General features: G+C 71.6%; 47 protein-coding genes, 5 tRNA genes and 6 pseudogenes (2 of these 58 only partly in view). 36 read left to right on the plus strand and 22 right to left on the minus strand.

Annotated elements, in window-relative coordinates:
• From DNK56_RS27005 to DNK56_RS27035, 8 genes and pseudogenes are all read left to right on the plus strand, one after another.
• Positions 1-1,198 (plus strand): annotated as a pseudogene (locus tag DNK56_RS27005) (ABC transporter substrate-binding protein); it begins 479 nt to the left of the window's first position.
• A gap of 24 nt (positions 1,199-1,222) precedes the next feature.
• Positions 1,223-2,278, plus strand: a complete 1,056-nt coding sequence (locus DNK56_RS27010; protein ID WP_111338407.1) for an ABC transporter ATP-binding protein — start codon at positions 1,223-1,225, stop codon at positions 2,276-2,278.
• Positions 2,275-3,252, plus strand: a pseudogene (locus tag DNK56_RS27015) (ABC transporter permease); the annotation flags it as partial. The gene DNK56_RS27010 and the pseudogene DNK56_RS27015, both read left to right, overlap by 4 nt.
• A 6-nt stretch (positions 3,253-3,258) precedes the next feature.
• Positions 3,259-4,086, plus strand: a pseudogene (locus tag DNK56_RS27020) (ABC transporter permease); the annotation flags it as partial.
• Positions 4,047-5,312, plus strand: a complete 1,266-nt coding sequence (locus DNK56_RS27025; RefSeq protein WP_446750394.1) for an ABC transporter ATP-binding protein — start codon at positions 4,047-4,049, stop codon at positions 5,310-5,312. The pseudogene DNK56_RS27020 and the gene DNK56_RS27025, both read left to right, overlap by 40 nt.
• A gap of 61 nt (positions 5,313-5,373) precedes the next feature.
• Positions 5,374-6,819 carry a GH1 family beta-glucosidase gene (locus DNK56_RS27030; RefSeq protein ID WP_111338409.1) on the plus strand — a complete coding sequence of 482 codons (1,446 nt, stop codon included), beginning with the start codon at positions 5,374-5,376 and terminating at the stop codon, positions 6,817-6,819.
• Between the two features lie 60 nt (positions 6,820-6,879).
• Complete coding sequence (locus tag DNK56_RS35575; RefSeq protein ID WP_199563609.1) at positions 6,880-8,274, plus strand: hypothetical protein; 1,395 nt, start codon at positions 6,880-6,882, stop codon at positions 8,272-8,274.
• Positions 8,275-8,515: 241 nt separating this feature from the next.
• Positions 8,516-9,739, plus strand: coding sequence for an IS4 family transposase (locus DNK56_RS27035; protein ID WP_111334322.1), 1,224 nt, complete (start codon positions 8,516-8,518; stop codon positions 9,737-9,739).
• Positions 9,740-9,913: 174 nt separating this feature from the next.
• On the opposite strand, the gene DNK56_RS27040 is transcribed toward DNK56_RS27035, so the two are convergent.
• The 7 genes and pseudogenes from DNK56_RS27040 to DNK56_RS27070 form a co-directional block, all read right to left on the minus strand.
• On the minus strand, positions 9,914-10,345 hold the full coding sequence (locus DNK56_RS27040) for a S26 family signal peptidase (RefSeq protein ID WP_111338410.1): 432 nt from the start codon (positions 10,343-10,345) through the stop codon (positions 9,914-9,916).
• 10 nt (positions 10,346-10,355) lie between these two features.
• Complete coding sequence (locus DNK56_RS27045) at positions 10,356-12,206, minus strand: ABC transporter ATP-binding protein (RefSeq protein ID WP_241990098.1); 1,851 nt, start codon at positions 12,204-12,206, stop codon at positions 10,356-10,358.
• A gap of 11 nt (positions 12,207-12,217) precedes the next feature.
• On the minus strand, positions 12,218-12,751 hold the full coding sequence (locus tag DNK56_RS27050) for a TlpA family protein disulfide reductase (protein ID WP_199563608.1): 534 nt from the start codon (positions 12,749-12,751) through the stop codon (positions 12,218-12,220).
• A 63-nt stretch (positions 12,752-12,814) separates the two neighbouring features.
• Positions 12,815-13,378 carry a MauE/DoxX family redox-associated membrane protein gene (locus tag DNK56_RS27055; protein WP_111338411.1) on the minus strand — a complete coding sequence of 188 codons (564 nt, stop codon included), beginning with the start codon at positions 13,376-13,378 and terminating at the stop codon, positions 12,815-12,817.
• Positions 13,379-13,461: 83 nt separating this feature from the next.
• Positions 13,462-13,662, minus strand: a complete 201-nt coding sequence (locus DNK56_RS27060; protein ID WP_241990099.1) for a hypothetical protein — start codon at positions 13,660-13,662, stop codon at positions 13,462-13,464.
• A 255-nt stretch (positions 13,663-13,917) separates the two neighbouring features.
• On the minus strand, positions 13,918-15,543 hold the full coding sequence (locus tag DNK56_RS27065; RefSeq protein WP_111338413.1) for an adenosine deaminase family protein: 1,626 nt from the start codon (positions 15,541-15,543) through the stop codon (positions 13,918-13,920).
• 208 nt (positions 15,544-15,751) lie between these two features.
• Positions 15,752-16,792 (minus strand): annotated as a pseudogene (locus DNK56_RS27070) (RNA-guided endonuclease InsQ/TnpB family protein); the annotation flags it as partial.
• Here DNK56_RS27070 and tnpA point away from each other — a divergent pair.
• A pseudogene (gene tnpA, locus DNK56_RS27075) lies at positions 16,789-17,064 on the plus strand (IS200/IS605 family transposase); the annotation flags it as partial. The pseudogenes DNK56_RS27070 and tnpA overlap by 4 nt on opposite strands.
• 98 nt (positions 17,065-17,162) lie before the next feature.
• A complete protein-coding gene (locus DNK56_RS27080; RefSeq protein ID WP_111338414.1) occupies positions 17,163-17,822 on the plus strand; it encodes a class I SAM-dependent methyltransferase in 660 nt (219 codons plus the stop codon).
• On the opposite strand, the gene DNK56_RS27085 is transcribed toward DNK56_RS27080, so the two are convergent.
• Positions 17,819-18,070 carry a DUF397 domain-containing protein gene (locus DNK56_RS27085; protein ID WP_111338415.1) on the minus strand — a complete coding sequence of 84 codons (252 nt, stop codon included), beginning with the start codon at positions 18,068-18,070 and terminating at the stop codon, positions 17,819-17,821. The two genes, DNK56_RS27080 and DNK56_RS27085, sit on opposite strands and share 4 nt — an antisense overlap.
• The gene (locus tag DNK56_RS27090) at positions 18,067-18,891 is read right to left on the minus strand and encodes a helix-turn-helix domain-containing protein (RefSeq protein WP_111338416.1); all 825 of its coding nucleotides are present in this window, start codon (positions 18,889-18,891) and stop codon (positions 18,067-18,069) included. Before DNK56_RS27090 ends, DNK56_RS27085 begins: the two co-directional genes overlap by 4 nt.
• 111 nt (positions 18,892-19,002) lie before the next feature.
• Here DNK56_RS27090 and DNK56_RS27095 point away from each other — a divergent pair, with 111 nt between their 5' ends.
• From DNK56_RS27095 to DNK56_RS27105, 3 genes are all read left to right on the plus strand, one after another.
• Positions 19,003-19,509: an ATP-binding protein gene (locus DNK56_RS27095; protein ID WP_111339635.1), complete on the plus strand. Its 507-nt coding sequence runs from the start codon at positions 19,003-19,005 to the stop codon at positions 19,507-19,509.
• Positions 19,506-21,077: an FAD-dependent oxidoreductase gene (locus tag DNK56_RS27100; protein WP_111338417.1), complete on the plus strand. Its 1,572-nt coding sequence runs from the start codon at positions 19,506-19,508 to the stop codon at positions 21,075-21,077. The genes DNK56_RS27095 and DNK56_RS27100 overlap by 4 nt, the downstream gene beginning before the upstream one ends.
• Positions 21,078-21,161: 84 nt before the next feature.
• Positions 21,162-21,704 carry a DinB family protein gene (locus DNK56_RS27105; protein ID WP_111338418.1) on the plus strand — a complete coding sequence of 181 codons (543 nt, stop codon included), beginning with the start codon at positions 21,162-21,164 and terminating at the stop codon, positions 21,702-21,704.
• 73 nt (positions 21,705-21,777) lie between these two features.
• Here DNK56_RS27105 and DNK56_RS27110 read toward each other — a convergent pair whose 3' ends face one another.
• Positions 21,778-22,398, minus strand: coding sequence for a YceI family protein (locus tag DNK56_RS27110; RefSeq protein ID WP_111338419.1), 621 nt, complete (start codon positions 22,396-22,398; stop codon positions 21,778-21,780).
• Positions 22,399-22,518: 120 nt separating this feature from the next.
• Positions 22,519-23,745, minus strand: a pseudogene (locus DNK56_RS27115) (glycoside hydrolase family 64 protein).
• Positions 23,746-24,042: 297 nt separating this feature from the next.
• Here DNK56_RS27115 and DNK56_RS27120 point away from each other — a divergent pair.
• The 7 genes from DNK56_RS27120 (at position 24,043) to DNK56_RS27150 (ending at position 33,467) form a co-directional block, all read left to right on the plus strand.
• Positions 24,043-25,440 (plus strand): S1 family peptidase, encoded by a 1,398-nt coding sequence (locus DNK56_RS27120; protein WP_111338420.1) that lies wholly within the window; start codon positions 24,043-24,045, stop codon positions 25,438-25,440.
• Positions 25,437-27,713: a serine/threonine protein kinase gene (locus DNK56_RS27125; protein WP_111338421.1), complete on the plus strand. Its 2,277-nt coding sequence runs from the start codon at positions 25,437-25,439 to the stop codon at positions 27,711-27,713. The genes DNK56_RS27120 and DNK56_RS27125 overlap by 4 nt, the downstream gene beginning before the upstream one ends.
• A gap of 92 nt (positions 27,714-27,805) precedes the next feature.
• Positions 27,806-29,248: a hypothetical protein gene (locus DNK56_RS27130; protein ID WP_111338422.1), complete on the plus strand. Its 1,443-nt coding sequence runs from the start codon at positions 27,806-27,808 to the stop codon at positions 29,246-29,248.
• The gene (locus DNK56_RS27135) at positions 29,245-30,267 is read left to right on the plus strand and encodes a hypothetical protein (RefSeq protein ID WP_241990101.1); all 1,023 of its coding nucleotides are present in this window, start codon (positions 29,245-29,247) and stop codon (positions 30,265-30,267) included. Before DNK56_RS27130 ends, DNK56_RS27135 begins: the two co-directional genes overlap by 4 nt.
• On the plus strand, positions 30,264-31,508 hold the full coding sequence (locus DNK56_RS27140) for an ABC transporter substrate-binding protein (protein ID WP_111338424.1): 1,245 nt from the start codon (positions 30,264-30,266) through the stop codon (positions 31,506-31,508). Before DNK56_RS27135 ends, DNK56_RS27140 begins: the two co-directional genes overlap by 4 nt.
• Positions 31,509-31,662: 154 nt before the next feature.
• Positions 31,663-33,246, plus strand: coding sequence for an acyl-CoA carboxylase subunit beta (locus DNK56_RS27145; RefSeq protein WP_111338425.1), 1,584 nt, complete (start codon positions 31,663-31,665; stop codon positions 33,244-33,246).
• Between the two features lie 17 nt (positions 33,247-33,263).
• A complete protein-coding gene (locus tag DNK56_RS27150) occupies positions 33,264-33,467 on the plus strand; it encodes an acyl-CoA carboxylase subunit epsilon (protein ID WP_111338426.1) in 204 nt (67 codons plus the stop codon).
• Positions 33,468-33,549: 82 nt separating this feature from the next.
• On the opposite strand, the gene DNK56_RS27155 is transcribed toward DNK56_RS27150, so the two are convergent.
• From DNK56_RS27155 to DNK56_RS27190, 8 genes are all read right to left on the minus strand, one after another.
• On the minus strand, positions 33,550-34,131 hold the full coding sequence (locus DNK56_RS27155) for a GTP-binding protein (protein ID WP_014048542.1): 582 nt from the start codon (positions 34,129-34,131) through the stop codon (positions 33,550-33,552).
• Entirely contained in the window at positions 34,112-34,699 is a 588-nt protein-coding gene (locus DNK56_RS27160; protein WP_111338427.1) for a DUF742 domain-containing protein, read from the minus strand. The genes DNK56_RS27155 and DNK56_RS27160 overlap by 20 nt, the downstream gene beginning before the upstream one ends.
• Before the next feature lie 99 nt (positions 34,700-34,798).
• Positions 34,799-35,212, minus strand: coding sequence for a roadblock/LC7 domain-containing protein (locus tag DNK56_RS27165; protein WP_199563693.1), 414 nt, complete (start codon positions 35,210-35,212; stop codon positions 34,799-34,801).
• Positions 35,213-35,222: 10 nt separating this feature from the next.
• Positions 35,223-38,471, minus strand: a complete 3,249-nt coding sequence (locus tag DNK56_RS27170; RefSeq protein ID WP_111338429.1) for a sensor histidine kinase — start codon at positions 38,469-38,471, stop codon at positions 35,223-35,225.
• 347 nt (positions 38,472-38,818) lie between these two features.
• The gene (locus tag DNK56_RS27175; protein ID WP_028444348.1) at positions 38,819-39,403 is read right to left on the minus strand and encodes a GTP-binding protein; all 585 of its coding nucleotides are present in this window, start codon (positions 39,401-39,403) and stop codon (positions 38,819-38,821) included.
• Positions 39,384-39,791, minus strand: a complete 408-nt coding sequence (locus DNK56_RS27180) for a DUF742 domain-containing protein (RefSeq protein WP_111338430.1) — start codon at positions 39,789-39,791, stop codon at positions 39,384-39,386. The genes DNK56_RS27175 and DNK56_RS27180 overlap by 20 nt, the downstream gene beginning before the upstream one ends.
• A gap of 130 nt (positions 39,792-39,921) precedes the next feature.
• Positions 39,922-40,335: a roadblock/LC7 domain-containing protein gene (locus DNK56_RS27185; RefSeq protein ID WP_006127850.1), complete on the minus strand. Its 414-nt coding sequence runs from the start codon at positions 40,333-40,335 to the stop codon at positions 39,922-39,924.
• Positions 40,336-40,344: 9 nt separating this feature from the next.
• A complete protein-coding gene (locus tag DNK56_RS27190; RefSeq protein WP_111338431.1) occupies positions 40,345-44,001 on the minus strand; it encodes a sensor histidine kinase in 3,657 nt (1,218 codons plus the stop codon).
• Positions 44,002-44,587: 586 nt separating this feature from the next.
• Here DNK56_RS27190 and DNK56_RS27195 point away from each other — a divergent pair.
• From DNK56_RS27195 to DNK56_RS27235, 9 genes are all read left to right on the plus strand, one after another.
• Positions 44,588-44,767, plus strand: coding sequence for a hypothetical protein (locus DNK56_RS27195; RefSeq protein WP_111338432.1), 180 nt, complete (start codon positions 44,588-44,590; stop codon positions 44,765-44,767).
• Positions 44,768-44,886: 119 nt separating this feature from the next.
• The gene (locus DNK56_RS27200; RefSeq protein WP_111338433.1) at positions 44,887-45,663 is read left to right on the plus strand and encodes a fumarylacetoacetate hydrolase family protein; all 777 of its coding nucleotides are present in this window, start codon (positions 44,887-44,889) and stop codon (positions 45,661-45,663) included.
• On the plus strand, positions 45,656-47,128 hold the full coding sequence (gltX, locus tag DNK56_RS27205) for a glutamate--tRNA ligase (protein WP_111338434.1): 1,473 nt from the start codon (positions 45,656-45,658) through the stop codon (positions 47,126-47,128). The genes DNK56_RS27200 and gltX overlap by 8 nt, the downstream gene beginning before the upstream one ends.
• A gap of 67 nt (positions 47,129-47,195) precedes the next feature.
• The gene (locus DNK56_RS27210; protein ID WP_111338435.1) at positions 47,196-47,915 is read left to right on the plus strand and encodes an HAD family hydrolase; all 720 of its coding nucleotides are present in this window, start codon (positions 47,196-47,198) and stop codon (positions 47,913-47,915) included.
• Positions 47,916-48,000: 85 nt separating this feature from the next.
• Positions 48,001-48,072: transfer RNA gene (locus DNK56_RS27215), tRNA-Gln, on the plus strand.
• Between the two features lie 27 nt (positions 48,073-48,099).
• Positions 48,100-48,172: transfer RNA gene (locus tag DNK56_RS27220), tRNA-Glu, on the plus strand.
• Between the two features lie 60 nt (positions 48,173-48,232).
• Positions 48,233-48,305: transfer RNA gene (locus DNK56_RS27225), tRNA-Glu, on the plus strand.
• 12 nt (positions 48,306-48,317) lie between these two features.
• Positions 48,318-48,389: transfer RNA gene (locus DNK56_RS27230), tRNA-Gln, on the plus strand.
• A gap of 27 nt (positions 48,390-48,416) precedes the next feature.
• A tRNA-Glu gene (locus tag DNK56_RS27235) sits at positions 48,417-48,489 on the plus strand.
• Between the two features lie 180 nt (positions 48,490-48,669).
• Here the strand turns inward: DNK56_RS27235 and ndgR are convergent.
• A complete protein-coding gene (ndgR, locus tag DNK56_RS27240) occupies positions 48,670-49,386 on the minus strand; it encodes an IclR family transcriptional regulator NdgR (RefSeq protein WP_073963755.1) in 717 nt (238 codons plus the stop codon).
• Positions 49,387-49,571: 185 nt separating this feature from the next.
• Between ndgR and leuC the strand changes: the two genes are divergently transcribed.
• From leuC to DNK56_RS27260, 4 genes are all read left to right on the plus strand, one after another.
• A complete protein-coding gene (leuC, locus tag DNK56_RS27245) occupies positions 49,572-50,996 on the plus strand; it encodes a 3-isopropylmalate dehydratase large subunit (protein ID WP_111338436.1) in 1,425 nt (474 codons plus the stop codon).
• Positions 50,997-51,002: 6 nt separating this feature from the next.
• Complete coding sequence (gene leuD / locus DNK56_RS27250; protein WP_111338437.1) at positions 51,003-51,596, plus strand: 3-isopropylmalate dehydratase small subunit; 594 nt, start codon at positions 51,003-51,005, stop codon at positions 51,594-51,596.
• 103 nt (positions 51,597-51,699) lie between these two features.
• Positions 51,700-51,927, plus strand: a complete 228-nt coding sequence (locus DNK56_RS27255; RefSeq protein WP_111338438.1) for a hypothetical protein — start codon at positions 51,700-51,702, stop codon at positions 51,925-51,927.
• Between the two features lie 143 nt (positions 51,928-52,070).
• Entirely contained in the window at positions 52,071-52,724 is a 654-nt protein-coding gene (locus DNK56_RS27260; RefSeq protein ID WP_111338439.1) for an HU family DNA-binding protein, read from the plus strand.
• Positions 52,725-52,847: 123 nt separating this feature from the next.
• Here the strand turns inward: DNK56_RS27260 and DNK56_RS27265 are convergent, their stop codons facing one another.
• Positions 52,848-53,051 (minus strand): hypothetical protein, encoded by a 204-nt coding sequence (locus DNK56_RS27265; RefSeq protein ID WP_111338440.1) that lies wholly within the window; start codon positions 53,049-53,051, stop codon positions 52,848-52,850.
• Positions 53,052-53,060: 9 nt separating this feature from the next.
• A complete protein-coding gene (gene cofC, locus DNK56_RS27270; protein ID WP_111338441.1) occupies positions 53,061-53,744 on the minus strand; it encodes a 2-phospho-L-lactate guanylyltransferase in 684 nt (227 codons plus the stop codon).
• A 161-nt stretch (positions 53,745-53,905) separates the two neighbouring features.
• Between cofC and DNK56_RS27275 the strand changes: the two genes are divergently transcribed.
• The 3 genes from DNK56_RS27275 to DNK56_RS27285 all read left to right on the plus strand — a co-directional run.
• A complete protein-coding gene (locus tag DNK56_RS27275; RefSeq protein ID WP_111338442.1) occupies positions 53,906-54,658 on the plus strand; it encodes a lysophospholipid acyltransferase family protein in 753 nt (250 codons plus the stop codon).
• Positions 54,655-55,665 (plus strand): NAD(P)H-dependent glycerol-3-phosphate dehydrogenase, encoded by a 1,011-nt coding sequence (locus DNK56_RS27280; protein ID WP_111338443.1) that lies wholly within the window; start codon positions 54,655-54,657, stop codon positions 55,663-55,665. Before DNK56_RS27275 ends, DNK56_RS27280 begins: the two co-directional genes overlap by 4 nt.
• A gap of 83 nt (positions 55,666-55,748) precedes the next feature.
• Positions 55,749-56,856: the 5' portion of a D-alanine--D-alanine ligase family protein gene (locus tag DNK56_RS27285; protein WP_111338444.1), read on the plus strand. Its footprint extends 50 nt past the window's final position; 1,108 of the gene's 1,158 nt are visible here — the first part of the coding sequence; its start codon is at positions 55,749-55,751; its stop codon lies beyond the right edge, outside the window.

Raw genomic sequence — 56,856 nt, forward strand, 5'->3', positions numbered from 1 at the left:
GCGCTTCGACGACTCGCAGTACGTCAACCAGAACAAGATCATCCAGCAGTTCATCGTGCCCAAGCACATCTGGCAGAAGGTCGAGAACCCCGAGACCTGGCCCAACCGCACCCCCGTCGGCTCCGGCCCGTACAAGCTGAAGACCTTCACCCCGCAGACCACCACCCTGACCGCGACGCCCGACTACTGGAAGGGCTCGACCAAGGTCAAGGAGCTGCGCTACACCACGTACAACGACAACAGCGCCGCCACCACCGCGCTGGCGAGCGGCAAGCTGGAGTGGTCCTTCGTCTTCATGCCGGACTACAAGAAGCTGTTCATCGCCAAGGACCCCGAGAACCACAAGCTGTGGTTCCCCTCCGGCCTCGGCATCCACGGCCTGTGGTTCAACACCACCCGCAAGCCGTTCGACAACCCGGCGCTGCGCCGGGCCATGGCGATGGTCGTGGACCGCAACGCCATCTACACCCAGGCCGAGGCCACCCTCTACCCGGAGATCACCAACCCCACCGGCATCCCGCTGCCCGCCGGTGAGTCCTTCATCGCCCCCGCGTACCGCGACGCCACCACCGAGCCGGACGTCGAGGGCGCCAAGAAGGTCCTGGAAAAAGCCGGCTTCACGCTCGCCGGCGGCGTCCTCAAGGACCCGGCCGGCAAGCCGGTGAAGCTCACCTTCACCGACCCGGCCGGCTGGAACGACTACATCACCGGCCTGGCGATCATCAAGGACAACATCAAGAAGATCGGCATCGAGGCCGAGGTCAAGACCCAGACCGCCGAGGCGTGGGGCACCGACGTCGCCAACGGCAACTTCGACGCCACCCTGCACTGGACCAACAGCGGCGCCACCCCGTACGACATGTACCAGAACATCATGGACGGGGCCCTGCTCCAGCCCATCGGCAAGGCGTCCCAGTCCGGCAACTTCGGCCGCTTCAAGAGCACCGAGGCCACCGAAGCGCTCAAGGACTTCGCCCGGGCCACCACGGACACCGCCCGCACCACGGCCATGAACACCCTGCAGAAGATCATGGTCGAACAGGCGCCGATGATCCCGACCGCCGCCGCGCCCATCGGGGCGGAGTACTCCACGAAGAACTGGGTGGGCCGGCCCACCGAGGACGACCCGTACGCCGACCCCCAGCACACCCAGCCCTCCTCGCTGGAAGTCGTCCTCAACCTCAAGCCCGCCAAGTAGGACCAGGGATTCCGGGGACCGGCCATGTCCGAGCAGCCGGAGAACAACCACATCGTGCTCGAAGCACGCGGAGTCACCAAGCACTTCGCCGTACGGCGCACCGGCCGCGACCTCCTCGCGGGCAGGCGCCGCAGCGTCCACGCCGTCGACGACGTCTCGCTGGAACTGCGGCGCGGCACCGTCACGGCCCTGGTGGGGGAGTCGGGCTCCGGGAAGTCCACCGTCGCCCGGCTGCTCGCGCAGCTGTATCCGCTCACCTCGGGCGAGATCCTGCTCGGCGGCCGGCCGGTGAAGGCCGGACGCGGCCGGTCCTTCCGCGGCTACGTACGCCGCGTCCAGCTCATCTTCCAGGACCCGTTCGCCTCGCTGAACCCCGTGCACACCGTGCGCTACCACCTGACCCGGTCACTGAAGATCCACGGCCGGGCCGGCAGCGGCGACGCGGAGCTGGAGGAGAACCTGACCGCTCTGCTGGACCGCGTCCAGCTGACCCCTCCTCATCAGTACCTGGACAAGTTCCCGCACGAGCTGTCGGGAGGTCAGCGCCAGCGCGTGGCCATCGCCCGCGCGCTCGGCGCCGACCCGCAGGTCCTCCTCGCCGACGAGCCCGTCTCCATGCTGGACGTGTCCATCCGGCTCGGGGTGCTCAACCTGCTGGGGGACCTCAAGGACCGGCTCCGCCTCGCCATCCTCTACATCACCCACGACATCGCGTCCGCCCGCTACTTCGCGGACACCACGCTGGTGATGTACGCCGGCCGGGTCGTCGAGGGCGGCGACAGCGAGACCGTCACCCAGCGCCCCGCCCACCCCTACACCCAGCTTCTCATCGCCTCCGCGCCCCCACCCCGACCGGGCGGACACCGGCGAGGAACCGGAGGACGGGGCCGGCGGCGAGCCCCCTCGCTCATCGACCCGCCGGCCGGCTGCCGCTTCCACCCCCGCTGCCCCCGGGCGATGGAGCGCTGCCGCTCCGAACTCCCGCCGCGCTTCGACCTCGCCGACGGCCAGTGGGCCGCCTGCTGGCTGTACGAGAACGGCACCGGCGCCGCCGGCCACGAGAAGGAGGCCGCGAAGTGAAGTACCTCCTCCAACGGCTCGCCTTCTACCTGGTCACCGCCTGGGCCGCCATCACCGTCAACTTCCTCATCCCGCGGCTGATGCCCGGCGACCCCGTCCAGGCACTCCTCGCCCGCTATCAGGGCCAACTCGACACCAGCGCCATCGCGTCCCTGGAGGCGCTCTTCGGCCTCGACAAGAAGCAGTCGCTCTGGGAGCAGTACACCGACTACTGGTCGCACCTGCTCCACGGCGACCTCGGAATGTCGTTCACCTTCTTCCCGACCCCGGTCGGCGAGGTCATCGGCCAGGCCCTGCCCTGGACCGTCGCGCTCGTCGGCATCACCACGCTCATCAGCTTCGTGCTCGGCACCGGCATCGGCGTCCTCGCCGGCTGGCGGCGCGGCTCCTGGATGGACGGCCTGCTGCCCGTCACCACGTTCATCTCGTCCATCCCGTACTTCTGGCTCGGGCTCATCGCGATCTCGCTGTTCGCGGTCAAGTGGCCGCTCTTCCCCTTCGAGGGCGGGTACGACGACTCCCTCATCCCGGCCTTCGACTGGCCGTTCGTCTCCAGCGCGCTCTACCACGGGGTGCTGCCGGGCGTCACGATCGTCCTCAGCGCCGTGGCCGGCTGGATTCTCGGCACGCGCAACATGATGGTGACGGTGTCCAGCGAGGACTACGTCATGGTCGCCCAGGCCAAGGGCCTCTCCGAGCGCCGGGTGATGTTCGGCTACGCGGCACGCAACGCGATCCTGCCCAACATCTCCGGCTTCGCCCTCTCGCTCGGCCTCATCGTCGGCGGCACGCTGCTGGTCGAGATGGTGTTCAGCTACCCCGGCATCGGCTTCCAGCTCCTCAAGGCCGTCGGCGCCAAGGACTACCCCCTCATGCAGGGCGTCTTCCTCATCATCACGCTCTCCGTCCTGGTGGCGAACCTCCTCGCCGACATCCTCTACATGCTCCTCGACCCCCGCACCCGAAGGGAGGCCTGGCGGATGGCCGCCACCGCCGCCACCGATGCCGCCGTGCTCGACGCCGCCGAGGTCCCGGCCGCGAGCCGGCGCAGGTTCCGCTTCCTGCGCGGGCGCAAGACCGTCGTCGGACTGTGCATCCTGCTGTTCTTCGTGCTGATCGCGATCATCGGCCCGTGGATCGCCCCGTACGACCCCGACGCGATGAGCCGGGAGCTGCTTCAGCCGCCCTCCGCCTCGCACTGGCTGGGCACCACGCACATCGGCCAGGACGTGTTGTCCCAGATCCTCGTCGGCGCCCGGGGCGTCCTCCTCGTGGGCTTCGTCGCCGGCATCCTCGCCACGATCCTGTCCGTGCTCGTCGGCGTCACCGCGGGCTTTCTCGGCGGCGCCGCCGACGAGGCGCTGTCGCTGCTGTCCAACGTCTTCCTGGTCATCCCCGGACTGCCGCTGATCATCATCATCGCCAGTTTCGTCAGCGACACCGGCGACCTGCTGATCGCCGCCGTCATCGCCCTCACCTCCTGGGCCTGGGGCGCCCGCGTGCTGCGCGCCCAGACGCTGTCGCTGCGCCGCCGCGACTACGTGGAGGCGGCCCGCGCCACCGGCGAACCCACCTGGCGGATCATCCTCTTCGAGGTGATGCCCAACCTCACCGCCGTCATCGCCTCCGGCTTCGTCGGCACGGTCATCTTCGCGATCCTCTCCGAGATCACCCTCGCGTTCATCGGCGTCGCCGACATCTCCAACTGGAACTGGGGGACCGTCCTGTTCTGGGCGCAGTCCAACCAGGCCTTCGCCCTGGGCGCCTGGTGGTGGTACGTCCCGGCCGGACTCTGCATCGCCCTGCTCGGCATGTCCCTCGCGCTCATCAACTTCGGGATCGACGAGTTCGTCAACCCGCGCCTGCGCACCGAGACCGGAGGCTCCCGCACGGTCAGGATGCGCGTCGGCTTCACCCCGGTCGCCCGCACCGGCACCGGCACCGGCACGGATACCGGCACCGGCACGGATATCGGCACCCGCACCGATACCGGTACGCGCACCGCACCGCACAAGGAGACCCGCCCATGAGCGAGCCCGTCCTCACCATCAGCGGCCTCGACGTGGACTACGGGACCGGCGCCGACGCCGTGCACGCCCTGCGCGGCATCGACCTCACCCTGCACCGCGGCGAGGTACTGGGCCTGGCCGGCGAATCCGGCTCCGGCAAGTCCACCCTGGCCTACGCGGTCACCCGGCTCCTCTCCCCGCCCGGCGTCATCACCGGCGGCGACGTCCACTACCACCGGCGCGACGGCGACCGCCTCGACCTGCTCGCCATGACCGCGGCCGAACTGCGCGCCTTCCGCTGGCAGGAGCTGTCCATCGTCTTCCAGGGCGCGATGAACTCGCTGAACCCCGTGCACACGGTGCACAGCCAGCTCACCGACGTACTCCGCGCCCACCGCCCCGAGATGCGCAAGACCGACCGCACCGCCCGCGCCCGCGAACTCCTCGGCCTCGTCGGCATCTCCCCGGCCCGGCTCGGCGCCTACCCGCACCAGCTCTCCGGCGGCATGCGCCAGCGCGTCATGATCGCGATGGCGCTCGCCCTGGAACCCGAGATCGTCATCATGGACGAGCCCACCACCGCGCTCGACGTCGTCATGCAGCGCCAGATCCTGCGCCAACTCATCCGGCTCCGCGAGGAACTGGGCTTCTCCGTCGTCTTCATCACCCACGACATCTCGCTGCTGATCGAGTTCTCCGACCGGATCGCGATCATGTACGGGGGCAGGATCGTCGAGGAGGCCGGCGCCGCCGACCTCTACCGCGACCCCCGCCACCCGTACAGCGCCGGACTGCTGCACTCCTTCCCCGCGCTGCACGGCCCCCGCCGCGAACTCAGCGGCATCCCCGGCTCGCCCCCGCACCTGACGGCGATGCCCGCCGGCTGCGCCTTCCACCCCCGCTGCGCCAAGCGGACCGCGGGCTGCGACAGCCACGTCCCGGTACTCGCCGCGCCGGACGCCGACGACTCCCGCACGGTGGCCTGCTGGCTCCACCACGAGGTCCCGGTCGGCACCGGCGCGTAGGCGGAGCCCGGTACCCCCGCCTCCACCCGGTCCGACGAGCAACGCACACGACAGGAGAACCATGAACCCCGTCACCCGCCGGGCGTACGCCCGCGAGATCGCCGCCCGGCCCGTGCCCGGACTGCCCGCCGGCTTCCGCTGGGGCGTCGCCACCGCCGCGTACCAGATCGAGGGCGGGGCGGCCGAGGACGGCAGGACGCCGTCCATCTGGGACACCTACTGCCGGGTGCCCGGCATGGTGGTGCGCGGCGAGAACGGGGACGTGGCGTGCGACCACTACCACCGCATGCCCGAAGACGTGCGGCTGATCGCGGACCTCGGCGTCGACACCTACCGCTTCTCGCTCGCCTGGCCGCGCGTCCAGCCGGGCGGCCGGGGCCCGGCCAACCCCAGGGGCCTGGACTTCTACAAGCGGCTGCTCGACGAGCTGGAGGCCGCGGGCGTCACCCCGTGGGTCACCCTCTACCACTGGGACCTGCCGCAGGAGCTGGAGGACGCCGGCGGCTGGCCGGTCCGCGACACCGCGTACCGCTTCGCCGACTACGCCGCGCTCGCCCACGACGCCCTCGGCGACCGGATCGCCCACTGGACCACGCTCAACGAGCCCTGGTGCTCGGCGATGCTCGGCTACGCCTACGGCAACCAGGCCCCCGGCCGGCAGGACTTCGGCGAGGCGATCCACGCCGTCCACCACCTGCTCCTGGGCCACGGCCTCGCCGCGCGCCGGATGCGCGAGCGGGCCGCCGCCCGGGGCGACGCGCTGGAGCTGGGCCTCACCCTCAACCTGGGCACCGCGACCCCCGAGACGGACAGCCCCGAGGACGCCGAGGCCTGCCGCCGCGCGGACGGGCTCGGCGCCCGGCTCTATCTGGACCCGGTCGTCAGGGGCGCCTACCCCGCGGACGTCGTCGCCGACCTCGCCGCCCGGGGCGTCGAACTGCCCGTCCGGGACGGCGACCTGGCGGTCGTCGCCACCCCGCTGGACGTGCTCGGCGTCAACTTCTACCGGGGCTCGCTGTTCTCCGGCGTCACCGAGGACGGCGCCGCCACCGACGCGGACGGGCTGCCCGTCACCCGCCAGGTGGAGCGCGATCTGCCGCGCACCGACATGGACTGGGAGATCACCCCCACCGAACTCACCGACCTGCTCGTCCGCCTGGAGCACGACTACGGACTGCCCACCGTCGTCACGGAGAACGGCGCCGCCTTCGACGACACCGTCGCCGAGGACGGCGCGGTCCACGACGCCGACCGCACCACGTACCTCGCCGACCACATCGACGCCGTCGCCGCCGCCCGCGCGCGGGGCGCCGACGTCCGGGGCTACTTCGCCTGGTCGCTGCTCGACAACTTCGAGTGGTCCTACGGCTACGACAAGCGGTTCGGCATCGTCCGCGTCGACTACGAGACGCAGGAGCGCACGCTCAAGGACAGCGCCAAGTGGTACCGCGACACCATCCGCCTCACCCGCGAGGCCCCACCCGCGAAGCCCCGGCCGCGAGCCTGAGCCGCGAACCCTGAGTCGTACGCGTGTGCGCCGGGGTGGGTGTGCCGTTAGCGTGGACGTATGCGGAACCGGCCGTTCCACACCCGTGCGGCCCCGGCGTTCCTGGCGGGGCTGCTGATGGCCCTGTCCGCCCTCGCCCTCTTCCTGGCCCCGGCCGCCGCCCCCGCCACGCCCGGCGCCTCCACCGTCGAGGACGTGGCCCGCGCCCTGCGCCAGGGGCCCGTGTACGTGGACCCGGCCGCGTCCGACCAGCTCTCACCGGGCCAGGCGGCCGCGCTCGGCAGGAAGATCCAGAACGCGGACAAGCCGGTCCTCGTGGCCGTGCTGCCGGACACCGCCGCCTTCCCGAAGGACAGCGTCCTGCGCACCCTGCGCACCGAGACCGGGATCACCGGCGTCTACGCCGTCCGCCTCGGGGACGCCTTCAGCGCGGGCGCCGACCCGCAGGTCATGTCCCGGAACGCGGTCATCAACCTCACCGCCGCCGTGCAGACGCCCGGCGCGGACACCGACGCGGCGACCCAGCTCGACGCCTTCGTCGACCGGGCCGTCGAACAGGCCCGCGGCCACGCGCCCGCCTCCTGGAACGGCGGCTCCTCGTCCGGTACGGGCTCGGCCGCGGTCGGCCTCGCCGTGACCGGGGCCGTCGTCGTCCTCGGCGGGGCCGCCGCGTACACCGTCGTCCGCCGCAACCGCGGCCGCAGGAGGGCGGAGGAGCGGGCCGCGCTGGAGAAGCTGCGGGTCGTCGTGGACGAGGACATCACCGCGTACGGGGAGACCCTGGAACGGCTCGACTTCCATCCGGCGGAGCCCGGCGCCGACGACACGATGCGCGCCGACTACGAACGCGCCCTCGACTCCTACGAGAGCGCCAAGACCCGGATGGCGCGGGCCGAACACCCCTCGGACGTGCGCGGGGTGACCGCCGCCCTGGAGGAGGGGCGCTACTCGCTCGCGGTGCTCGACGCCCGCCGCACCGGCCGCGAGCTCCCGGCCCGGCGCCCGCCCTGCTTCTTCGACCCGCGCCACGGGCCCTCGGTCGCGGACGTCCGCTGGAGCCCGGCGGGCGGCAGCGCCCGAGAGGTCCCGGTGTGCGCGGCGGACGAGGTGCGGCTGCGCGAGGGCGAGCCGCCGATGAGCCGGACCGTGGACGCGGGCGACGGCACCCGCCGCCCGTACTGGGAGGCGGGCCCGGCCTACGGCCCCTGGGCGGGCGGCTACTTCGCGGGCGGCCTGCTGCCCATGCTCCTGGCCGGCACGATGCTCGGCTCGGTGCTGGCCACCCCGGCGTACGCGGCGGAGTACGGCGGCGGCGACTTCGGCGGTGACTTCGCGGGCGGCGACTTCTCCGGCGCCGACTACGACCCGTCGGGCTTCGACGGCGGCTTCGGGGGCGGTTTCGGGGACGGCGGAGGGGGGTTCGGCGGCGGAGGCGACTTCGGGGGCGGCTTCTAGGGGGTGTCTGACAAATCCCCGTGGAGGAAGGAGCGGCGTCTGGTGCGTGCGATCGCAAGGCGCCGGGAAATCCTCGGATGGGGTCTCCCCTGCTCGTCAAGAGCTTGGGGAAGGAGCTACTAGGACTTTTCGGCAACGCGGCGAGCGTGCGTGCCAGGCGCCGCGACGCCGCGGGGATTTGTCAGACACCCCCTAGGCCCAATGCCGGTGACTTTGGCGTCCATGGGTCGTTGGTTGTGGTGTGGCGAGGGTGGGGCAGGTCAAGTTGCCTGCGGGTGAGCGTTTGTCGGATCGGATCGCGATCGGGGTGTTGACGCGTGCGTTTCCGCCGCAGTTGGTCGACGAGGTGATCGCCGGGACCGGGCGGGCCGAGCAGCGCAGTCGGCTGCTGCCCGCCCGGGTGGTTGTGTACTTCGTGTTGGCGATGTGTCTGTTCTTCGGCCAGCCCTATGAAGAGGTTGCGCGACTGCTGGGCGAGGGGCTGGAGGGCGGGCGGCGGTCGTGGCGTGTGCCGACGACCGCCGCGATCGGGCGGGCGCGCCGGCGTTTGGGTGTCGAGCCGCTGAAGGAGCTGTTCGCGCGGGTGTGCCGTCCGGTGGCCGTGCCGGAGACGGCCGGCGCCTGGTATCGGCGGTGGCGTCTGATGGCCGTGGACGGCACCACCTTGGACCTGGCGGACACCGCGGCGAACGACGACTTCTTCGGCCGTCCGGGTTCGGGTCGCGGGGTGGGTGCGTTCCCGCAGGCCAGGGTGGTGGCGCTGGCCGAGTGCGGCACCCACGCGGTGTTCGGCACAGCCGTGGGGCCGTTGTCGGCGAGCGAGCAGGCGCTGTCGCGGCAGCTGTTCACCCAGCTCGGAGAAGAGATGCTGCTGCTGGCCGACCGGGGCTTTTACGGATTCGAGCTGTGGCAGGCCGCCCGGGCCAGTGGCGCCGACCTGCTGTGGCGGATGCGCAAGAGCGCGGCCCTGCCCGTCGTGCAGGTCCTCGCCGACGGCTCCTACCTCAGCACCGTTCATGCCGAACGGGACCGCAGGAGCCGCCGCAACCCCGTGACGGTCCGCGTGATCGAGTACACCCTCGCACGCAGCGGCGACACCACCGTCTACCGCCTGCTGACCACCCTGCTCGACCCCGAGCAGGCACCCGCCCGGGACCTCGCCGCGCTCTACGCCCAGCGCTGGGAGATCGAGACCACGCTGGACGAGATCAAAACCCACCAGAGAGGCCCGAAGCTCGTCCTGCGCTCGAAGTACCCGTGGGGCGTGGAACAGGAGATCTACGGCTTCCTCCTCGTCCATCACGCCATCCGGCAGCTGATGCACCAGGCCGCCCTCGACCACGGTCTCGACCCGGACCGCGTGTCGTTCACCCGGTCCCTGCGAATCGTGCGCCGCCAGGTCCCGGCCCAGGCGGCGTTTTCCCCCCGGCAGACTCGCACGGGCACTGACCCGCACCCTGGCTGAGATCACCGAACGACTCCTGCCCGCCCGCCGCCACCGGACCTGCCCCCGCGTGATCAAACGCAAGATGTCCAACTGGCCCCTCAAGCGGGCCGAACACCGCAACTGGCCACCACCAGCCCCAGCGACCATCACCACCGTCCCACCAGCAACAACCTAAAGTCACCGGCATTGCCCCTAGGCCCGGCCCCGCAGCCGCGTCCCCTCCAGGACCACGCCCACCACGTCCGACACCGGCAGCGCGCCCCACAGCCGGGAGTCCGTGCTGAACGGCGGATTGTCGCCCAGCACCATCAGCCGGCCGGGCGGCACCACCGCGTCCGGCGCCGCGCCCGTCGCCTCGCGGACCTCCGGCGGGACCGGATCGCCGCCCAGCGCCACCACCCGCTTCACCAGCAGCGGGCGGCCCGCCGGTCCCGGCGGCGGACGCAGCACCACGATCCGCCCCGCGCGCGGCCGGACCAGCCCGCGCCGGACGAACAGCACCCGCTGCCCGTGGCGCAGGGCCGGCGTCATGCTCGGCCCCGACACCAGCAGCACCGACACGGTCAGCCGCAGCAGGACCAGCAGGACGACGAACCCCGCCCCCGCACCCAGCACCGCCACCATCACGTCCTCCTCAGCCCCGGCCCGCCGGTACGTCCATCTGGTAGCCGTCCGCCTGGAGCGTGAACAGGTCCGCGTACGCGCCGCCCAGCACCATCAGCTCGTCGTGGGTGCCCTGTTCGGCGATCCGGCCGGACGTGAGCACGACGATCCGGTCCGCCCCGCGCACCGAGCTGAGCCGGTGCGAGATCATCACGCTCGTCGCGTCCCGGCGCAGCTCCCGCAGGGAGTCGTGGAGCTGCTTCTCGGCCGCCGCGTCCAGACCGGCGCTCGGCTCGTCCAGGATCATCAGCTCGGCGTCCCCGCGCATGAACGCACGGGCGACCGCGACCCGCTGCCACTCGCCGCCGGACAGCGACTGGCCGGCGAGGCCCTGCTCCGTCTCGGGGACGAAGATACGGCTCAGCAGCGTGCGGTAGCCGGCGCCCAGGCGGCCGATCCGGGCATGGATGCCGGCGGCCTTCGCGGCGCCGGTGATCCGCTCCTCGTCGGCCATCCGGTCCACCTGGCCCAGACCGATGTTCTCGGACGCCGTCAGGTCGTAGCGGCAGTAGTCCTGGAAGACCACGCCGACCCGCCGGCGCAGTGTCTCCGGGGCGATCTCCCGGATGTCCTGCCCGTCCCACAGGATCGTGCCCCGCGTCGGGTCGTACAGCCGGCACAGCAGCTTCACCAGGGTGCTCTTGCCGGCCCCGTTCAGCCCGACGAGCGCGGTCGCGGCGCCGGCCGGGATGGTCAGATCGACGCCCTGGAGCACCCAGGGCGAGGCGTCGTTGTACCGGAACCAGACGTCGCGCAGCTCGATGCCGCGGGACAGCGGCGGCAGCGCGCGCTCCACGGCCGGGCGCGGCAGGTCCGGCTCGACGCGCTTGAGGCGCAGGAAGAACCCGAAGGTGATCGACGCCTGGTACGCGGCGCTGCCGGTGGTGGCCAGCTGCGCGACGCCGGACTGCATCCCGGCCGTGGCGGCCAGGAACATCGACACGTCACCGATGGTCAGCGTGCCCGACCGGACCGCGCGCACCGCCCACAGCAGCCCCGCCCCATACACCGCGACGCCGAGCAGCAGCGGCGGCAGCCGGCGCATCAGGTTCAGCAGGTCCGTGCGGCTCTCGGCGGCGGACGCGGTCCGCAGCTCCCGGCCGGCCCGGTCGCGGAAGAAGTCCTGGAGGCCGAAGAGGCGGATCTCCTTCACCGCGTCGGTGTCCGAGAGGAGGCTGCCGTAGAACATCTGGCGCCGGTTGCGCGGCATGTTGTCCTGGAGGACCCGCGCCCGCCGCTTCCCGGCCTGGAGCTGGGTGTGGAACAGCGGGAGGGCCATCACGACCGTGACCACGCCGAGCACCGGGTTCAGCACGAACACCGTGGCGAGGAACCCGGTCAGGGTCACCAGGGCCTGGAGGCTGTTGACGGCGGACCCGATCAGCAGGTCGGGCGCGGTCCCGCCGGCCTGCTGGGCGAGGCGCAGCTCGTCCTGGAAGGCCGGGTCCTCGAAGTGGCGCAGGCCCGGCAGCCGGTTGACGCCGTCGAACAGCTCGTCCTGGACGCGGATGCGGATGGCCCGGCTGTTCTGGCCGCGCAGATACTCGCCGAACGCGGGCACGACGGCGAGCCCGAGGCTCGCGGCGATCAGGTAGAGCGTGATCCGGGTCAGTTCGTTCGCGGACGCCTGCTGGGCGATCCCGTCGAACAGCTCCCGCACCATCAGGGCCACCACCATCGGCAGCAGCCCGGCGACGACGCTGGTCGCCGCGAATCCGACGATGGTCCGGGGGTCGGCCCGCCAGGCGAGGGCGATGGCGGCACCCGCCGACCGCAGCGCCTGGAGGCCCTCGCCGCGCGGACCGGTCCCCTTACCGTCCACCGGGGGCACGCTCACCGGGACGACGGGGTCGTCGGCACCGCGAGGGAGTACACCGTCTCGCGGCCGGTGACGCGGCCGTCCGCGTCCACGTTCAGATAGCTGGGCCAGCGGACGATGCCGAACGCCTCCTGCGACGCCCCGGACTCACCGGCCGGCTCGGTCACCACACGGGCGACCGGCGCGAGCAGCTCGACCAGCTCCTTCTCGACCGGACCACCGCCCTTGACGAAGGCGAGCACCTGCTCCCGGCCACCCGGAATGCCCTGCACCGCTTTTACGAAATCGGGTGCCTGGTCGCGGCAGGGACGGCAGCTCGTGGAGAAGAAGCCGACGACGGCCTCGCCCCGGATATCGGCCCGGCCGATCGTCCCGTGTTCCACGGTTTCCACCGTGAATTCGGGCAGCGGGGCGCCGTCGGGGAGCCGGTTCGCCGGAGGTTCGATGTCGCTCGTCGTGGATTGCGAGGAGCGGCGTGCGACGGCCAGAGTGAGCAGAAGATTGAAGAGGGAAAGGCAGCCGATGATGACGACAGCGGCGACAAGCATGATGAGGGGACCTCGATTCGGCGCGCACTGGACGAGAAGTGTTCGGTAATAAATAGGTGGCGATTAATGAGTGGGTCGTGTATTCGCCGCGCGAGGTCCGGAGAACACCTCGGAGAGCACATCGGTCGCGATGATGAGCGCGCTGGTGCAGCCGGCCACGAACAGTCCGAGGAGCGCCTCGGGAAACGCGGGGAAGAGCGCCGTCCCGGAATCGTGCAGCAGGGTGGCGGCGAAGCCGGCGCCGACGGCGGTGAGGAGGGCCGCGTTCCGCACGAGGTGGGCCGGGCCGACCGGGGCGGCGGAGACCCCGAAGCAGGAGCAGGAGGTGTCGATGCCGCGCGCGATCACCGATGCCAGGGCCGCCGTGAAGGCGATGGTCAGCCCGGTCGCGGCGGCGAAGGCCCAGGTGGCGAGCGGTGGAATCCATACGGCCACGGCGAGCAGGGCCTCCAGGAGCGGCATGCCGACCGCGACCGCCCCGACCGTCCGGGCCGGGACCACCCGCATGCGCAGCACGGCGTCCGCGAACTCCCGGGGGGCGCGCGCCTTGCCCAGGGCGGAGGCGCCGAGGACCAGTGAGGTCACCAGGCAGCAGATGAGTCGGAGGTGCTCGGTCAGGGCGTTCATGGGCTCTCCCGGAATCGGCGGCCCGCGTTCCCGCCGCCGCCCGTCGACGGCGGCGGGAACACGGTCACACGAGGTGGTGCGGCTCAGCAGCCGCCGTACACGTAGGTGTACGTGCAGGTGGGCTTCGCGGCGCAGTTCCAGGAGCAGCAGAACTTCGTCACGAGGGTGTCGCCCGAACAGTAGACGGAGCTTCCGGCGGGGCACTGGCAGTACGCCTCGGCGGTCTCCTCGCGGAGCAGCCGGGAGAGCGTGCGGTCCGCCATGTCGAGAATTGCCTGAACCATTGATTCCTCCAGAAAAGTGGAGCGGATGCGTTGGTCGATTCAGCGGTTGAGATCTCGTGACGGGAACCTACCCAATGGCTCAAGCGATTGTCTAGACCAGAGATGATCTCCGATTTAAGGAAATGGAACTCCGAATTCCGATGGCTGGATATGGTCGGTAGTGTGGCTGATTCTTATTCTTGCGGAAGCGAAAAAAGGGAAAGGGGTGCGGGACCGAAGTCCCGCACCCCTACGGTGCGCAGCGGGTGGGGCCGCTCAGCCGCGACCGCCGTGGGTGCGCTCGAAGGCCGCGAAGGCCGCCTCCTGGCGCCACTCGGTCGCCGCCTTCGGGCTGCTCGCGAGGTAGTTGGCGCAGCGCGCGCTCGGCGAGCCGTCACCGGGGCGGTCGGCCCGGCAGGCCGCCACCACGCGGTAGCCGGAGGGCGCGGTACCGGTCGCCCAGAGGCTGCGGCCGTCGCGGAAGGCGTACTCCAGCGAGGCGCGGGCCAGGTCCTTCAGCTCGGTGTACGACAGGTCGTAGGTCTGGGCCGCGTACTGGTACTCGTGGCTGATGTCGATCCGCGAGACGCCCGGGTCGTCGGTGGACAGCACGATCGGCACCCCGTAGCGCCGGTACGCGTTGAACGGGTGGTCGTCGCCCGCGATGCCGAGGATCTGCTTGTTGCTGGAGAAGGGCACCTCGACCGCGACGTGCCGCCGGGCCATCGTCCGGGCCAGGGCGCGCCAGTCGTCCTCGTGGACCAGGTCGACGCCGTGGCCGATGCGCTCGGCCCCGGCGACCCGTACCGCCTCGTTGATGTGGAAGGTCAGGTCCTCCGGCTTGACCAGGCCGGGCGCCAGCTCACCGGCGTGCAGGGTGAGGTGGGCGCCGGGGTACTGGCCGCGCAGGTACTTCAGCATCCGCATCTGGAGGCTGTAGTTCTCCAGCGAGCTGTCCCAGTCCTCCGGCTGCACGAGGTTGACCGCGACGAACCGGGAGTCGCGCTCGGCCAGCCGCATGCCCACGGCCATCTGCGTGAACACCCGGACCGGCGAACTGCCGCGCGACACCTGGGAGATCCAGCGGACGGGCAGCTTGCAGGCGGGGGCCGGGCGCGCGGTGTCGCAGTGCGCGGCCTTCCGGAACTGGACGTCGGTGTCGTCGGCCTCCTGGACCGCCTCGTCCACCACCTTGTCCAGCTTGCCGCCGGCCAGCAGCTTGCGGTGCAGCGAGGCCAGGTCGGCGTCGTAACCCACCGAGTCGGCCAGCGCCTTGGCGCTGTCCGACGCCGGGCTGACCATGGTCTCCAGATAGAACTGGTTCTGCTTGGCCACGGTGTTCGCGACGTTGGCCAGCATCTTGCCCCGGGTGTACCAGGTGGCCATGCCGAACTTGCCGAACGTGTCGAAGAAGTGGTCGTGCCCGGACTCGTCGGCCGGGAAGTCCTGCATCGACCAGGCCCGGATGATCTGCTGCCGGAACGCGCCGTCCGTCTTCGAGTCGGCGGCGGGCCGGCTGCCGGGGCCGCACGGCGCGGCCACGGCCGTCATCGTCGCGTCGATGCACAGTCCCTGCTCGATCGCCAGCTTCAGCAGGTATTCGGTGGTCACCGCGCCGGACAGGTGGTTGTGCAGATCACCGCCCTTCGGCAGCGCCTTGAAGAAGGCCCGCAGCTGGGCCGGCCGGTTGCGCAGCGAGTCGAGGTGGGCGGCGGTACGGCGCTCGGCCGGCGTCACCGCGCGGGGCGAGGCGTGGCCGGCGGCCCGTACCGCGTCGTCCTGCGCGGGGGCGGCGGCGGTCGCCGGGATCGCGGGGAGCAGGGTCAGCAGCGCGAGCGCACCGCCGAACCCTGCCAGGAGTGGGGACTTGGGACGGCGTGCCGTCCGGTTGGTAGAGATCACCGAGGCATGATCGCGCCCGTCCGGGCCGTTTTTCCCCCGAATGGGACTCAGAGCAGGGGACGTTCACCCGATCGAGTGATGGGGTGGGCATGGGTGGACACCGGGGCCTGTCATGGAAGCTCGAGTCAACTTGACCCGGTCCTGGAGGACCGGGTTTGGAGGTAGCGCCCGACTGGCTGCCGGGTGGGCTCCTCCGTCCAGTCATCCCTTATGGGGTGGCAGGGACGCGTGACTCACGCCCCGCGGTCCACACGGCCTCGCCCTTGCGGGCGAGGTTGTGGGACGCGTTGTCGTCCGCGTCGGCCAGGAACCCGCAGGCCCGGCACGCGAACGTCGCTTGACCGACACGGTTCTTCCGGTCGATGTGACCGCACTCGGAGCACTGCCGGCTGGTGTGGGCCGGATCGACGTACACCAGCGGCACCCCGGCCCGGCGTGCCTTGTACTCCACGAAGGAGGCAAGCTGGTGGAAGCTCCACGAGTGCAGAGATGACCGCTGGTCCTTGCGGAGCCGTACCCGGCTGCGGATGCCCGTCAATTCTTCGAGGGCGATACCGGAGCCGGTGCGTTCAGCGGTGGTGACGATCTTCTTCGAGATGATGTGGTTGACGTTGGCGGTATGCCGGGCTTCCTTCCGCGAACGCTTCTTCAGGAGACACTTCGCGGACTTGGTGCCCTTGGCCTGCAACGTGCGCCGCAGGTCGAGCTGTCGCTTGCGGTGCCGCTTCAGGCCCCGGCCGGCGGCCCGGTACCCGGTCGACGTGGTGGCGATGTTGACGATGCCGAGGTCGACGCCGACGAACCCGTCCGGCTCGTACACCTCGGGCTCGGGGATGTCGCAGACGGCGACGAGGTAGAACACGCCGTCGCGTTCGATCAGGTCCGACTCGCCCCTGCGGTGCTCGCGCAGCATCTTCAACGCGTCCGGCGAGCAGGCGAACCGCACGCCCCTGAGACGTCCGGCCACCGTCCAGACCGACACCGTTGCGGCGTCGTACTGCCAGGACAGGCAACGATCGTCATACGGCTGCGCGGCCCCGGGCCGGAACGTGACCGGCTTCGACTCCGCCCTGATCCGCCGCTTCGAACCCGGCTTTCCCAGGTTCCCCGCCTTGATGTTCGCCTTCAACGTGGTGTAGGCATCACACGTCTTCTTGATGACGTGCTGGGCGGCCTGTGCCCCCAGCCCGCGGGCCTTCAACTCGGTGTAGGTGTGCTTGCGCAGCTCGTACTCACGCGGCACAGTGCGCGGGCTTCGAGACCGAGCTGGTGGAGTTCAACGGCGAACGCGATCACGTCCACCTGCTCGTCCACTACCCGCCCAAGGTCGCCCTGTCCCGACTCGTCGGCAGCCTCAAGGGCGTCTCAGCCCGCAGGCTCCGGCAAGAGTTCCCCGAACACATCCGCAAGTACCTGTGGGGTGACCACTTCTGGTCCCCCTCCTACTTCGCCGCCTCCGCAGGCGGCGCACCGCCGGCAATCATCAAGGAGTACATCGAGAACCAGAAGCGCCCTGGCTGAGACAGACAGTGCAGACCCGCGCTCCGGTGCAGGTCACCCCTATCTTGAGAAGCGATTCCTCCCGGCCGCGTCCGGCGGGCGGCCGATAGATTGCGGGGATGACCGACGCGCCCGTGTTCCCGCCCGAGCCCGGCAGCACCGCCGACGTCGTCCGCACCTGGGACGCCCGCGCGGAGCACTATCTCCGGCTGTTCCGCGACGAGTTGGACGGCAAGCCGTACGACCTGGAGGTGCTGCGCGCGTTCGCGGAGCGGGTCGGTGCCGGTGGCCGGGTGTACGACGCGGGCTGCGGGCCCTGCGGCCATGTCACGGCCCTGCTCGCCTCGTACGGCCTCGACGTGCTCGGCATCGACCTGTCACCCCGCTGTGTCGAACTCGCCCGGCGTGAGCGGCCCGGCCACCGGTTCGCCGTCATGGACCAGGGCGCGCTCACCGGCGGCCCGCTCGACGGGCTGGTCGCGTACTACTCGCTGCACGACCGGCCCAAGCGCGTGCTGCCCGCGACCCTGGCCGGCTGGGCGTCCGCGATCCGCCCCGGCGGTCAGTTGCTGATCGTGGCGAAGGAGGGCACCGCCGACCACGTCATCGACGATCCGCTGGGCAGTGAACTACGCGTCTACTGGGCGGAGTTCACTGCGAACGAGCTGGGCGCGGCGGTCCGGGACGCGGGATTCCGGCTCGACGGCTGCACGGTCCGCGAGGCGTACGAGGGCGAGATCCCGGCCCGTCGCGTCTACCTCGCGGCCGTGCGGTGCTAGCTGTTCGCCCGGAGGAACGCGGTCCAGGCGGTGGGCGGGACGGTGAGGACGGGGCCGTCCGTCACCTTGGAGTCCCGGATGTGTACGGCGGCGGGGTGCGCGGCGACCTCGACGCAGTTGCCGCCCTCGCTGCCGCTGTAGCTGGACTTGCGCCAGTCGTAGGCGACCTCAAGGCAGTCGCCGCCTTCGCTGCCGCTGTAGCTGGACTTGAACCAAATGAGTCCGGTGCCGTGTGCTGCGCGGGTCATCTCTCTCCAAGCAGGTGTTCCATGAGGCGAATGCTCTCTTCGGGTGAGAGCGCCTGCGATCGGAGCATCCCATATTTCTGCTGGAGAACGCTGACTTCGTCCGGGTCATCGACCAGGAAGCTCACGCGTTGACCCTCGATGTAGCCGAGCTGGTCGTGGTCCGGGGTTTCCAGGAGAACCATGGGGCCATCGAGGGCGGCGTGGGTCTCGCGCGATGTCGGCACGATCTGGAGACTCAGGATGGGGAGATCGGCATACCTGCGCAGGCACTCGATCTGCTCGCGCAGGACGCTCGCCCCTCCGATGGGCCGGTGGAGGATGGACTCCTCCAGGAGGAAGCTGAGCAAGGGGCGGGGCTTGCGCGCCAGGAGAGCCTGCCGCCCCATCCGGTCGGCCACCCGTGCGTCGATCTCCTCCGGCTCTATGGGCGGGCAGAGCGAAGCGAAGACGGCGCGCGCGTACTCCTCGGTCTGGAGGAGCCCCGGCACGACCTGATTCTGGTACGACATCAGCGTCACCGCCTCCTGCTCGTACTCCACGAAGTCCTGGACGAAGGCCGGGAACCGCTCCTTCTGTGGGACCTTCGCCACCGCGACCTGCAAGGCCCCCTTGGTTTCCAGGATCTGGTCCAGCAGGATGGCCAGGTCCATCTGGAGCGGGCGCCGTCCCTGCTCGACCGACGCGATCGTGTCCTCGCTGACACGGCTGCGCTCGGCGAGTGCCGACTGCGTTAATCCCGCCGCCCTGCGGAAGGTCGCCAACTGCGCACCGATCAGGTGCCACGACGTCACGCGTTTCCTGCTGTTCTTCCCGCTCTTCATGCAGTGCCTCTCCCCGTCGAGTGCCCTTGATGATCCGTCAGAGGTCGTACATCGGCGTTGTACGACCTGACGCACTGCACGACGGTAGTGACAGCGTGTGACCTTTGCCTCATGAACGAAGTAACTCAACTCCTCGAATCCCGCGAAGCCTTCTACCGCCGTGAGCGCAGGTCCGTGCCGCTCGTACGGAAGTTCGTGGGGCAGGCCCTGGTCGATTGGGCGTGCGAGGAGCGCAAGGTGGACCCGGACGATGTGCTGCTCTGCGTGAGCGAGCTCGCGACCAACGCGCTCGTGCACGGGGTGCCGCCGGGGCGCGGCTTCAAGCTGTTCCTGTACTGGGAGCGCACCGGGGGCCGACTGCGTGTCGAGATGCACGACAGCGGGGACGGCGAGGTGCCGGGGTCGGCCCGGTGGCCGGAGCCCCTGGCGGAGGGTGGGCGCGGGCTGACGCTGGTCGCCGCGCTCGCGGACAAGTGGGGCGTCGGGGAGCGGAACCCGGGGAAGATCGTCTGGTGCGAGTTCGCGGCCCCCGCTCGCGTGCTTGCCGAACCGGCAAGGATGTTTGCCGGGCGGGTCGGGCGGGGCGCACCATCGCCGCAGATGGAGGTGCGCGCATGAGCGACATGACGCAGATGTACGACGTAGTGGTGGTCGGCGGCGGGGCCGCCGGGCTGAGCGGGGCCCTGGCGCTGGGCCGGGCACGGCGCTCGGTGCTGGTGATCGACTCGGGCAGCCCGCGCAACGCGCCCGCGTCCCACATGCACAACTACCTGGGCCGCGAGGGCACCCCGCCCTCGGAACTCCTGGCGATCGGCCGGGCGGAGGTGGCCGCGTACGGCGTGGAGATCAGGAGCGGTGAGGCCGTGGTGGCCGAACGGCTGCCGGACGGCGCGTACCGGGTGGTGTGCGCGGACGGGACGGCCGTCACGGCGCGCCGGCTCCTGGTGACGACCGGGCTGACCGACGAACTCCCGCCGGTCGAGGGCCTGGCCGAACGGTGGGGCCGCGACGTGCTGCACTGCCCGTACTGCCACGGCTGGGAGGTGCGGGACACGGCGATCGGCGTCATCGCGACGAGCCCCATGGCCGTGCATCAGGCGCTGCTGTGGCGGCAGTGGAGCGACGACATCACTCTCTTCCTGCACCGGGGCCCGGAGCCGACCGAGGAGGAGTACGGGCAGCTGGCGGCGCGCGGGATCGCCGTCGTGGACGGCGAGGTCGCCGGGCTGGAGGTGAGCGGCGACCGGCTGACCGGGGTGCGGCTCGCGGACGGCCGGGTGGTCGAGCGGTCGGCCGTGGTCGTGCAGCCCCGGTTCACCGCGCGGTCCGGGCTGCTGGAGAGCCTGGGGCTGCGGCCGGTGGCGACGGAGGTGGCCGGGCAGACGATCGGCTCCTCCGTCGAGGCGGACCCGACCGGCCTTACGGCGGCGGCCGGTGTCTGGGTGGCGGGGAACGTGACCGGGCTGATGGACCAGGTGATCGTCGCGGCGGCGGCCGGGCTGAAGGCGGGCGCGGCCATCAACGGGGACCTCGTCACGGAGGACACCCGGCGCGCGGTGGAGGCCGGCGACGAGCCGTCCGACGCGCGGCTGTGGGACGACCGGTACCGCGAGAGCGACCGGATCTGGAGCGGGAATCCCAACACCGTGCTGGTCCGCGAGGCCGGCGAGCTGAAGCCGGGCCGGGCGCTCGACCTGGGCTGCGGGGAGGGCGCCGACGCGGTGTGGCTGGCCCGCCGGGGCTGGCAGGTCACCGCGACGGACATCTCCCGGGTGGCGCTGGCGCGGGCCGCCGGGCACGCGGCGGAGGCGGGCGTCGCCGACCGGGTGGGCTGGCGCTTCTGCGACCTGGGCGTCTCGTTCCCCGAGGGGGAGTACGACCTCGTCTCGGCGCACTACCTGCACTCCATGGGCGACCTGCCGCGCGAGCGCATCCTGCACCGGGCGGCGCGCGCGGTGGCTCCCGGCGGGGTGCTGCTGATCGTGGGCCACGCGGGCTTCCCGGCCTGGGACCACCATCACGCGGCCATGCACTTCCCGACCCCGGACGAGGTGCTGGCCTCGCTGGAGCTGCCCGAGGGGGAGTGGGAGGTGCTGCTCAGCGAGGAGTTCGAGCGCGCCCAGAACGACCCGGACGGCAACCCCACCACCCGTACGGACAACGCGCTCAAGATCCGGCGGCGGTGAGCCACGTATAGGACCGGAACTGACCTATACGGCTTCTAAAGTCGTTTCTGACGGCGGAACGGGAACGACGGAAGGCAGCACATCATGAACGCCAGCAGCGAGAAGACCGCGTCGACCGGCTCGGACGAGCACGCGGAGTTCCTCCAGGCGCTCGGCGCGCACCGGGACTTCCTGCGGTTCACCGCCCGCGACCTGACCGACGAGCAGGCCGGGCAGCGGACCACGGCGAGCGAGCTGTGCGTCGGCGGCCTCATCAAGCACGTCACCGCGGTCGAGCGGGGCTGGGTGGGCTTCATCGAGAAGGGCCCCTCGGCGATGCCGGACTTCAGCGAGCTGACGGAGGCCGACTACCAGAAGCGGGCGGACGAGTTCCGGATGCTGCCGGGGGAGACCCTGGCCGGTGTGCTGAACGCCTACGCCGAGACGGCCGCCCGCACCGACGCGCTGGTCGCGTCCCTGCCCGACCTGGGGCTCTCGCACCCCCTGCCGAAGGCCCCGTGGTTCGAGGCGGACGCGCACTGGTCGGTCCGCCGCGTACTGATGCACATCATCGCCGAGACCGCCCAGCACGCCGGCCACGCCGACATCATCCGCGAGGCCCTGGACGGTCAGAAGACGATGGGCTGACGGGGGACACCACCGCGCCCGCCGCCCGCTCCCGACAGGGGAGGGGCGGCGGGCGCGGTGTGTGGTGCGCGGGTCAGGCGGACTCGGCGGCCGTCTTGATGGCGGAGATGTCGAAGTTCAGCTTCACCTTGTCGCTGACCATCACACCGCCGGTCTCCAGCGCCGCGTTCCAGGTCAGGCCCCAGTCGGAGCGCAGGATCTCGGCGCTGCCCTCGAAGCCGACGCGCTCGTTGCCGTAGACGTCGGTGGCGGAGCCGTTGAACTCCAGGTCGATGGCGAGCGGACGGGTCACGTCCTTGATGGTGAGGTCGCCCGTGACGCGGTACTTCTCGCCGCCGAGCTGCTCGGCGGAGGTCGAGCGGAACGTCATCAGGGGGAACTTCCCGGCGTCGAAGAAGTCGCCGCTCACCAGGTGGCCGTCGCGGTCCTTGATGCCGGTGTCCACGCTGGCGATCTTCACGTCGATCGAGGCCGTCGAGTTGGCCGGGTCGCTGCCGTCCAGCTTGAGGGAACCCTCGTGCTCGGCGAAGGAGCCGCGTACGTTGGTCACCATGGCGTGACGCACGGTGAAGCCGATGCTGCTGTGCGCCGGGTCGATCGTGTAGTCGCCGGTGAGGGCGGCCAGGGCGGGGTCGACCTCGGCCGTGGTCACGGCGGTGGCGGCGGTGTCGTTCTTGCGGTTGAACAGAGCCATGGCTCCTCCTCGGGGACGAGGTCGAGAGCGGGCCCGACCTGTTGTTTAACCTTCAATGAGATTCACTGTAGACCCATCTTGTTCAAAGTTCAACATCTGCTGGCCGGGCATCGCCTGACGTCAGGAACCGACACTCACCGTGAACCGCCTCGGGTTGCCGTCGTTCGCCGCCTCCGATACGTCCGGCTGCCCCTCCGGCCGTACGTCGTCGTACGGGAACGCGTAACCGATCGGACTGTTGGCGTGGACGATCCGGGACCAGTGGTTGGTCACCGCGCCCCGGTAGTAGTCGGCCGCCGAGGTGCCGTTCGGCTGGTCCGGGTGGCTGAGCATGATCGAGCGGTTGAAGCCCGCCGCGAGCCGCGCCAGCAGCGCCTTCTTGTCGTCGCTGTCCGCCGGGTTGTTGGTGAACGGCCCGTGGTTGCAGGTGAAGACGTCCTTCGAGGACGGCCGGGCGAAGGTGTGCCCGCCCTCGAACACCAGCGTGTCGCCGCTCACCCGGCCGGTACGCACGCCCCGCCCGCCCTGGAGGTCGATCCGCAGGTCCGTCGAGCGGTACTTCTCCCAGACCTGGTCGACGTACCCCGTGAACAGATCGCGGAACGGCATCAGGTCCGGCCGGTCGAAGTAGGGCGCCATCAGGTTCTGCGGAGAGATGACCCGCAGCACGCTGCCGTTCGCGCCGCGGGTCACCAGCTTGTCCCAGGGCCGGCCGTCGGCGGCCGCCTGGGCGACGAGGCCGTCGGCGATCCGCCGTACGGCGCCGGCGGGGAGCGGGGCGACCGTGCGCGTGGAGTCGCCCTCCAGGGTCAGGCCGATCGGCAGCGCGGTCACCAGATCGACGTAGCTGATGTTCGCGTACAACTGCTGCGGGTTGAACGTGAACTCGCAGAACGACCAGGTGCGTCCGTAGTTCGGGTCCGCCGGGGTCGCGAAGGCCGGCTCGACCAGGGCGGGCCCCGGATTGAGGAAGAAGTCCAGGGTGTCGTCCCGCACGAAGTACACCCGCGCCCCGAACATCTGAGGCAGCGTCAGCACCACGGGCGCGCCGCCCGCCCCGTTCAGCGGGATCGCGCAGTCCACCGCCGGCGGGGTCTGCGGGGCGGCCGGGGAGTCCGGCCGGTAGACCCCGCCGCCGGGCCGCAGCAGGACCCAGCGGCCGGTGGACTGCTCGTGGCCGGTGACTTAGGCGTTGACGCGCCCCGGCGACGAGCGGTTGACCAGGGCCGGTTCACAGGTGGCGGCGGACGCCGACGCCACCGGGCCGAGGGCGCTGCCCCACAGGGGGTGGGCCAGCGTGGTGGCGGCGGCGGCCGAGCCGGTCAGAAACTTCCGGCGCGAGAACATACGGCGACTCCCGAGTGGGTGGGGGGTGGGGGTGCGACCACGGTGGGGGGTGGAGGTGTGACCACTTTCGCGAGGCCCGGCAAAGCCGTCAAGACTTATCGCTGAGAGCGCTCTCAAAAAGAGGAAGTCTTCACAACTCGACGCTGCCCGACGGCACTTGGGCCATCCGGACTCCACCGAGCCCCCGGTTGTGATCAGAAGCCGAACACGGTGTCCGGTCACCGGAACCACAGGTCCGCACCCCGTTGTGCGCGGACCCTGGGAAGGAACGGCCACCCGCGCGTACGCTCGGGAACCATGGGGGAGCTGAGAGCGGACTGGCGGCTGCGGCTGCGCCCGGACGGCCCGGAGAACGCGGTGTGCGGGGCCGGCGTCCTGATCACCCAGGACCGCGTCCTGACCTGCGCCCACGTGGTCGGCGACCCGCACGCCCGGATGTGGGTGGAGTTCGCCGAGAACCCCGCCATCCCCCCGGTCGCCGCCCGCGTCGCCCCGGACGGCTGGCTGCCCGGCCGCGCGGGGCCCGACCGCGAGGACATCGCCGTGCTCGCCCTGGACAGCCCCCGCCCCCAGGCCCGCCCCGCCCCGCTCGCCCGGCACCTCGAACGCGGCGCCGAGGTCTGGCTCGGCGGCTACGCCGCGCCCTTCGACGCCGACGGCATGTGGCTCTCCGGCCGGATCAGCGGACTCCACGGCGACTGGGTCCAGCTCGACGCCCGCACCAACGCCGAGGTGGTGCGCCCCGGCTTCAGCGGCGCCGCCGTCCACACCGGCCGCCGGAACGCCCGCCCCGAACACGTCGTCGGCCTCGTCGTCAGCTGGCGCGGCGACCTGGAGCGCGAGCTGCCCACCGACAACGACCTCGCCTTCTCGTACATGATCCCCGTCGACCGCATCGCCCGGCTCGTCCCGCTGGTCGCCGAGCTGAGCGGCCCGGACGGCTGGGACCACGCCCTGGCCGACCGGCTGCGCCGCTGGTTCGCGGGCACCGACCAGCCCGCCGTCCGCTTCACCGTCGTCCCGGCCGGCGGCGGCCGGGACCGCACCCTGCTCCACCAGCTGCACCGCGCCCACCTCATCCACCGGGGCGGACAGGGCCGCCCCGACGCACTGGTGGACGCCCTCGTCGCCCGGCTCCGGCCGCCCCAGCACCAGCGCAACCGCTACCGCGACTGGCTCCTGGAAGGCGGCGACGAACCCGAACGCTCCCTGGCCGGCCCACCCGCCGCCACCGGCCCGGTCCTCGCGGTGATCGGCCTGGACGAGGACCCCGACCCGGCCGGCCTCGTCCGGGTCCTGGCCCGCGTGCGCACCCTCGGCTTCCGGCTGCTGATCGTCGTGCGCGGCACCGAGGGGCCCGGACTCGACGCGGTGCAGAGCGAACTGCTCGTCCCCGCCCTGGACGAGCGCGCCGAGGAACTGCTGCGCCGGGCGGAGCACCTGGAACGCGTCTGGCTCCGCCTCGGCGCCCTCACCGACTCCGCCTCCGCCCCGCCCCGGCCCGGCGCCGACCCCGCCATCCGCCGGCGCCGCCTGCACGACCTGCGCGCGCTCCCCGACCCCCACGACCGGCTGGCCGCGCTCAAACAGCTCTTACGCGACTTACGCGCCGACCTCACGGCTACCGCCGGCCACCCCGGACCGGCCGGCCCCGGCCTCCCGGACCAGCGCACCGGCCCCGCGGGGCGCCCATGAGGATTCCCTGCCCGCACCGCCGCTTCACCGGCGCCCCCTGCGACGGCGCCGTCCTGCCCACCGGGCACTGCGACACCTGCGGCCGCGACGAGACCGCCCCCGGCCTCCCGCCCCTGCCCGCCGCCCCCGAGGACCACGGCCCCGCCGGACTCCTCGAACTCCCGCTCCTCGATCCGGGCAGCCCCGCCGAACGCCTGGCCGCCGCCGAGCAGCCGGTCCGCGTCGTGATGACCTGCTCCGCCAAGGCGTGCGGCACCGCCTTCGTCCCGCCCCACACCGCCGCCCCGCCCCCGGACGAGGGCTACTGCCCGGTCTGCGGGGCGCCCTACTCCTACCGCCCCGAACTCACCAGGGACGGGCCGCCGCTCCAGGACCAGTACCGCATCCGGGGCCCCATCGCACACGGCGGCCAGGGCTGGGTCTACCTCGCCGAGGACACCCACCTGGAGGACTTCGTCGCCGTCAAGGGCCTCCTCAACCGCTACGCCGAGCGCGGCGCCGCCCAGGCCGGCGAGGAACGCCGCAGCCTGGTCGCCATCCGGCACGAACGCATCGTCCAGATCCGCGACTTCGTCTCCACCACCAACGAGGACGGCACCGTATCCGGCGGCTACATCGTGATGGAGGACGTCGGCGACCGCACCCTGTCCGCCGTCGTCGAATCCGTCCGCCGGGGCACCTTCGTCCTCGACATCGAGCACGTCCTCACCTACGGCTGCCAGATGCTGGAGGCCCTCTCCCATCTGCACGGCATGGGCTTCCTCTACGGGGACATGAAGCCGTCCAACGTCATCCACCACCTCGACGGCATCAAGGTCATCGACCTCGGCGGCGTCCGCAAGGCCGGCAGCGCCGACCCGCCGCCCGTCATCACCCCCTACTTCGCCGCCCCCGAGACGGACGGCACCCAGCCCCTCACCGTCGCCCACGACGTGCACACCGTCGGCGTCACCCTCGCCGAACTCGCCCGCTGGGCGGTCGGCGACGACGTACCCGGACTCGGCATCAGCTCCTTCCGGCTCGCCGTCGCCCGCGCCACCGCCGAGGACCCCGAGCAGCGGTTCGGCACCGCCGACGACATGGCCGGGCAACTGCGCGGGGTACTGCGCGAGATCCGCGCCCTGCGCGGCAAACGCGACCAGCCCGAGCCCTCCGCCCACTTCACGCCCTCCGCCGAACTCCTCGGCGCCCGCCTGGGCTCCGTCCCCGACTACGCCCAGTGGCTGCGCCGCCCGCCGCACCGCCGCCGCGATGCCCCGCCCGCCCCCGCCCTCGACCCCGGCACGCCCACCCCCACCGAGATCGCCCGCCGCCTCCCGGTGCCCCGGCCCTACCCCGGCGACCCGCAGGCAGCCCGCTTCGGCGTCAGCAGCTACGACCCCGCCCAGCCGCTCGCCCAGCCCGCCACCGGCGAGCGGTCCGTCGAGATCTGCCTGCACAACGCCCGGCTGCTGCTCGGCCAGGAGGGCGGCGAAGCACTGGCCGCCGCCCACGAACAGGTCGAGGCGGCGGCGGCCATCCCCGGCCCCGGACCGGTCCGGCAGTGGCGGCTCGGCTGGCACCGCGGCCTGGTCGCGCTGCGCGGCGCCGACGTACGGCCCGAGGAACGCGCGGAACTGCTGGCCGCCGCCCACCACCACTTCGCCGCCGTGCACCGGGCCCTGCCCGGCGAGTACGCCGCCAAACTGGCCCTCGCCTACAGCGCCGAACAACTCGGCCCCGCCGGCGGCCCGTCGCCCGGCCCGTCCGCGTACGAACTCTTCCGCGCGGTGCACGCCCGCAACCCCTCGCACGTCGGCGCCGCCCTGGGCCTGGCCCGGCTCGCCCTCGCACGCGGCGACCGGGCCGCCGCCGTCGCCGTCCTGGACCTCGTCCCCGACGAGTCCCGCGACCACACCGTCGCCCGCGTCGCCGCCCTGCGCATCCGGGCGGCCCGGCTCGCTGCGGGGGAGCACCCGCTGCCCGGCGAGGCGGAGATCGACGCCGCCCTGGCCGGCCTCGGACCCGTCGCCGCCGGGGACGAGGCCGCCTGGCTGCTGCGCACCGAGCTGTACGAGTGGAAGCTCGACGCCGTACGCGCCGCCGGCGTCCCCGCGCCCCGCCGCACCTGGCCGCGCCGGGGCCTGCCGCCCCCGCCCGTGCCCGGCGAACGGGCGGTCCGCGCCGAACTGGAGCAGTGCTACCGCTGGCTCGCCCGCCAGCGGCTGCGGCCCGAGGAGCACGAACACCTCATCGACCTCTCCCACGCGGTCCGGCCGCAGACCAGGTTCTGAGCCGCCCGCCCCACAACCGCCCGCCCCGCACCGCGGGCGCCCGCAGCCGGACGGCTGCCGCGCCCGGTGCCGCACCCCTGGAGAACCCGCCCATGGCCGCTCCCGCCCCGCCGCCGGCCGGACTCGCCTTCGCCGTGTCCGTCGACGTCCGGCGCGACCAGCAGCCGCACCACGACAGCCGCGTCGACGTCCACGTCCGGATCAAGGCCACCGGCACCGGCCCCCGCGACCGGCGCCCCGCCGTCGAACTCGCCGTCGTCATCGCCCTGGACGTCGCCCCCGCCCGCAGGGGCGCCGCCGCCACCGCCCTCGCCGCCGCCCTGCGCACCCTGCCCGACGGACTGTCCTTCGCTGTGCTCGGCGGCTCCGGGGACGACGGGCCCGCCCGCTGCTACCCGCTGCGCGGCCACTGGGCGCTCGCCGACCCCGACGAACGGCGCCGCGCCGCCTTCAGCGCCGGCCGTCTCCCCGCGACCCCCGACGACCGCCCGCCGCCCGGCTACGGCCGCTGGCTCGCCGCCGCCCGCGACCTGTTCGCCCACCGCCCCCTGCCCGTACGCCACCTGATCCTCGTCACCGACGGCGGCGGCCACGACCCGGCCGACGAACCGGACCGGGACGACAGCCCACTGCGCGCCGAACTCGCCGCCTGCGCCGGGGCGTTCAGCGCCGACGTGCTGGCCATCGGCACCGACTGGGACCCCGCCCCGCTGCTCGCCCTCACCGAAGCCCTGCACGGCACCGCCGACACCGCGCCCGACCGGTTCGCCCCCGCCGTCACCGCGGCCCTGCGGCGGCTGCGCCGGGTCCGCAGCCCCGAACTGCCCGTCGTCGTCACCGCCCGCCCCGCCGTGACCGGGGTGACGCTGACCGAGACCGCGCCCCGGCCCCTCCTGCTCACCGCCGCCACCCCACCCGGGAACCCCCACCGGTACGCGTTCGCCACCCACCAGTGGGAGCCCGGCACCCGCGACTACCTCCTCACCCTGGCCGCCGACGCGAGCGCCGAACCGCTCGGCGTGCTGCTCCAGCTGGTCGCCGTCTCCGTCGGTGACACCGCCGCCCCGCTCCTGGTCCGCTGGCTGCCGCCCGGCGTCGCGGTCGGCGCGGGCGGCACCGGACCCGGAGCCGGGGGCGGCGGGGACGTCGGGGGAGGCACCGTCGACGCGGTCAACGCGGCGACCCGGATGCGCGCCGCCCTCAACCGCGGCTACGCCGCCCTGGACCCGATGAGCCGCGAGGAGGCCGAGCAGCAGTTCGGCCTCGCCGTCCGGCTCGCCCACGAGATCGGCGCCGCCTGGGTCCTGGCCGATGTCCGCAGGGTCGCCGACATCCTCGACGGCGCCCGCGGCCTCGTCCGGGTCGGCCCGACCGTCGACCGGGGGACCGTCCGCGAGGGACGGCTGCACGTCGCGTCCGGCCATCTGCTCGACCTGCCCGCCCACCCCGCCGGCACCCCCCGCGCCTGCCCGGGCTGCCGCCACCTCGCCGGGCCGCACGCCCGGTACTGCATCGCCTGCGGGAGGCCCCTGTGACCCGCATCCTCCGGGCCCGCCGGCGCACCGGCTCACGCACCCGGCGCCTGCTCGAACTCCACCTCCTCGTCGCCGTGCTCTCCGCCCTCCTGTCCGTCACCGCCCTGCTCGTCTCGTACCGCGAGGTGCAGAACGCCGCCGGCGAGATGCGCACCCACGCCGCGCCCGCCGTCCAGGGCGTGGCCTCCACCCAGCTCGCCCTGCTCCGCGCCCACCAGGAGGCCGTCACCTCCGTGTCCACCGGCATCGACCGGGTCGTCGGCGCCGGAGCCCGCTACGAGGCCCAGCTCGCCGCCGCCAACCAGGGCCTGTCCCGGCTCTCCGACGTACAGATCGACGGCGCGCGCGGCCGGGGCGTCCTGGAGACCGTCAACGGCGTGCTGACCTCCTACAGCGGCTCCATCACCCCGGGGACCGCCAAATACGTGGACGACGAGCTGATGCAGGCGCAGAAGCTCGCCGAGGCCGAACGGCAGCTCGACCGCCCCGGCACCGGCGTGGTGCCCCGGCTGGACGTCCTCCAGCACCACCAGATGCAGCGCATGACCCGGATCAGCACCCTGGGCCCCCTCCAGCGCACCGGCTGGGCCCTCGCCGAACTGGGACTGCTGGTCCTCGCCCTGACCCTGCTCAGCGCCCTGCGGCTGCTGCGCACCCGCTGCGGCCGCAGCCTGGACGCGTGGCTGCTCCCGGCGCTGCTGCTGACCGCCGCCCTCGCCGTCGTACCGCTGCGGGCCACCGTCGCCACCCAGCAGCGGCTGGACACCGCACGCCACGGACTGACCGCCATCCAGGAACGGGCCGCCATCCAGGAACGGGCCGCCGACCACGACCGCCTCCCCGAGGCCCAGTCCTACGTCACCCGCACCTCGCTCGACCTGCGCGACCGGCTGGCCGCCGAGAGCTGGCAGGGCTGGACCTACTACGGGGCGCTCGGCGCGGGCACCCTCGTCCTGCTGCTGCCGGTCGCCGGCCTCGGCCGCAGGCTCACCGCCGACTACTACTGGAGGGCCGGATGAGACGCCCGCCACGGGCGCTCCTGCTCGTCCTCGCCCTGCTGCTCACCGCCACCGGCTGCGGCCTCGCGGCCCCCGGCGGCGCCGACGCCGAACCGAAGGTCACCATCCTCGGCCCCTGGACCGACACCCAGGAGGAACAGTTCAAGGACGTCCTGGACGGCCTCGGCATCCCGTACACGTACCAGGGCACCGCGGCCACCCGCGAGGTGCTGCTCGCCGAGGTCCAGGCCGGCAACCCGCCGGACATCGCGATCCTGCCCGGCGTCGGCGAACTCGTCGAGTACGCCGAGGAGGACCGGCTCCAGCCGCTGACCGGCCTGTACGACGAGAAGGAGTACGGCAGGCCGTGGCTGCCCGACGCCGGGGGCCTGGACGAGCACCTGTGGGTGCCGCTCAAGGTGGACCTCAAATCCATCGTCTGGTTCCGCAAGGGCGAGATCCCGCCGGACCGGCCCGCCCCGCTGCGCGACTGGTGCCTGGCCATGGGCGACGACGGCTCATCCGGCTGGCCCGGCAGCGACTGGATCGAGGACCTCCTCCTCCAGCAGGCCGGCCCCGTGCTGTACGCCCGCTGGGCGACCGGCGAGCTGGAGTGGACCGCCCCGCAGGTGCAGCGGGCCTGGCGCACCTGGGCCGGGCTGCTGGCCCAGGGCCCGGACGCGCTGCGCGAGGCCGTCCTCACCGGCGACCACCGGGGCGAGGAGGGCGGGCACGGGCTGCTTTTCGGCCCCGGCGGCTGCTCCCTGGAACACCAGGGCTCCTTCGCCCGCGCCCTCTACGGCGACCGGGGGGACCGGGCCGACTTCGTGGACTCGGCGCGGCTGCTGCCCGGCGGACCGTACAAGGTGAGGGCGCACGAGGTCTCCGCCGACTTCGCGGCGCTGTTCGGCAAGGGCGACCGGGCCCGCGCGCTGCTCAAGCGGCTCACCTCCGAGCAGGCGCAGCAGGAGTGGGCCCGCGAGGGCGGGGTATTCTCGGCGAACTCCGCGGTCCCGTCGCACGCGGGCGCGGTGGCGGCGAAGGTGGGCCGGCGCCTGACGGGCCAGCGGGTGCCGCTGTGCCTGGACGCCTCGGACGTGATGCCGGCGGCGGTGCGGGACGCCTTCTACGAGGCCGTCCTGCTGACGGTGGCGCATCCCGGGGAGCCGGTGCTTCCGCGCCTGAAGGACATCCAGAAGGTGCAGGGGGAACAGCCCGCCACCATTCCCCGGCTCACCGGCGTGTGCGGCAGGCCACAGTGAACACTTTGTGAGACCTCCACAAACGACGCCGGGTACCGGCTGGTACTTCGCCTGCATCGTCGTGGGCTTCTGTCAGGCTCCACCAGTAAACCGGGCACGAGACTGTACGGAGTCAACGGCACGAATCCCTTGGCCGGGTTCGTAGGGTCGGTACATGACCGTTGTGGACGAAACCCAGGGCGAGCCGAGCGACACCCGCGGCCGCGTGGCCGAACTGCTGGCACTGCGCGAGCAGGCCCGCCGCGGACCCAGCGACCGGGCGACCGAGGCGCAGCACGCCAAGGGCAAGCTGACCGCGCGCGAGCGCATCGAGCTGCTCCTGGACCCGGACTCGTTCCACGAGGTCGAACAGCTCCGCCGCCACCGGGCGACGGGTTTCGGTCTGGAGGCGAAGAAGCCGTACACGGACGGTGTGATCACCGGCTGGGGCACGGTGGAGGGCCGCACGGTCTTCGTCTACGCCCACGACTTCCGGATCTTCGGCGGTGCGCTGGGCGAGGCCCACGCCACCAAGATCCACAAGATCATGGACATGGCCATCGCGGCCGGTGCGCCGCTGGTGTCGCTGAACGACGGCGCGGGTGCCCGTATCCAGGAGGGTGTTTCGGCGCTCGCCGGGTACGGCGGGATCTTCCAGCGCAACACGCGTGCCTCGGGCGTCATCCCGCAGATCAGCGTGATGCTGGGCCCGTGCGCGGGCGGCGCCGCCTACAGCCCGGCCCTCACGGACTTCGTGTTCATGGTCCGCGAGACCTCGCAGATGTTCATCACCGGCCCGGACGTGGTGAAGGCGGTGACCGGCGAGGAGATCACGCAGAACGGCCTCGGCGGCGCCGACGTGCACGCCGAGACCTCGGGCGTCGCGCACTTCGCGTACGACGACGAGGAGACCTGCATCGCCGAGGTCCGCTACCTCATCGGGATGCTGCCCTCCAACAACCGGGAGAACCCGCCCACCGCGGCGAGCGACGACCCGGCCGACCGGCGCGGCGACGCCCTGCTCGACCTCGTACCGGCCGACGGCAACCGCCCGTACGACATGCACAAGGTCATCGAGGAGATCGTCGACGACGGCGACTACCTGGAGATCCACGAGCGCTGGGCCCGCAACATCATCTGCGCGCTGGCCCGCATGGACGGCCAGGTCGTCGGCATCGTCGCCAACCAGCCCCAGGCCCTGGCCGGGGTCCTGGACATCGAGGCGTCCGAGAAGGCCGCACGGTTCGTCCAGATGTGTGATGCCTTCAACATTCCCATCATCACTCTTCTGGACGTACCCGGCTTCCTGCCCGGCGTGGATCAGGAGCACGGTGGGATCATCCGGCACGGCGCGAAGCTGCTCTACGCGTACTGCAACGCGACGGTGCCGCGTATCTCGCTGATCCTGCGCAAGGCGTACGGCGGGGCCTATATCGTCATGGACAGCCAGTCCATCGGCGCCGACCTCACCTACGCCTGGCCCACCAACGAGATCGCCGTGATGGGCGCCGAAGGTGCCGCCAACGTCATCTTCCGCCGGCAGATCGCGGAGGCCGAGGACCCCGAGGCCATGCGGACCCGCATGGTCAAGGAGTACAAGACCGAGCTGATGCACCCGTACTACGCCGCCGAGCGCGGGCTCGTCGACGACGTCATCGACCCCGCAGAGACGCGCGAGGTTCTGATCGCCTCGCTCGCCATGCTCCGCTCCAAGCACGCCGACCTGCCGGCCCGCAAGCACGGCAACCCCCCGCAGTAGAAGACGGAGAGACACCCATGACCACTGCAACCGCCGAATCCGTGCTGCGCGTCGAGAAGGGCCTTGCCGACCCCGAGGAGCTGGCCGCCATCACCGCGGTCCTCCTCGCCCGCGCCGCCGCCCAGCCCGCCGACGCCCCCCGCCCCCACCGGAACACGGCGGGCTGGCGCCGCCTGGAGCGCACCTCCGGCTTCCGGGCGCCCCACAGCTGGCAGGGCTGACGCCCGGCCCGCACACGCGCACCGCGGTACGTCAAAGGCCCCGCACTCGTCGGAGTGCGGGGCCTTCGGCGTACGGGATGCGCTAGCGCAGGCGGGCCATGAGCGCGTGCTCGACGAGCGTGATGAGCGCGCTCTTGGCGTCCGCGCGGTGCCGCGCGTCCGTCGTCAGGATCGGGGTGTCCGGCCCGATCTGGAGGGCCTCGCGGACCTCGTCGGGGGTGTAGGGCTGGTGTCCGTCGAAGCCGTTGAGGGCGATGACGAACGGCAGCCCGCTGTTCTCGAAGTAGTCGACCGCCGGGAAGCAGTCCGCGAGACGGCGGGTGTCGACCAGCACCACCGCGCCGATCGCCCCCCGCACCAGGTCGTCCCACATGAACCAGAAACGGTCCTGGCCCGGCGTACCGAAGAGGTACAGGATCAGATCCTGGTCGAGCGTGATGCGGCCGAAGTCCATCGCCACCGTCGTGGTGGTCTTGTCCCCCGTGTGCGTCAGGTCGTCGATGCCCGCCGAGGCGGACGTCATCACGGCTTCGGTGCGCAGCGGATTGATCTCCGAAACGGCACCGACAAACGTGGTCTTACCCACGCCGAAGCCCCCTGCCACCACGATCTTCGCCGAGGTAGTGGAGCGGGCCGCTCCGCCGCTAGAGCTTGCGAAGTCCACTGAGCACCCTTTCGAGCAGTGTCACATCTGGCTGGCCGCCGGCGGACTCGTCGCCGCCGGGCTGATGGATAGCGACGAGTCCGGCCTCGGCCAGGTCGGCAACGAGAATCCGGGCAACGCCGAGAGGGATCGAGAGGAGGGCCGAAATCTCGGCCACCGACTTGATCTCGAAGCACAGCCGGCAGATCCGCTGATGCTCGGGCAACTGCCCTTGCAGCCGGGACGGATCAGCCGTGGTACTGACCAACGCCTCAATGGCGAGTTGGTAGCGCGGTCGGGTCCGGCCGCCTGTCATGGCGTACGGACGGACCAGTGGGTTGTGCGCGGCCGGAGCCGCCGGTTCGGGAGCCTGTCGCGGCTGCTGCACCGGCTGGATACGGGGCTCCTGCCGGGGCCAGTCGGAGCCGGGCGGCCCGTAATGCGGCTGCCCGTAGGGCCGGTAGGGCTGCTGAGGCTGCTGAGCGCCCTGTCTGCCGGGTGCGGAAGGGTAGTTGAAACGATCGTCCCCGTGCTCACCCGTTGCGTGCCGGTCACCGTCGTACCGGTGCCCGCCTGGGGGTGTACCCACGATTCCTCCTCCGCCTGCCGGACCCGATCCCAGTGGGTCCGCGCCACCGCACCCTATGGTGCGGTGACGCGAAGCGCACTGTCTGGTTACTGGATAAGACTAGTTAAGAAGACTTCCCTGGAGTTCGGCACGGAGGTCCGGCGTCAACACGCTGCCCGCACGGTCGACCAGAAGGGCCATTTCGTACCCGATGAGGCCGATATCGGCGTCCGGGTGTGCGAGAACGGCCAAGGAAGACCCGTCGGATACGGACATGATGAAGAGGAATCCACGCTCCATCTCCACAACCGTCTGATTCACCGCGCCGCCCTCGAAGATCCGCGAGGCGCCCGCGGTCAGCGAGGTCAGACCGGAGGCGACCGCCGCCAGCTGGTCGGCGCGGTCGCGCGGGAAACCTTCGGACATCGCCAGCAGGAGTCCGTCGGCGGAGACCACCACCGTGTGCGACACCCCGGGGGTGTTCTCCACGAAGTTGGTGATCAACCAGTTCAGATTCTGCGCCGCCTGGCTCATCGGGCTCACACTAACGCTCCTGGTTGTAGGTAGTACTTGTGTCGGCACCCGCGTTGCGTCCCCGCAGGACACCGCGTCGCAGGTTGCTCAGCCTGCCACGCACGTCCTCCGGGGCGCGGGAGACCTGGGGGCCGTCCTGCTGGGTCTGCTCCGCCGTGCCCTCGACCAGATTGGCCTTGGGTACGCGCCGGGGCAGACCGGACGGGGTTATCCCGCCCGCCTTGGGCTCCCGGAGCTTCTCGGCCCGCTCCCAGCGCTCGTCGTTGGCCGAGCGCCAGTCGTCGGAACCGTCGGTTCCGTTGTTTCCCCCGGCGGCCTGCCGTGCCGGGTCGGGCCGCTGCGGCGGTTCCTGCCGCGCGTCCTCCCGCACGGGGCCGGGCCGGCTGTTGCCGCGGCCCGTGGGCTGCCAGTGCTGCTGGCTGCCCCGGCGCGGCAGACCGGCGTCGGTCAGCTCGTGGCCGGCGCTCGGAGCGGGGCCCGAACGCTCGAAGCCTACGCGTTCCCGCTCCTCGGCGGGAGCGCTCGCCGCAGATTCCGTTTCCGCCTGCGTGACCGGTTCGAAGCCACCCTGATACGCGCTCTGAGCAGGCCACTCCTCCTGCTGGGGCTGGACGCCGTACTGCTCGTCATAGCCCTGCTCGGGGGTCGCGGGGGCCGCGTATGCCGCCTCCGCATAGCCGTTCTGGGGGGCGTCGTAGCCGGGCTGCGCGGCATAGCCGGCGCCGGCGGCGTACGGGTCGTAACCGCCCTCGTACGAGGCGCCCGGGTAGACCTCCTGACCGTTTCCGGCGTAGGGGTCCTGGCTGTAGCCGGTCTCGGCGTACGCGTCCTGGCCGTAGCCGGGCTCGGGGTACGCCTGCTGCTCCGGCTGCTGCTGCGGCGGCTCCTGGCCCTGCTCCGGCTGCTGCGGGAACGGCCGGCGCTCACCGGCGCCCGTCTGGGCCTCCAGCGCCGCCCGGCGCTCCTCGCGGGCCAGCGAGCGGCCCACCGGGTCGAGCCGGCCGGTCTCCCCGGACGCCTCCTCGTAGCGCGAGTCGTCGAAGCCGAGCTCGGCCGCCGTGCGCAGCCGCTCGTGCGGCTGGGCGTCGAGGTCCTGCTGCGGGATGATCGAGGAGACGGTGAAGTCGTCCTGCTCCGGGGCCTCGCCGCCACCGCCGTGGGTGATCGCGTCCGGCAGCATGACCAGCGAGGTGGTGCCGGCCTGCTCGCCCGAGGGGCGCAGCTGGACGCGGATGCCGTGCCGGTCGGCGAGCCGGCCGACCACGAACAGGCCCATGCGCTGCGAGACGGCGGCGTCCACCGTCGGCGGGTTGGCCAGCTTGTGGTTGATGTCGGCGAAGTCCTCGGCGGTGAGGCCGATGCCCTTGTCGTGGATCTCGATCATCACGCGGCCGTCGGGCAGCCGGGTCGCGGTGACCCGCACCTTGGTCTGCGGCGAGGAGAACGTGGTGGCGTTCTCCAGCAGCTCGGCCAGCAGGTGCACGAGGTCGGTGACGGACTGGCCGTGGATCTCGGTCTCGGGGACGCCGGACAGCTCGATGCGCTCGTAGGACTCCACCTCGGACGAGGCGGCCCGCAACACGTCCACCAGCGGCACCGGCTGGTTCCAGCGGCGGCCGGGCTCCTCGCCGGCGAGGACGAGGAGGTTCTCGCCGTTGCGCCGCATACGGGTCGCCAGGTGGTCCAGCCGGAACAGGCTCTCCAGCTGGTCCGGGTCGGCCTCGTTGTTCTCCAGGTCGGTGATCAGGGTCAGCTGGCCCTCGATGAGCGACTGGTTGCGGCGCGAGAGGTTGGTGAAGATCGCGTTGACGTTGCCCCGGAGCATGGCCTGCTCCGCCGCGAGCCGGACCGCCTCCTGGTGGACCTGGTCGAAGGCGCGGGCGACCTCGCCGATCTCGTCCTGGGAGTTGATCGGGATCGGCTGCACCCGGGTGTCCACCCGGCCGGGGTCGGTGCGCGAGAGCTGGTCGACCAGCGCGGGCAGCCGCTGCTCGGCGATGCCGAAGGCAGCGGTGCGCAGCCGGCGCATCGAGCGGCTCATCTGGCGGGCCATGAACCCGGCGACGACGAACGCGGCCAGCAGGGCGACGAGCACGATGGTGGCGTTGACGACGGCGTCGGTGCGGGCGTCGGACGAGATCTCCGCCGCCTCCGCCACCGCCTTGTCGACCAGCTCGTCCTCGACGGTGGTGTAGCCGTCGAACTTGGCGGTCGCGGCGGCCATCCAGGTGTCGGGCGTGATGCCCTTGGCCTTCAGCTCCTCGGGGGAGCGGCCGAGACCGATCTCCCGGGCCATGCCGTCGTAGGCCGAGCCGTCGATGGTGGGCGGGGCCACGAACGGCACCCCGGCCGCGGCGGCCTTCGCCTTGGCGGCCTTGAGGTCGGCGGCGCCGGCCGCGGCCTTGGCGCTCATGACCTTCTTCAGCCGGGCCGCGTCGGCCTCCGTACCGCCGGAGGTGAACTCACCGAGGGCGATCTGCTCCAGGTAGTTGTACGAACCGAACGCCTTGACCTGGTCGTTGAACTTGGCCTCGTCCTTGCTGGGGCGGACCAGGAGGTGCATGCCGATGGAGCGCTGAAGCGATTCCGCGGCCTTGGCCAGCTCGATCGCGTAGACGGTACGGCCGTAGCTGGTGATGTTGCCGGTGCCCAGGCCCAGTTCGTTGCAGAACTCCATCAGGGAGTGCTGGACCTGGACGTAGCCCTCCTCGGTCTTCACCGGGTCCATGGCCGCGCTGTAGGCCGCCTTGCGCAGCTGCGGGAGCTTGGGCTCCTCCAGCTCGAACAGCTTGAGGCGGCGCTGGAGGCCCTCCTTGGCCGGCATGCCCTTGACGGCCTCGTCGAACTTCTCGGCGGCGGCGTCGGTCGCGGCACGGGTCTGCGTGACGACCTCGTCCTCGCGTTCGTTGGACAGCAGCGGCTGCGCGGTGAGGTCGCGCTCGTTGAGCAGGGCCTGCCCGTACTCGGCGGCGGCCCGCACGATGAGCGCGGTCTTCTCCGCGTCCTGGGCCTCCTGCCAGGTGTTGATCGAGCCCTTCACCTGGAAACCGCCCATGACCAGGCCGACCAGGGCGGGGATGAGCAGGATCGCGTTCAGCCGGGTGGGCACCCGCCAGTTGCGCGGGGACAGCCGGCTGGTGCTGCCACCTGCGGGCAGTGCCCCTTCGGACACCTCGGCGGACGGCGCCGCGGCACGGGGCGGCGGGGTGAAGCTGCCCCGCTCCGCCTGCGCCGGGGAGCCCTCGTTGTTACGCCTCACTCGACCAACAACCTCTCGGCTCGGCACCTACGCTGTGCCGTTTTTTCGTTCAGGGCCGTACTACTCGGGAGTCGGTGGAATTGCAGCACGGCCCGGGGCCGCGTTCCAAACAGGCGGAATCAGCGATTCCGAGTGGCTCACGCCTCGGATAAATCGGGCATAAAGAGCGAGCCCCGCCAAAAGGCGGGGCTCATGTGAGCGCAGTGACACCGCTCGTACGCATCCGGTGTCGATTGCGGGGCAATTCTCTTTCGAAACGTTATGAAGGCGGGGGCGGATCGTGTCAAAGGACACAGCCCGCCCCCGTGTGACTACGGTAACTACCGTACGCAGATACCGACTTGCGGCTACTTGAGCCGGGCCATCAGCGCATGCTCGACGAGCGTGATCAGACCGCTCTTCGCGTCAGCGCGGTGCCGCGCGTCCGTGGTGATGATCGGGGTGTCGGGACCGATCTGGAGGGCCTCGCGGACCTCGTCGGGGGTGTAGGGCTGGTGTCCGTCGAAGCCGTTGAGGGCGATGACGAACGGCAGCCCGCTGTTCTCGAAGTAGTCGACGGCCGGGAAGCAGTCGGCGAGCCGGCGGGTGTCGACCAGCACGACGGCGCCGATGGCGCCGCGTACCAGGTCGTCCCACATGAACCAGAAGCGGTCCTGGCCCGGCGTACCGAAGAGGTACAGGATCAGGTCCTGGTCGAGCGTGATGCGGCCGAAGTCCATCGCCACCGTCGTGGTGGTCTTGCCACCGGTGTGCGTCAGGTCGTCGATGCCCGCCGAGGCGGACGTCATCACGGCTTCGGTGCGCAGCGGATTGATCTCCGAGACGGCACCGACAAACGTGGTCTTGCCCACGCCGAACCCACCGGCCACGACGATCTTCGCCGAGGTGGTGGCCCGAGTCGCCGCGCCGCCGTTAGAGCTTGCGAAGTCCACTGAGCACCCTTTCGAGCAGTGTCACATCCGGCGCGCCGCCGGCCTCTCCATTGCCCGGCTGGTGGATGGCCACCATGCCGGCTTCCGCCAGGTCCGCCACGAGAATCCGCGCCACACCGAGGGGCATCGACAGCAGGGCCGAAACCTCGGCCACCGACTTGACCTCGCGGCACAGTTGACAGATCCGCTGATGCTCGGGCAGCAGCGTCCCCATGTGCGCGGGATCGGCCGTGGTACTGACCAGGGCCTCTATCGCTAGCTGGTAGCGCGGTCGGGTCCGGCCGCCGGTCATGGCGTACGGACGGACCAGCGGCTGGTCGCCCTCACTGTCGTACGACGCGTGACTGGACGCGCCGTACGGATCGGATGAGGCGGGTGGCGGGGTCATGAATCCTCCGGGCGTGACAGCAGGGTGTCGGCTTGCCGTCTGAAGGGGCCGGTGGGGGGCTGTAAACGGCCGGACGGGCGAGGGTTGAGTCTTCCTTGATTGATCGTCTGTGTCACTGGTTCACGGTCGCCTAGTGGAGCAGGCTGCCCTGGAGCTCCGCACGGAGGTCCGGGGTCAGGACGGTTCCCGCCCGGTCCACCAGCAGCGCCATCTCGTAGCCGACCAGGCCGATGTCGGCGTCCGGGTGGGCCAGCACGGCCAGCGAGGAGCCGTCCGAGATGGACATCAGGAACAGGAAGCCCCGTTCCATCTCGACCACGGTCTGGCTGACGGCGCCGCCCTCGAAGATCCGGGAGGCACCCGCCGTCAGCGAGGTCAGTCCGGACGCGACGGCCGCCAGCTGGTCGGCGCGGTCGCGCGGGAAACCTTCGGACATCGCCAGCAGCAGACCATCCGCCGAGACCACCACCGTGTGCGACACCCCTGGGGTGTTGTCCACGAAGTTGGTGATCAGCCAGTTCAGATTCTGCGCGGCCTGACTCATCGGGCTCAACTAACGCTCCTCATGGTGAGTAGGGCCGAGGGGGAAACTTCCGGTCTGGCCGCTCCCCGCCTGGCGCCCCTGCTGGATGCCCCGGCGGAGATTGGTCAGACGCCCGCGTACATCATCGGGCGCCCGCGAGACCTGCGGGCCGGACTGATGGTCCTGCTGCTGGGCGGTACCGGGCACCAGGTTGGCGCGCGGGACCCGCCGAGGCAGACCGGATGTGGTGATTCCGCCCGCTGCGGGCTTCTTCACACGCTCCGCCTGCCGGACGATCTCGTCGTTCGGCGAGGCGCGCCAGGCGCTCGTCGCACCGCTGTCCCCGAGCGTCCGCTGCGGCTGCGGCGCGGGAGCCGGCGGCTCCTGCACGGGCTGCGACGGGAACTCCTGGGACCGCTCCGGTGCGGCGGGCGGCTGCTGCGGGGCACCCGGCTGCGGACCGCGGAACCAGTTGGTCTCCAGCGTGTCGTACAGCGGGGTGCGGCCGTCGCCGGGCCCGGAGGCCGGCGGCAGCGCTTCGGGCTGCTGCGGCTGCTGCGGCAGCGCCGGACGGAACGGGGCCTCGGGGGCCGGGGCCGCCATGGGCGGACGCGGCGCGCCGAAGTCCTGCCCGTCGCGCGGCCGGGGCGCCGGCTGCTGCGGGGCGCCGAAGTCCGGACGGGCGAACTGCGAGGTGCTCGTCAGGTCCGGGCTCTGCGGGCCGTTGCCGTACGAGCCGGTGTGCGGCTGCGGCTGCTGCTGCGGGCCGTTCGGCCGGCCGGGCGCCGGGGCCGAGAAGTCCGGCCGGGCGAACTCCGCCGTGGCACCGGGCCCCTGACGGTCGTCCGCCGGGGACTGCGGGCCGGCCGGCCGGCGGAAGGCGCCGGTGTTCTCCGACTCCTCGTGGCCGCGCGGCGCGTCGGTGCCCCAACTCGTCGTCTGGGGGCGCTGCGGGGCCGGGAAGCCGTTGTCCTGGCCGCCCGCGGCCGGGGTGCCGCCGGGCAGTTCGGCGCGCGGGCCGCCCACGGGCGGGAGCCGGCGCTCGTCCTGGGCCGGACCGCGCGGCGCGTCGAAGGCACCGCGGCCGTCCTGGCCGCCCTGGTCGAACCGGGGCTGCTGGGGCTGCGGGTGCGGGACCTGCCGGGCGGGACCGCTCGGCTCGGGCCGCCGCTGGTCGAACAGGCTGGGCCGGTTCGAGTCGCCGCCGCCGTCGCCCCGGGCGCCGAGCCGGGCACCGCCGAACGCACCGGCGAGGCCGCCGCCCTGACGGGGGCCGTCCTGGGCCGGGCGGCCCTGCGGGTTCTGGAACGCCGACTCCTGCGCGCCCGGTCCGCCCGGCGGGTTCTGGCGATTGCCGTCGCGGGAGGGCAGCGCGGCGCGGGGGCCGCTGCCGGGCGCGACCTGGTCGCGCTGGGGGCCGCCGGTGCCGCTGACGGCCCGGCCCTGCTGGCCGGGGCCGCCGTTGCCGCCCGTGAGCAGCCCGCCGGGGGCCTGCCGGCCGGGCGCCTGCTTGGGGGCCGGCTGCTTGCCGCCGTTGGCGATGTCGACCGGGAGCATGACCAGCGCGGTGGTGCCGCCCGAGTCGGAGGGGCGCAGCTGGATGCGGATGCCGTGACGCAGGGAGAGCCGGCCGACCACGAACAGGCCCATGCGGCGGGAGACGGAGACGTCCACGGTGGGCGGCGAGGCGAGCCGCTCGTTGATCGCCGCCAGGTCCTCCGGGGACAGGCCGATGCCGGTGTCGTGGATCTCGACGAGCACCCGGCCGTCGGGCAGCGCGTGACCGGTGACCCGGACCTTCGTCTGCGGCGAGGAGAACGAGGTGGCGTTCTCCAGCAGCTCGGCGAGCAGGTGCACGAGGTCGTTGACGACCCGGCCGGCGACCTCGGTGGCGGGCACCGCGGCCAGTTCGATGCGCTCGTACTGCTCCACCTCGGACGCGGCGGCGCGGAGCACGTCGACGAGCGGGACGGGCCGGGTCCACCGGCGGCCCGGCTCCTCGCCCGCGAGGACGAGGAGGTTCTCGCCGTTCCGGCGCATTCGGGTCGCGAGGTGGTCGAGCTTGAAGAGCGAGGACAGCTGGTCCGGGTCGGCCTCGCGCGACTCCAGCTCGGAGATGAGCGAGAGCTGGCGCTGGATGAGGCCCTGCGACCGGCGCGAGAGGTTGGTGAACATCGCGTTGACGTTGCCCCGCAGCAGGGCCTGCTCGGCGGCGAGCCGGACCGCCTCGCGGTGCACGTCGTCGAAGGCCGCGGCCACCTTCCCGATCTCGTCGCGGGAGTGGACGCCGACCGACTCGACGGAGGTGTCCACGTCCTGCGGGTCGGACTCGGAGAGCTGCTTGACCAGCTCGGGCAGGCGGTCCTGGGCGACGCGGGTCGCGGTGTCCTGGAGGCGGCGCAGCGAGCGGATCATGGACCGGGCCACGACGAAGGCGCCGACCAGGGAGACGCCGAGGACGAGCAGGATCAGCGCACCGGAGACGATCGCCTCGCGCTGCGACTCGTCGCGCAGCTCGCGGGCCTTGCTCTCCATGTCGCTGAGCAGGGTCTCCTCGACCAGCTTCATGGCGTTGATCTTGGTGGTGTCCTGGTCGTACCAGTTCATGTACGAACGGCGCGAGGCGGGACCGCTCACGGCGGCCGGGTTCTCCAGCATCTTCTTGGCGTACGTCTCCGCCGCCTTGATGTCCGGGTGCCCGCCCTGCAGCGACGCGGTCAGCTGCTCGGCGTTCTGGCCGGTGGAGGAGTAGATCGTGGTGAACGTGGTGGTGGCGGCGGCTTCCTTGCGCTGCGCGGCCTGCCCGTACTGCTGGTCGTTGCGGTCGAGGTCGGGCTTCTCCTCGTCGTTGGTCGGCAGTGCGGCGGCGATGACCGCGCGCTGGATCGAGGCGTACTCCTTGGCGGAGGAGAACGCCGCGAGCGCACGCGTCCGCTTGATCATCTCGGGGCTGCTGGTCGCCTGCGCCATGTCCTGGGAGAGGCTCAGCAGCGAGGTGATCAGCTGGCTGTAGGCGTCGACCGTCTGGAGGCTCGGACTGCCCTCGGTGTACGCCTCCTTGCGGATCTCGCGAATGGTGCCGACCTGTGTGGCGATCTGCTGGACGCTGTTGCGGATGCTCTCCAGGGTCTCGTCGCCCTGGGTGTCACCGATCTGCTTCGTCGCGGCGAAGAACGCGGTCTTCGCCCGGTCGGTCCTCTTGCGTGGCTGAGTGACCTTGAAGTCGGTGGCCGGGACGCCGTTGGAGAGCGGACCCGCCGTCTTGTCGCGCTCCTCCTGGAGCGCCTGCGCCAGGGCGGTCGCCTGCTTCGTCATGCTCGTCAGCAGCTGCATGTGCTCCAGCTGCTGGATGTCGTTCATGGAGTCGTTGATGCGCAGACCGCCGAGTGTGGTCGCGGCGACCACGGGCAGGGCCAGCAGGGAGACCAGGCGCGTGCTGATGCGCCAGTTGCGCAGCGCCAGGCGCGAGCCGGTGTCGACCGGTCCCCGCGGCGTGGGCGCGGTGGCCTGTTCGGACTCGCCGCCGGCGGGCGGCGCGGCACCGGGGTGCCGTTCGCGGTCGCCGTGATCACCGGCCGCGGCCGGTGCGGGGTTCTGGGCGTGCTGGGGCGAGGAACCGCGGTCGGTCCCGCCGCGCGGCTCCTGTTCCGCCGGAGCGCTGCCATCCCTCTTGAAACGTCCCTGCACTAGCGTCGCAACCTCTGGACCAGGCGCTTCCCCGTCGTGAACGGAGGAAACGGTGTCGGCGTGGTGGGGCGTTGGGCCGCCCCCATGTAGGTGGTCGTGAATGACCGGCGCTCTTCCCCTTCCCGCCGCCACTCGGCGCTGCGTTGCGCCCCCTGCGCGCCGGTGTGAAACCTGCGGCGGTGCGTGGAATTTCAGCACAGTGGCGGATCTCCAACAAGGGCCAGGTACCGTGCTGTGACCTGGGTGACACCCTGTGACGGACACGTGACAAGCGGTATGGGCGGTTCTGGGGCATGCCGGACTATTGGGTGCGAGCCTCCTCGGAGGTGAGGGTGTCCCAGTCGCCATGATCAGGAGCGGAATGACAGGTTCAGGGGTGACATGTCCGTTTTGGTGGTCCAGACCATGTGTCCGAATTGGGGTCATTGTCGGGGTGTTGGTGAGCAAACTCACACAAAGGTCGCGTCGATTTTCAGCCACCGGCAGGGAATTACATGTTTGGCCGCACGCTTTACTGGGGCGGCGGAACCGACAACCGGCGCCCTCTCGGACGAGCGGCGCCCCGACGACAGGGCCTGTACGGCAGATGAACTCCACGAACCTCGCCAACCCCCGGCGCACCACGCTCGCCCACCTCGAGGACGCCGGGTCGCTGCAGACCGCGGAACTCCGTGAGCACGCGGTCCAGCTGCCCGCGCAGACCGCGAACCCCCGCCGCACGATCCTGATGACGGCCCCGGCCGCCACCCCGCCCGCCGCGGAGTAGCGCCATCGCACGGGGACGCCCCTCACGCGCCGCCCGCTCCGTCCCCACCGGGCGAAGAGCTAGCCTGGAGCGGCAAGGTTTTCAGGCACCCAGCAAGCAGTGAGGGGCGACAGCAACCCGTGCGCATCGCCAGGTTCTCCATCGACGGCAATGTCGCCTTCGGCGCGGTCGAGGGCGACGGGCCCGACGGTCTCGTCCTCGACATCATCAAGGGCATCCCGTACTCCGGGTTCGAGCTCTCCGGGACCAAGGTCCCGCTGAACAAGGTGCGGCTGCTGCCGCCCGTGCTCCCCAACAAGGTCGTGGCCATCGGCCGCAACTACGCGGAGCACGCCGCCGAACTCGGCCACGAGGTCCCCGACGTCCCCGTCGCCTTCCTCAAGCCCACCACCTCGGTGATCGGCTCCGGCGACGCCATCGAGTACCCCTCCTTCTCCGACGAGGTCCACCACGAGGCCGAGCTGGCCGTGGTCATCGGCCGGATGTGCCGCGAAGTGCCGCGCGAGCGGGTCAAGGACGTCGTCTTCGGCTACACCTGCGCCAACGACGTCACCGCCCGTGACGCCCAGAAGCGCGAGAAGCAGTGGGCGCGGGCCAAGGGCTTCGACACCTCCTGCCCCCTCGGCCCCTGGGTGGAGACCGACCTCGACCCCCGCGACCTCGCCATCCAGGCCACCGTCAACGGCGAGCAACGCCAGCTCGGCCGGACGAGCGACATGATCCGGAGCATCGAGGACCTGGTCGTCCACATCACGGAAGCCATGACGCTGCTTCCGGGCGACGTGATCCTCACCGGCACTCCGGCGGGGGTCGGACCCCTCCACGTCGGCGACGAGGTCGCCGTCACCATCGAAGGCATCGGCACTCTCACCAACAAGGTGATCAAGCGTGGCTAACGCAGCTGTACGAGTACGTTTCTGTCCCTCCCCGACCGGCAACCCCCATGTCGGCCTGGTCCGGACTGCCCTCTTCAACTGGGCGTTCGCCCGGCACCACCAGGGCACCCTGGTCTTCCGCATCGAGGACACCGACGCCGCCCGCGACTCCGAGGAGTCCTACGAGCAGCTCCTCGACGCCATGCGCTGGCTCGGCCTCGACTGGGACGAGGGCCCCGAGGTCGGCGGCCCGCACGGCCCCTACCGCCAGTCGCAGCGGATGGACATCTACAAGGACGTCGCCGACAAGCTCCTGGCCGGCGGCTACGCGTACCCCTGCTACTGCACCACGGAGGAGCTGGACACCCGCCGCGACGCCGCCCGCGCCGCCGGCCGCCCCTCCGGCTACGACGGCCACTGCCGTGATCTCACCGCCGAGCGGAAGGCCGCGTACGAGGCCGAGGGCCGCGCGTCGATCGTCCGGTTCCGGATGCCCGACGAGGCGATCACCTTCACCGACCTGGTCCGCGGCGACATCACCGTGCAGCCGGAGAACGTCCCGGACTACGGCATCGTCCGCGCCAACGGCGCCCCGCTGTACACGCTGGTCAACCCGGTGGACGACGCGCTGATGGAGATCACCCACGTCCTGCGCGGCGAGGACCTGCTCTCCTCCACCCCGCGCCAGATCGCCCTCTACCGGGCGCTCATCGAGCTGGGCGTGGCCAAGGACATCCCCGCCTTCGGACATCTGCCGTACGTCATGGGCGAGGGCAACAAGAAGCTCTCCAAGCGCGACCCGCAGGCCTCGCTCAACCTCTACCGCGAGCGCGGCTTCGTCCGCGAGGGGCTGCTCAACTACCTCTCGCTGCTGGGCTGGTCCATCGCCGAGGACCGCGACATCTTCGACATCGACGAGATGGTCGCCGCCTTCGACATCGAGGACGTCAACGCCAACCCGGCCCGCTTCGACCTCAAGAAGTGCGAGCACGTCAACGCGGAGCACATCCGCCGCATGGACGTGAAGGCGTTCACCGAGGCGTGCGGCCCCTGGCTGAAGGCGCCGTTCGCCCCCTGGGCCCCGGAGTCCTTCGACGCCGAGGTGTTCGCCGAGATCGCCCCGCACGCCCAGACCCGCGTCACGGTGCTCTCCGAGATCACCGCCAACGTGGACTTCCTGTTCCTGGACGAGCCGGTGCGCGACGAGGCGTCCTGGGCCAAGGCGATGAAGGAGGGCTCCGACGCCCTCCTCGTCACGGCCCGCGCCGCACTGCTCGCCGCCGACTGGAACGCGGACGCCCTCAAGGCCGCCATCCTCGCCGCCGGTGAGCAGCACGGCCTCAAGCTCGGCAAGGCCCAGGCCCCGGTCCGCGTCGCCGTCACCGGCCGCACGATCGGCCTGCCCCTCTTCGAGTCCCTGGAGATCCTCGGCCGCGACCGCACGATCGCCCGCATCGACACGGCCCTGGCCAGGCTGGCCGCGTAACCCCCCGCGCACACACCGGAGGCCGGACCCCCCCGCGGGGCCCGGCCTCCGGCGTTAGCGTGGGGCCATGCCCATCAGAGCCGTCCTCTGGGACATCGACGACACGATCTTCGACCACACGGCGGCCGCCGCCACTGGCATGGCCCGGCATCTCGCGGCGGAGGGGCTGCCTCCCGGCCACGCCACGGGTGACGCGGCGGTCGAGGCGTGGCAGCGGCTCACCCGGCGGCACTGGGCGCGGTTCGCGGCCGGGGAGACGGACTGGCAGGGGCAGCGCCGGGACCGGGCCAGGGAGTTCCTCGGCAGGCCGCTGGACGACGCCGAGGCCGATGCCTGGTTCGCCCGCCATGTCGCCCACTACGAGGGCGCCTGGGCGCTCTACCCGGACACCGTCCCGGTGCTGGACGCGCTGGCGGGGACGTACCGGCACGCCGTGCTCTCCAACGCCGCCCAGGAGCAGCAGCACCGCAAGCTCACGGTGCTCGGGGTGCGCGACCGGTTCGAATCGCTGCTGTGCGCCGCCGAACTGGGCGTCGCCAAGCCCGCGCCGGGGGCCTTCCTCGCCTCCTGCGAGGCGCTGGGGCTCGCGGCGCACGAGGTGCTGTACGTGGGGAACGAGCCCGACATCGACGCGGCGGGCGCGACGGCCGCCGGTCTCGCCGGCGTCTGGCTGGACCGGGACAATGTGGGCGGGCGGCCCGAACTCGTGCGGATCACCGGGCTCGACCAGCTGCCCGGACTGCTCGCGGGCGATACCCGTTTTGGAGCGCCGGACACCTTCGGGTAATGTTCTTCCTGCGCCGCCCGAGCGGGCCGAAAGATCCGGCCGGGAAGCGCAGACAGAAACAAGACCCCCAGGGGTTGAGTTTCAGTGGGCTATGGTGTAATTGGCAACACTACGGTTTCTGGTACCGTCATTCTAGGTTCGAGTCCTGGTAGCCCAGCGCAGTACAGAGCAAGTTGTAGGACAAGCCCCCGTTGTGTAGCGGCCTAGCACGCTGCCCTCTCACGGCAGTAGCGCCGGTTCGAATCCGGTCGGGGGTACAGATCCTTCCCGCGAGATCATCTGGGTCGCACCCACGGTCTCGATGCAGGATCGCTAGGGCCCCCGTTGTGTAGCGGCCTAGCACGCTGCCCTCTCACGGCAGTAGCGCCGGTTCGAATCCGGTCGGGGGTACTTGCAACACCATGGGCTATGGTGTAATTGGCAACACTACGGTTTCTGGTACCGTCATTCTAGGTTCGAGTCCTGGTAGCCCAGCGCAGTACAGAGCAAGTTGTAGGACAAGCCCCCGTTGTGTAGCGGCCTAGCACGCTGCCCTCTCACGGCAGTAGCGCCGGTTCGAATCCGGTCGGGGGTACAACAGAGCACGAGACAAAGGCCCTTCATTTCGGTGAGGGGCCTTTCGTATGCGCGCGACGCGTTCGCCGCGCGGCACCGCCGGCGCGCGAAGTGACGCGGTGGGAAAGGGCGAAGAGGAAGAAGGGGGCCGCCACGACGCTGGGGCGGCCACGGAGGAGACGGAAGGCGCGGGCCGGGGTCAGCCGCTGCGGCGCAGCGCCTCACTCAGCCGGGCCGCCGAGTCGATGACGGCCTGGGCGTGCATCCGGCCCGGGTGCCGGGTCAGCCGCTCGATCGGGCCGGAGACCGAGACGGCGGCGACCACCCGGTTCGACGGGCCGCGCACCGGGGCGGAGACCGAGGCCACGCCCGGCTCGCGCTCACCGATCGACTGGGCCCAGCCGCGCCGCCGTACGCCGGAGAGCGCCGTCGCCGTGAAACGGGCGCCCTGGAGGCCGCGGTGCAGCCGTTCCGGCTCCTCCCAGGCCATCAGGATCTGCGCGGAGGAACCGGCCTTCATGGTGAGCGTGGAGCCGACCGGTACGGTGTCCCGCAGGCCGGACAGCCGTTCCGCCGCGGCCACGCAGATGCGCATGTCGCCCTGCCGGCGGTAGAGCTGGGCGCTCTCGCCGGTGATGTCGCGCAGATGGGTGAGCACCGGGCCGGCCGTGGCCAGCAGGCGGTCCTCGCCCGCGGCCGCCGCCAGCTCGGAGAGCCGTGGGCCGAGAATGAACCGGCCCTGCATGTCCCTCGCCACCATCCGGTGGTGTTCCAGTGCCACGGCCAGCCGGTGGGCCGTGGGTCGTGCCAGCCCGGTCGCTCCGACCAGCCCGGCGAGGGTGGCCGGTCCGGACTCCAGGGCGCTCAAAACCAGAGCCGCCTTGTCGAGAACGCCGACGCCGCTAGAGTTGTCCATACGACGATACTCGCGTCTCACTCTGTGAAACGCAAGTTCAAATTTCCCGGGAAGTTGCGAACCTGTACCGGCGGCCCCACAACGGCCCGTAGCCACCGCCCCGTACGGGGGTGCCGGACGAGTCCGGACGGGGGCGCACCGAATCTCTAGTTGGGCCGGCGATGACGCCGGCCGGAGGGAAAGCGATGGGTAGGACACTCGCGGAGAAGGTCTGGGACGACCATGTTGTCCGGCGCGCCGAGGGCGAGCCCGACCTCCTCTTCATCGATCTGCACCTGCTGCACGAGGTGACCAGCCCGCAGGCGTTCGACGGTCTGCGCCAGGCCGGGCGCCCGGTGCGGCGCCTCGATCTCACCATCGCCACCGAGGACCACAACACCCCGACCCTCGACATCGACAAGCCGATCGCCGACCCGGTCTCGCGGGCGCAGCTGGAGACGCTGCGCAAGAACTGCGCGGAGTTCGGCGTACGGCTGCACCCGCTGGGTGACGTCGAGCAGGGCGTCGTGCACGTGGTCGGTCCGCAGCTGGGCCTGACCCAGCCCGGCACCACCGTCGTCTGCGGCGACTCCCACACCTCCACGCACGGCGCGTTCGGCGCCCTCGCGTTCGGCATCGGCACCAGCCAGGTCGAGCACGTGCTGGCCACCCAGACACTGCCGATGGCGCGCCCGAAGACCATGGCGATCACCGTCGACGGCGAACTGCCCGACGGCGTCACCGCCAAGGACCTGATCCTGGCGATCATCGCCCGGATCGGCACCGGCGGCGGCCAGGGCTACATCCTCGAATACCGCGGCTCCGCCATCGAGAAGCTCTCGATGGAGGCCCGGATGACCATCTGCAACATGTCGATCGAGGCCGGCGCCCGGGCGGGCATGATCGCCCCCGACGAGACCACCTTCGCGTATCTCAAGGGGCGTGATCACGCCCCGCAGGGCGAGGACTGGGACGCCGCCGTCGCGTACTGGAAGACGCTGCGCACCGACGACGACGCGGTCTTCGACGCCGAGGTCGTCATCGAGGCCGCCGAACTGGCGCCGTTCGTCACCTGGGGCACCAACCCGGGCCAGGGCGCGCCCCTGTCGGCCAACGTCCCCGACCCCGCTTCGTACGAGGACGCCTCGGAGCGCAACGCCGCCGAAAAGGCCCTGGAGTACATGGGGTTGACCGCGGGACAGCCGCTGCGCGAGATCAGCGTGGACACCGTCTTCGTGGGCTCCTGCACCAACGGCCGCATCGAGGACCTGCGCAACGCCGCCGCGATCCTGGACGGCCGCAAAGTCGCCGACGGCGTACGGATGCTGGTCGTCCCCGGCTCCGTCCGGGTGGCCCTGCAGGCCGTGGACGAGGGCCTGGACAAGGTCTTCACCGCCGCCGGCGCCGAATGGCGGCACGCTGGCTGCTCGATGTGCCTCGGCATGAACCCCGACCAGCTGGCCCCCGGCGAGCGCTCCGCCTCCACCTCGAACCGCAACTTCGAGGGCCGGCAGGGCAAGGGCGGCCGTACGCACCTGGTCTCCCCGCAGGTCGCCGCCGCGACCGCCGTGCTGGGCCATCTGGCCTCGCCCGCCGACCTGTCCGACGCCCCCGTCGCCGCTGGAGTCTGATCAGCCATGGAAGCATTCACCACGCACACCGGCCGGGCCGTCCCGCTGCGCCGCAGCAACGTGGACACCGACCAGATCATCCCCGCGCACTGGCTCAAGAAGGTCACCCGCGACGGCTTCGAGGACGGGCTCTTCGAGGCCTGGCGCAAGGACGCGGACTTCGTCCTCAACCGCCCGGAGCGCGAGGGCGCGACGGTCCTGGTGGCCGGCCCCGACTTCGGCACCGGCTCCTCCCGCGAACACGCCGTCTGGGCCCTCCAGAACTACGGGTTCAAGGCCGTCATCTCCTCCAGGTTCGCCGACATCTTCCGCGGCAACTCGCTGAAGAACGGTCTGCTGACCGTGGTCCTGGACCAGCGGACGGTGGACGCCATCTGGGAGCTGACGGAGGCCGACCCGACCGCCGAGGTGACGGTCGACCTGGAGGCCCGGCAGGTCCGCGCCGAGGGCATCACGGCCGACTTCGAGCTGGACGAGAACGCCCGCTGGCGGCTGCTCAACGGGCTGGACGACATCAGCCTCACCCTCCAGAACGAAGCCGACATCGCGGCGTACGAGGCGGCTCGTCCGGCCTACAAGCCCCGCACAATTTCGGCCTGATCTGCCCTTTTCAAGACCGTGCCCCCTGCCTTCTGGTAGGGGGCGCAGTCGTTTGTTGGGACCCCGTCGGGCGACAACTCGCCCCAGATGGCACAATCGGTGCATGGAACGCGACAGCCAACTCAAGCTTTACGGCCAAGTCGCCGACCAATTGAAGGAAGCGCACTCACGGGTGCGCGCACTGCAAGTCCCGGCCGGCGTAAGGATGGCGTTGAACCGGAAGCTGCTGGCCGTCACGGCCGCGGCGAAGCACGATCTTCCGGGCGCGGCACAGCGCCTGGACCGGTTGATGAAGGACCTCGACGAGGGCCGATTCCCCGAAGGTGACTGACTCCGCGGAACTGCGCGGCGGTCGACTTCGTTGCGGCACTAGGGTGATTAGCCCGTTTCGTGTTTGATTTGCGGTATATATCTGCCTAACGTGCGAAAAAGCCTGAACAGATTGGTTCCGGCAATGTCTCCGAAGGGGAAGACGTGAACAAGGCGCAGCTCGTAGAAGCGATTGCCGACAAGGTCGGCGGCCGCCAGCAGGCCGCGGACGCGGTGGACGCGGTACTCGACGCGATCGTCCGGGCGGTTGTCGCGGGGGACCGGGTCTCGGTCACCGGCTTCGGCTCGTTCGAGAAGGTGGACCGCCCCGCCCGCTACGCGCGCAACCCGCAGACGGGTGAGCGCGTCCGGGTCAAGAAGACCTCGGTGCCCCGCTTCCGCGCGGGCCAGGGCTTCAAGGACCTGGTGAGCGGCTCCAAGAAGCTCCCCAAGAACGACGTGGCCGTGAAGAAGGCGCCCAAGGGCAGCCTCTCCGGCGGCTCTTCCACCCGTACGACGGCCAAGGCCGCCGCCAAGAAGGCCACCGCGAAGAAGGCCACCGCCAGGAAGACGGCGACTCCGGCGAAGAAGACCACCACCACCGCCGCCAAGAAGACCACCGCGAAGAAGACGTCGCCGGCGAAGAAGACGACGACGGCCGCGAAGAAGGCCACCCCTGCGGCGAAGTCGACGGCGGCCAAGAAGACCACCGCCGCCAAGACCGCGCCCGCCAAGAAGACCACGGCGAAGAAGGCGCCCGCGAAGAAGACCACCGCGCGCAAGACCACGGCCAAGAAGACCACCGCGCGCAAGAAGTGAGACCGGGCCGCACGGGCCCCCACACGCGCCGGGCCGGGCTCCCCTCGGGGAGCCCGGCCCGCGGGCTGTCCGGCCGGCGAACCACCGGCGCCGTACGGCTCGGAAGGCCCCCCGCGCCACGTCTCAGAAGGTCTGCAGCGTCACCAGGCCGATCCGCAGCCCGGCCCCCTCGCCCTCACCCTCGATCCGCACCCGCTGCCCCGGACGCAGCAGCCGCAGCCCGCCCGCGTCGAACGCGGCGGCGCCGAACTCCACCGGGGTGCCGTCGTCGAGCAGCACACTGCCGCTGCGGGTCACGGGGTCGTACGTGTACGAGGTCGCCTGCATGGGTGCAGACTATCGGTCCCGCGCCGGCGTCCGGGCGGCCCAGCGGCCCGCGGTGAACGGCCCCACGCCCAGCGCCAGCGCCACCCGCAGATCCTCCCCAGTGTCCACGTCCCGGCGCACCGAATCGATCCCCGGCAGCGTGATTTCCACCGCGCCCGACGCCAGGTGCCGCGCCCGCGACGGACCCCCGAAAGCCGGACGCAATTCCGTACCCGCACGGGCCGAGAGAAATGTCGTGCCGATTCCCGACGCATCGGGGACAAATGCGCGGGGAAAAGCGGCGGAGAATTCCAGGACGCGGGACAATTCCGCCGGCCGCAGCGCGGGCAGGTCCGCGTTCAGCGCGGCGAGCGGCGCGTCCGGCCTGGCCGCCCGCGCCACCCGCTCACCGTGCGCGAGGGCCGCGTTGAGCCCGGCGGCCGGGGAATCGGGCACCACCAGGGCCCCGAGCGCGCCCAGCGCCGCCCCCGCCGCCGTGTCGTCCGTGACGACCACCACATTCGCCACATCCGGGCAGGACAGCGCCGCCGCCACCGTGTCCCGGGCGAAGGCGAGGGCCAGCCGGGGCCGCAACAGAGCCCCCGACGCGGGCGCCAGCCTGCTCTTGGCCCGCGCCAGCGGCTTCAGCGGGACGACCAGCGACCAGCGCCCGGCCGGGTCCGTGTTCGTGGCGGTGCCTGACTCGTTACGCATCGCCGCCTATTCTCGCCTGCCGGCGCCCCGGCCCGGAGGGGCGCCTGCCGAGGTGAGGCGTACGGTGTTCTCGACAGAGCAGGGGCCTGGGGCGAGACTTGACCCTCGGTAGTCAGACAGAGATCAGCTCCACGATCCCGTTCACAGAGGAAGGTGTCCGAGTGTCCCGCCGCAGAATCGGCTTCTGGTACCGCCTGGCGGCGGTCATCGCGAAACCGCCGCTGGTGGTTCTCTTCAAGCGCGACTGGCGGGGAATGGAACACATTCCGGCCGACGGCGGATTCATCACCGCGGTCAACCACAACTCGTATCTGGACCCGCTCTCCTACGGGCACTTCCAGTACAACACCGGCCGCGTGCCCCGGTTCCTCGCCAAGGCCGGCCTCTTCAAGGGCACCTTCGTCGGCACGATGCTGCGCGGCACCGGCCAGATCCCCGTCTACCGCGAGACCACCAACGCGCTGGACGCCTTCCGGGCCGCCGTGAACGCCATCGAACACGGCGAGTGCGTCTCCTTCTACCCCGAGGGCACCCTCACCCGCGACCCCGACATGTGGCCCATGGCCGGCAAGACCGGCGCCGCCCGCGTCGCGTTGATGACCCGCGCCCCCGTCATCCCGGTCGCGCAGTGGGGCGCCAACGAGGCGATGCCGCCCTACGCCAAGGAGAAGAAGCTGCGGCTGCTGCCCCGCAAGACCCTCCGGGTCAAGGCCGGGCCGCCCGTGGACCTCTCCCGGTTCTACGGCAAGGAGCCGACGCCCGAACTGCTCCGCGAGGCCACCGAGGTGATCATGCGCGCGATCACCGCGCAACTGGAGGAGATCCGGGGCGAGCAGGCGCCCGCCGAGCCCTACGATCACCGCAGGGCCCGTGCCGAACAGCGGCGCAGGGCCGAAGGAGAGGGACTCACGTGACACACCCCGTGAAGGCCGCCGTCTTCGGAACCGGCTCCTGGGGCACGGCCTTCGCCATGGTCCTCGCGGACGCCGGCTGCGAGGTGACGCTCTGGGGCCGCCGGGCCGAGATCGCCGAGGCGGTCAACACCACCCGCACCAACCCCGACTACCTGCCGGGCATCGAGCTGCCCGCAGCGGTCCGGGCCACCACCGACGCCGCCGACGCGCTGCGCGGCGCCGACTTCGCGGTCCTCGCCGTGCCCTCCCAGACGCTGCGCGCCAACCTCGGCGACTGGACTCCGTACCTGGAGCCGCAGACGGTGCTGGTCTCCCTGATGAAGGGCGTCGAAGTCGGCACCGCCAAGCGGATGAGCGAGGTCATCGAGGACGTCACCGGGGTCGGCGCCGACCGCGTCGCCGTCATCAGCGGGCCCAACCTCGCCAAGGAGATCGCCGAACGGCGCCCCACCACGACCGTCGTCGCCTGCCGGGACGAGTCCGTCGCCCGCCGCCTCCAGGCCGCCTGCCACACCCCCTACTTCCGCCCGTACACCAGCACCGACGTCGTCGGCTGCGAACTCGGCGGAGCCGTCAAGAACGTCATCGGGCTCGCCGTCGGCATCGCGGACGGCATGGGCCTCGGCGACAACGCCAAGGGCTCGCTCATCACCCGCGGCCTCGCGGAGACGATCCGGCTGGGCGAGGCCATGGGCGCCGACCCGCTGACCTTCTCCGGACTCGCCGGTCTCGGCGACCTCGTGGCCACCTGCTCCTCGCCGCTCTCCCGCAACCACACCTTCGGCACCAACCTCGGCCGCGGCATGACGCTCCAGGAGACCATCGCCGTCACCAAGCAGACCGCCGAGGGCGTCAAGTCCTGTCAGTCGGTGCTCGACCTGGCCCGCAGGCACGGCGTGGAGATGCCGCTCACGGAGACCGTCACCGGCATCGTCCACGAGGGCAAACCCCCGATGGTCGCCCTCAAGGAGCTGATGTCGCGCAGCGCGAAGGCCGAACGGCACTGAGCCACCGGGCCGCCCCCGCTCACCCGCCGGGCGGCCCGCGCCGCGCTGACGCGACCGGTACCAGCAGGTACGCTCAACGCGATATGAGCAGCGAGAACCTCCCCCAGAGCACGGAGCACCAGCTCCGCAAGCCGCGTGTGGCCGTCGTGTTCGGCGGCCGCAGCTCCGAACACGGCATTTCGGTGGTCACGGCCGGCGCCGTCCTCGGCGCCATCGACCGGACCAAGTACGACGTCCTGCCGATCGGCATCACCACGGACGGCCGCTGGGCGCTCACCGCCGACGAACCCGCGCGCATGGCCATCGCCGACCGGCGGATGCCGGACGTGGCCCAACTGGCCGAATCCGACGAGGGCGGCGTCGTGCTCTCCGTCGACCCCGGCAGCCGCGAAGTGGTCTACACCGAGCCCGGCGCGGTGCCCAAGGCCCTCGGCGAGGTCGACGTCGTCTTCCCCGTCCTGCACGGCCCGTACGGCGAGGACGGCACCCTCCAGGGACTCCTGGAACTGTCCGGCGTGCCGTACGTGGGCGCCGGTGTCCTCGCCTCCGCGGTCGGCCAGGACAAGGAGTACATGAAGCGGGTCTTCACCTCCTTCGGCCTCCCGGTCGGCCCCTATCTGGTCGTCCGCCCCCGCGAGTGGGACAACGACCCCGCCGCCGCCCGCGCGCGCATCACCGGCTTCGCCGCCGAACACGGCTGGCCCCTCTTCATCAAGCCCGCCCGCGCCGGCTCCTCCATCGGCATCACCAAGGTGGACGACGCCTCCGGCCTGGACGCGGCCATCGAGGAGGCCCGCCGCCACGACCCCAAGTTCCTCGTGGAGTCGCTGCTGCGGGGCCGCGAGATCGAGTGCGGCGTGCTGGAGTTCGAGGACGGGCCGCGCGCCAGCGTGCCGGCCGAGATCCCGCCCGTCACCGCGCACGACTTCTACGACTTCGAGGCCAAGTACATCGACGCCGCCTCCGGGATCGTGCCGGCGCCGCTCACCGACGAGCAGACCGCCGAGGTCCAGCGGCTCGCCATCGATGCGTTCGACGCCTGCTCCTGCGAGGGCCTGGTGCGCGCCGACTTCTTCCTCACCGAGGACGGCACCTTCGTCATCAACGAGATCAACACCCTGCCGGGCTTCACCCCGATCTCCATGTACCCGCGCATGTGGCAGGAGAGCGGCGTGGACTACCAGCAACTGG

It is taken from the genome of Streptomyces sp. AC1-42W, from assembly GCF_003248355.1.
In the GTDB taxonomy this organism is placed as follows: Bacteria; Actinomycetota; Actinomycetes; order Streptomycetales; family Streptomycetaceae; genus Streptomyces.

What these genes read in the sequence shown, in the direction of transcription:
- DNK56_RS27010 (WP_111338407.1), top strand. Translation starts at nt 1,223, where the DNA reads ATGTCCGAGCAGCCGGAGAACAACCACATCGTGCTCGAAGCACGCGGA.
- DNK56_RS27030 (WP_111338409.1), top strand. Translation starts at nt 5,374, where the DNA reads ATGAACCCCGTCACCCGCCGGGCGTACGCCCGCGAGATCGCCGCCCGG.
- DNK56_RS35575 (WP_199563609.1), top strand. Translation starts at nt 6,880, where the DNA reads ATGCGGAACCGGCCGTTCCACACCCGTGCGGCCCCGGCGTTCCTGGCG.
- DNK56_RS27040 (WP_111338410.1), bottom strand. Translation starts at nt 10,345, where the DNA reads ATGGTGGCGGTGCTGGGTGCGGGGGCGGGGTTCGTCGTCCTGCTGGTC.
- DNK56_RS27050 (WP_199563608.1), bottom strand. Translation starts at nt 12,751, where the DNA reads ATGCTTGTCGCCGCTGTCGTCATCATCGGCTGCCTTTCCCTCTTCAAT.
- DNK56_RS27055 (WP_111338411.1), bottom strand. Translation starts at nt 13,378, where the DNA reads ATGAACGCCCTGACCGAGCACCTCCGACTCATCTGCTGCCTGGTGACC.
- DNK56_RS27060 (WP_241990099.1), bottom strand. Translation starts at nt 13,662, where the DNA reads ATGGTTCAGGCAATTCTCGACATGGCGGACCGCACGCTCTCCCGGCTG.
- DNK56_RS27080 (WP_111338414.1), top strand. Translation starts at nt 17,163, where the DNA reads ATGACCGACGCGCCCGTGTTCCCGCCCGAGCCCGGCAGCACCGCCGAC.
- DNK56_RS27085 (WP_111338415.1), bottom strand. Translation starts at nt 18,070, where the DNA reads ATGACCCGCGCAGCACACGGCACCGGACTCATTTGGTTCAAGTCCAGC.
- DNK56_RS27090 (WP_111338416.1), bottom strand. Translation starts at nt 18,891, where the DNA reads ATGAAGAGCGGGAAGAACAGCAGGAAACGCGTGACGTCGTGGCACCTG.
- DNK56_RS27095 (WP_111339635.1), top strand. Translation starts at nt 19,003, where the DNA reads ATGAACGAAGTAACTCAACTCCTCGAATCCCGCGAAGCCTTCTACCGC.
- DNK56_RS27100 (WP_111338417.1), top strand. Translation starts at nt 19,506, where the DNA reads ATGAGCGACATGACGCAGATGTACGACGTAGTGGTGGTCGGCGGCGGG.
- DNK56_RS27105 (WP_111338418.1), top strand. Translation starts at nt 21,162, where the DNA reads ATGAACGCCAGCAGCGAGAAGACCGCGTCGACCGGCTCGGACGAGCAC.
- DNK56_RS27110 (WP_111338419.1), bottom strand. Translation starts at nt 22,398, where the DNA reads ATGGCTCTGTTCAACCGCAAGAACGACACCGCCGCCACCGCCGTGACC.
- DNK56_RS27120 (WP_111338420.1), top strand. Translation starts at nt 24,043, where the DNA reads ATGGGGGAGCTGAGAGCGGACTGGCGGCTGCGGCTGCGCCCGGACGGC.
- DNK56_RS27125 (WP_111338421.1), top strand. Translation starts at nt 25,437, where the DNA reads ATGAGGATTCCCTGCCCGCACCGCCGCTTCACCGGCGCCCCCTGCGAC.
- DNK56_RS27130 (WP_111338422.1), top strand. Translation starts at nt 27,806, where the DNA reads ATGGCCGCTCCCGCCCCGCCGCCGGCCGGACTCGCCTTCGCCGTGTCC.
- DNK56_RS27140 (WP_111338424.1), top strand. Translation starts at nt 30,264, where the DNA reads ATGAGACGCCCGCCACGGGCGCTCCTGCTCGTCCTCGCCCTGCTGCTC.
- DNK56_RS27145 (WP_111338425.1), top strand. Translation starts at nt 31,663, where the DNA reads ATGACCGTTGTGGACGAAACCCAGGGCGAGCCGAGCGACACCCGCGGC.
- DNK56_RS27150 (WP_111338426.1), top strand. Translation starts at nt 33,264, where the DNA reads ATGACCACTGCAACCGCCGAATCCGTGCTGCGCGTCGAGAAGGGCCTT.
- DNK56_RS27165 (WP_199563693.1), bottom strand. Translation starts at nt 35,212, where the DNA reads ATGAGCCAGGCGGCGCAGAATCTGAACTGGTTGATCACCAACTTCGTG.
- DNK56_RS27180 (WP_111338430.1), bottom strand. Translation starts at nt 39,791, where the DNA reads ATGACCCCGCCACCCGCCTCATCCGATCCGTACGGCGCGTCCAGTCAC.
- DNK56_RS27185 (WP_006127850.1), bottom strand. Translation starts at nt 40,335, where the DNA reads ATGAGTCAGGCCGCGCAGAATCTGAACTGGCTGATCACCAACTTCGTG.
- DNK56_RS27195 (WP_111338432.1), top strand. Translation starts at nt 44,588, where the DNA reads ATGAACTCCACGAACCTCGCCAACCCCCGGCGCACCACGCTCGCCCAC.
- DNK56_RS27210 (WP_111338435.1), top strand. Translation starts at nt 47,196, where the DNA reads ATGCCCATCAGAGCCGTCCTCTGGGACATCGACGACACGATCTTCGAC.
- ndgR (WP_073963755.1), bottom strand. Translation starts at nt 49,386, where the DNA reads ATGGACAACTCTAGCGGCGTCGGCGTTCTCGACAAGGCGGCTCTGGTT.
- leuC (WP_111338436.1), top strand. Translation starts at nt 49,572, where the DNA reads ATGGGTAGGACACTCGCGGAGAAGGTCTGGGACGACCATGTTGTCCGG.
- leuD (WP_111338437.1), top strand. Translation starts at nt 51,003, where the DNA reads ATGGAAGCATTCACCACGCACACCGGCCGGGCCGTCCCGCTGCGCCGC.
- DNK56_RS27255 (WP_111338438.1), top strand. Translation starts at nt 51,700, where the DNA reads ATGGAACGCGACAGCCAACTCAAGCTTTACGGCCAAGTCGCCGACCAA.
- DNK56_RS27265 (WP_111338440.1), bottom strand. Translation starts at nt 53,051, where the DNA reads ATGCAGGCGACCTCGTACACGTACGACCCCGTGACCCGCAGCGGCAGT.
- cofC (WP_111338441.1), bottom strand. Translation starts at nt 53,744, where the DNA reads ATGCGTAACGAGTCAGGCACCGCCACGAACACGGACCCGGCCGGGCGC.